Here is a 54,861-nt window from a genome sequence, read left to right on the forward strand (position 1 = left end):
GGGCTTTCGCTGCCGTGGAGTTGGATGATATCCAGGGGAACCTTTCCCAACACCTCGTCCAGCAGTTCGTCTGCGGGGTCCACGAACAGCCCGACCGACGCCACACCCACGGGAACATGGAAAGCCAGCCGGGCCGCTTCGTCCACGGAAACGGCACGCGGCGATTTCGGAAAGAAGACCAGCCCGACATAGCGCGCCCCGGCATCCGCCGCAGCCTCGATATGTTCGGGGCGACGAAGGCCGCAGATCTTGACCTGGGCCATCCCTCAGCGCCCGGCGGGCAGCGTCGTGCCGGGGGCGGGCTCGGCCGAGGCAATGGGACGCGCGGGTGTCGTGGCCCTGGGACGGTCCAGGATCGCCAGAACCTCGTCCTTGGGGGCGGCGTGACGGTGGCGCAGATGGCCCACCTCGTTTTCAAGGCGGGTGGCGCGGTCAGCCTGGGCACGGGCCTCGCGGCGGATATGGGCCTCTCGCAACCATTCCCAGACCAGGCCCGCCAGCATGCCCAGCGCGAACGCCAGGAAGATCACGAGGAACAGCGGCAGATCGACGGACCAGCGGCCGCCCAGGTATTGCCCGAAATTCGCAGGAAAGGCCGACAGTGTCACGATGTCACGGTTGGCCAGGGCCACCGCGATCAGGATGATCGCCAGTGCCGCCACGAAGATCAGTCGAAGAAAGCGCATGGGTTGTCCTTGGTTGCGGCGGCCGGATGCGGCGCGGTGTCCTTGCAGGGCCTTTTACGCCCTTCAGGCCTCTCCGTTCAACCGATCGCGCAACAGTTTTCCGGTCTTGAAAAAGGGAACGTATTTCTGATCGACATCCACGGCCTCGCCCGTCCGGGGGTTGCGGCCGGTGCGCGCGTCCCGCTTCTTGACGGAAAAGGCGCCAAAGCCGCGCAGTTCGACCCGGTCGCCCCGCGCCATGGCGTCGATGATTTCCTCGAACACGGTGTTCACGATCCGCTCGACGTCGCGCCGGAACAGATGCGGGTTTTCGTCAGCGATAAGCTGGATCAGTTCGGACCGGATCATCATCCCCCCAGGTGGCGTAACGGGCTAAACGGCATCGTTTGCTGAACTTGCGACAAGAAGGCAACGCAGGAAAAGGTTCCCAGTTTCATAGCGATGCCAGTTTTGCCCCCGCCTTGCAAGAGAGGTGAAATTCCCCTGCCCGTCCCGCAGGCACCAGAAAGCCCGCCCCGCATCTGCGGGACGGGCCATGTCAGGCAGTCAGCCGACCGATCAGCGGTCGCGGTTCAGCGCGGCGCCCAGGATGTCGCCCAGCGAGGCGCCCGAGTCGGACGAGCCGTACTGGTCGATGGCTTCCTTTTCCTCGGCGATCTCGCGGGCCTTGATCGACAGGCCAAGACGGCGGGTCTTGGTGTCGATGTTGGTGACGCGGGCATCGACCTTGTCGCCGACCTGGAAGCGCTCGGGGCGCTGATCCTGACGGTCGCGGGCCAGATCGCTGCGGCGGATGAACGACTTGACGCCGTTGTATTCCACCTCGACGCCGCCATCCTCGATCGCGGTGACCTCGACGGTCACGACCGAACCACGCTTCACGCCGTCAACGGCTTCGGCCATGTGTTCGTTTTCGATGGCCTTGATCGACAGGCTGATGCGCTCTTTCTCGACATCCACGTCCTGGACCACGGCTTTCACCACGTCGCCCTTGCGGAAGTCCTGGATCGCGTCTTCGCCGCGGGCATCCCACGAGATGTCCGACAGGTGGACCATGCCGTCGATATCGCCTTCGAGGCCCACGAACAGACCGAATTCGGTGATGTTCTTGACCTCGCCCTCGATGACAGTGCCCGAGGGATGGGCTTCGGCGAAGACTTCCCACGGGTTGCGCTGCGTCTGCTTCAGACCCAGCGACACGCGGCGCTTGGCTTCGTCGATCTCCAGCACCATCACTTCGACTTCCTGAGAGGTCGAGACGATCTTGCCCGGATGGACGTTCTTCTTGGTCCAGGACATTTCCGAGACGTGGACCAGACCCTCGACACCGGCTTCCAGTTCGACGAAGGCGCCGTAGTCGGTGATGTTGGTCACGCGGCCCTGGTGGACCGAGCCGATCGGGAACTTGTCGCCCACGGTATCCCACGGATCGGACTGCAGCTGCTTCATGCCCAGGCTGATGCGGTGGCTGTCCTTGTTGATCTTGATGACCTGAACCTTCAGGGTCTCGCCGATCGACAGGATTTCCGACGGGTGGTTGACGCGGCGCCAGGCCATGTCGGTGACGTGCAGCAGGCCGTCAACGCCGCCCAGGTCAACGAACGCACCGTATTCGGTGATGTTCTTGACGACGCCGTCCACGGTCTGGCCTTCGGTCAGGTTGGCGATGACCTCGGCGCGCTGTTCGGCGCGGCTTTCTTCCAGGATGGCGCGGCGCGACACGACGATGTTGCCACGGCGACGGTCCATTTTCAGGATCTGGAACGGCTGCTTCAGACCCATCAGCGGGCCGGCGTCGCGCACGGGGCGCACATCGACCTGCGAACCGGGCAGGAACGCAACGGCGCCGCCCAGATCGACCGTGAAGCCGCCCTTGACGCGGCCGAAGATGGCGCCTTCGACGCGCTCTTCATCGGCATAGGCTTTTTCCAGACGGTCCCAGGCTTCCTCCCGGCGGGCTTTCTCGCGCGAGATGCTGGCTTCGCCGCGGGCGTTTTCCACGCGGTCCAGATAGACCTCGACTTCGTCGCCAACCTTGATGTTGGGTTCTTCGCCGGGATTCGCGAATTCCTTGAGATCGACGCGGCCTTCCATCTTGTAGCCGACGTCGATGATGGCCTGTCCCGCCTCGATGGCGATGACGCGGCCCTTGACGACCGAACCTTCGTCCGGGGTGTCAATGTCGAAGCTTTCGTTCAGGAGGGCTTCGAATTCCTCCATAGTCGCTTTAGCGCACATATATGATCGGTTTCCTTTACGACGATTTTACTGGCCATGCGGTTGGCTCCGCCGGTCTTTATGGCTGCCTTCGGGAACGGCAAAGGGTCGCGGCATGACGCCCGACCCGTTCAGATGCGGCCTGTTCTGACCATCTCGCCCCTAAGACTGACCGCCATATAAGGGCGAAAAGCAGGAAACTCAACGCGAAAGTCACAAAACGGATATATCCATTGATAAGTACCGCTTGCAGGATCAGGATTGCAGGCGATAGGTTCGGGCGAACATATCGCCCGAGGTGCCGATGATCCGCCCCGCCCTTCTGCTTGCCCTGCTTGCCAGCCCGGCCATGGCAGATGACGTCACCGTCTTCGCTGCGGCCTCGCTGAAGAATGCCCTGGACGAGGTTGCGGCAGGGTTCATGCGCCAGACCGGCCATGACGTGACCATATCCTATGCCGGGTCGAACATCCTGGCCAAGCAGATCATCGAGGGGGCGCCCGCCGATCTGTTCATTTCCGCCAGCAAGGAGTGGATGGACCAGGTCGAGGAGGCGGGCATGGTTGAAAGGCGGGCCGATCTTCTGGGCAACCGCCTGGTGCTGGTCGCGCATGGCGCGGCGCAGCCGGTGCAGATTTCGCCCGATACCGATCTGGCCGGCCTGCTGGACGGCGGCAAGCTGGCCATGGCACTGGTCGATTCCGTTCCTGCCGGACAATACGGAAAGGCCGCCTTGGAACACCTTGGTCTGTGGGACGATGTCCGGGCCGATGTCGCGCAGTCCGACAACGTTCGCGCCGCCCTGGCCCTGGTCGCCACCGGAGAGGCGCCCCTTGGCATCGTCTATGCCACGGATGCGGCTGCCGAGGATGGCGTGACCATCGTGGGCGAATTTCCATCCGACAGCCACCCGCCGATCACCTATCCTGCCGCCTTGCTGACCGGCGCGTCGGACGATGCCGACCGGGCCTTTTACGACGCCTTGTCGGACAGCGCGGCAATGGCCGTCTTTGAACGGCATGGCTTCACGGTGCCGAACTGACGTGGCCGACTGGCTGACCCCCGAGGCATGGCAAGCCATCCGCCTGTCGCTGAAGGTGTCGCTGTGGGCGACGCTTGCCAGCCTGCCTTTCGGGATCCTGGTGGCCTATATTCTCGCCCGTTGGCGCTTTCCCGGCCATGGTCTGTTGAACGGGCTGGTGCATCTGCCGCTGGTGCTGCCGCCGGTCGTCACCGGCTATCTGCTGCTTCTGACCTTCGGACGGCGGGGCTGGGTCGGGCAATGGCTGGACCAGGTCGGCATCGTCCTGGCCTTTCGCTGGACGGGCGCGGCGCTTGCCGCCGCGATCATGGCCTTTCCGCTGATGGTCCGGGCCATCCGCCTGTCAGTCGAGGCCGTGGATCCCCGTCTGGAACAGGCGGCATCGACCCTGGGCGCGTCCCGTCCCTGGGTGTTCCTGACCGTGACCCTGCCCCTGATCCTGCCGGGCATCCTGGCGGGCGCGATCCTGGCCTTCGCAAAGGCCATGGGGGATTTCGGCGCGACGATCACCTTCGTCTCGAACATTCCCGGCCAGACGCAGACCGTGCCTTCGGCCATCTATGCCTTCCTGCAGGTGCCGGGGGGTGAAAGCGCGGCCGCCCGGCTGGTCCTTGCCGCCATCGCGGTCGCCTTGGGGGCGCTGTTCCTGTCGGAATGGCTGTCGCGGGCCGTTGCACGTCGGATCGGGGGGGCGTGATGCTGTCCGTCGCGCTGCGCCACCGGTTTGCGGATTTCACGTTGGACGCGGCCTTCGAAGCGCCGGACGGGTTGACGGCGCTGTTCGGGCATTCGGGATCCGGCAAGACCACGGTGGTCAATGCCGTGGCCGGGCTGCTGCGTCCCCATTTCGCCTGCATCACGGATGGGGACGCGGTGCTGACCGACAGCGAAGGGGGCATCTTCCTGCCGCCGCACCGGCGCGGCATCGGCTATGTCTTCCAGGACGCGCGGCTGTTTCCGCATCTGACCGTGCGGCAGAACCTGCTGTTCGGTCACTGGTTCACGGGCCGGGGGCGCAAGGCCGAACTGTCCCGTGTGGTGGACATGCTGGGCATCGGCGCGCTGCTGTCGCGCCGTCCCGCCGCCTTGTCGGGGGGCGAACGCCAGCGGGTGGCGCTTGGCCGCGCCATCCTGTCCCATCCCCGGATGCTGCTGATGGACGAGCCGCTGGCGTCCCTGGACCAGCCCCGCAAGGACGAGATCCTGCCCTATCTGGAGCGCCTGCGCGATCAGGCCGGGCTGCCGATCCTTTATGTCACCCACTCCCCGGCCGAGGTCGCGCGGCTGGCCACCACCATCGTCCTGATGGATCATGGCCGCGTCCGGGCATCCGGCCCTGCGGCGCAGATCATGTCAAACCCCGCGACCGCCCCGATGCTGGGCCTGGCGGATACCGGCGCCATCCTGACCGCCCGGATAAGGGGGCAGGATGCCGATGGGCTGACCTGGCTTTCGACCCCCGCCGGGCCGCTGTTCCTGCCCCAGGTCGCGGCGCCGGTGGGCCGCAGCCTGCGGCTGCGGATCCTGGCGCAGGACGTGATGATCGCGACCGTGCCCCCTCAGGGGATTTCAGCCCTGAACGTCATTCCCGCCATAATCCGCGACCTGACAGATGCCGAGGGCGGCGTGCTGGTGCGGCTGGACGCGGGCGGGCAGGCCATCCTGTCGCGGATCACCGCGCGTTCGGCCCGCAGCCTGGACCTGCATCCCGGCAAGCCGGTTCATGCCGTGCTGAAGGCTGTTTCCGTGGCGCCCGGCACGATCGGTTTTTCCGCCGGCTGATGGGCCAGCCAGACCCCGCTTTCGCGTGAAAAATATTCATGTTCGGGCGGATTGAACCCCCGGCCCATGGGCGCAATGTGGCGTTCGATGGTCAGGAATGTCCCTTCGATCTGCAGGACCGCGAATTCGTTCTGGCGGTCCGACAGCCGCCCGCACAGCGCGGTGCCCGCCTGCACCTGCAACAGCCCCGGATGCGCCGTCTGGTCCAGCATGGCGCCCGTCGCCCAGACATGCAGATGCCCCGACAAGGCGATCTGCGCCCCCGCGCGTTCCAGCCGCGCCAGGGCCTGGGGCGCGCGGCGCGACAGTTCCTTGTCCACCTGGGCCAGATGCTCCAACGGGTGATGCAGCGCCACGATGTTCATGCCGTTGGGATCAAGGCTGCCTTCCAGGCGCCGGATTTCGCCATTGCGGATGATGCCGCGCTGAACGGCACAGGGATCGACGCTGTTCAGGGACAGGACGCGAACCGGCCCGACCTCTCGGACCGGGGTCAGATCGGGGCCGACCGCATGGCGAAAGCCGCGCCAGGGCATGAGGAAACGGACCGGCAGGTTATACAGCGGCACGTCATGATTGCCGGGGATGACCAGCAACGGCGCCTGGATCCGTTCCAGAAAGGCAGCCCCCTGGGCATATTGCGAAGCGCGGGCGCGATGCGTCAGGTCGCCCGTGACGACCACAAGATCCGCCTGCGCGCCGTTCACGCGATCAAGCAGCGGTTCCACCAGATCCGGGCGGTGAAACCCGAAGTGCAGGTCGGACAGATGGGCGATGCGGATCACGCCTGCGCGTCCCTGGTCTTGTTGCTGCCATCCGCCGGAACCAGCACCCTCAGCGCGCCTTGGCGCACCTGGACATGGAACGGGCTTTCCATGCGCGTCTTTTCTCCGTCATGGGCGATCAGTTGCCGGGGCCTGTCGGTTTCGATGGTCAGGCTGTCGGTGACGATCAGGTCGAAATCGCTGTCCTTGGCGCTGAACCCGAAGGCCAGCCGAAGGGCCGACCGAAGCAGCGGCAAGGGCTTGCGCGCCTTGGCGATCAGAACGGCCAGGTTCCCGGCGCGGATCGCATCCGCCCCGTCCAGGCCGAAGGCCTCAAGCTGATAGGCGCTGCGGGCGATGAAGACCAGGGCCGTGGTGAACCGGCGTTCCCGGCCCTCGACGATCGCGGTCAGCCGCATCGGATTGCGCAGCCGGCGCATCGCCACCAGCACCGACCAATAGGCCGCCATCCGCGACCGGCCCCAGCGTTTGTAAATCCCTTCTCGGGTCTTCAGGATATGGGGGTAGGCGCCAAGGCTGACATTGTTCAGAAAGACCAGATCCCCGATCCGCCCGACGTCAACCGCACGAGGACGGGCATCCAGCAGGGTTTCAAGCCCTTCCTCGATGGTTTCACCCACGCCAAGATCGCGCGCGAAGTAATTGAACGTGCCCCCCGGCAAGACGCCCATCAGCGCATCCGTTTCCGCCAGGGCGCCCGCGACCGCGGACTGGGTGCCGTCGCCGCCCGCGGCGACGATGACGTCGAAGCCGTCCGCGACCGCCTGCCGGGCAAGGCGGCCCAACTGGTCGCCCTGACTTGTTTCACGCAATGCGAATTCGGCCACCCGATCCTGCAGGGCGGCGCGGATCGTGTCCGCCTGGTCGTCCTGCTTTCCCGATCCCCGGTTGCGGATCACGCACAGTCTGCAGGCTGAAAGATCGACCTTGTCGGCTGTATCGCGCATCTGCCACTCCGCTGCCTGTCACAGACAACACGGCGGGCCGCAGCGCGGTTTCACCCCCGCGACATCAAAGCCGCTGCGCCGCCTGTTCGACCGAGGGGCGCAGCCCTGTGCCCCCTGTCGCGATGTATGATTTCAACTGCTCGCGCATCCGAGGCTCCCAATAGTCCTTGAGATGGGCGGCGATCTTGTCGGGCGCGTCACCAGGCTGCGTGTCGAAAAAGGTGGCGATCTGGTTGGCCATGGTGACCATCTTCTCAGGCGACATCGGAAACCTCGGCGCGCAGCCGCTGGGGGTGGCAGAACAGGTCGAACCCCTCGCCGCGCGCAAAGGCGGCAAGGGTCAGGCCCGCGCCCTCGGCTAGGCGCAGGGCGTGCCGCGTGGGGGCAGAGACGGCGATCAGGATGGCGCAGCCCGCCATGACGCATTTCTGGACCATCTCGGTGGACACCCGGCTGGTCAGGACGATGGCGCCCTGCGCAGGGTCGATCCCTTGTCGCGCCATCGCCCCGATCAGCTTGTCCAAGGCATTGTGCCGGCCCACATCCTCGCGCGCCAGAACCACGCCCTGACCCGGCAACAGGAAGCCAGCCGCATGAACGGCCCGCGTCCGGTCATGCAGCGGCTGCCAGCCGCGCAGGGAGTCGGTGGCTGCGGCAATCTCCTGAACCGACAGGGCCGGACCGGCACCGGCCAGGCTGGGCAGCGACCGGACCGCAGCCTCGATGCTGTCGATGCCGCAAAGGCCGCAACCCACAGGTCCGGCCAGCGACCGGCGGCGGGCGGCAAGCTGGGCGCCGCGATCCTCGGCCAGCCACATCTGCGCCTCGATCCCCTTTTCATGGGCGATCACATCGCAACTGGCGATCTGGGCGGTGCCTGTCACGATCCCTTCGGTCAGCGAAAAGCCCATCGCGAAATCTTCGACATCCGCAGGTGTCGCCATCATCACGGCATGGGTCGATCCGTCATAGACCATGGCGATGGCCGTTTCCTCGGGCAGCGCGCGGGTCACCGCGACGCTGCTGCCGGGGCGATGATGAGTCGCATCCGTGGCCCCGAAGGGCTGTGGCAGGTCCATGTCCTACTCCGCGGCGGTCAGGATCCGCCGCGACCGCTCGGCCTGTTCGGCATAGCTTTCCTGCCATTCCGATGGACCGTTCGAGGGGCTGACCTGCACCGCCGTCACCTTGAATTCCGGGCAGTTCGTCGCCCAGTCCGAGAAATCGGTGGTGACCACGTTAGCCTGCGTCGAGGGGTGATGGAAGGTCGTATAGACCACGCCCGCCGCCACCCGGTCGGTCAGAACAGCCCGCAGGGTCGTTTCCCCCGCGCGGGATGCCAGCCGCACCCAGTCGCCATCGTTGATGCCGCGCTGTTCTGCGTCGTGGGGGTTGATCTCCAGCACATCCTCGGCGTGCCAGACGACATTCTCGGTCCGCCGGGTCTGCGCGCCGACGTTGTATTGCGACAGGATCCGCCCCGTGGTCAGCAGCAGGGGGAAGCGCGGGCCGGTGCGTTCGTCGGTCGCCACATATTCGGTGACCATGAAGTGTCCCTTGCCGGACACGAAGCCATCGACATGCATCAAGGGCGTGCCGTCCGGCACCTTCTCGTTGCAGGGCCACTGGACCGAGCCCTTCTCCTCCAGCAGTTCATAGGTGACGCCGGCGAAGCTGGGCGTGGTGGCGGCGATCTCCTCCATGATCTGGCGGGGATGGGTGTAATGCCAGTTCGCGCCCATGGCATTGGCCAGAAGCTGGGTCACCTCCCAGTCCTCGTATCCGTTGCGGGGGGCCATCACCTTGCGGACGCGGTTGATGCGGCGTTCGGCATTGGTGAAGGTGCCGTCCTTTTCCAGGAAGGTCGAACCCGGCAGGAAGACATGGGCGTAATTCGCGGTCTCGTTCAGGAACAGGTCGTGGACGATCACGCATTCCATCGCGGCAAGGCCCGCCGCGACATGCTTGGTATCGGGATCGGATTGCAGGATATCCTCGCCCTGGCAGTAAAGGCCCTTGAAGGTGCCCTCGACCGCCGCGTCCAGCATGTTCGGGATGCGCAGGCCGGGTTCGGGGTCGATCTCGCAGCCCCAGGCCTGCTCGAAGATCGCGCGGACATCGGGCAGCTTGACGTGGCGATAGCCGGGCAGTTCATGCGGGAAGCTGCCCATGTCGCAGGACCCCTGCACGTTGTTCTGGCCGCGCAGCGGGTTCACGCCCACGCCGGGGCGGCCGATATTGCCGGTCAGCATGGCAAGGTTCGCGATCCCCATCACGGTGGTCGAGCCCTGCGAATGTTCCGTCACGCCCAGGCCGTAATAGATCGCGCCATTGCCGCCCGCGGCATACAGACGCGCCGCCGCGCGCAGGTCGGCCGCGGGAACGCCTGTCAGCATCTCGACGTTTTCGGGCGCATGGCGCGGGTCGCTGACGAAATCGACATAGAACTGGAACTCGTCCCAGTCGCAGCGGGTGCGGATGAAGTCCTGGTCGAACAGCCCCTCGGTCACGATGACATGGGCCATGGCGGTGACGACCGCCACGTTGGTGCCGGGCTTCAAGGGCAGGTGGTAAGCCGCCTGGATATGCGGGGATCGCACGATGTCGGTGCGGCGCGGATCGACCACGATCAGCTTGGCCCCCTGGCGCAGGCGCTTCTTCAGGCGGCTGGCGAAGACCGGGTGTCCGTCGGTCGGGTTCGCGCCGATGACCATGACCACGTCGGCCTGTTCGACGCTGTCGAAGTCCTGCGTGCCGGCCGAAGTGCCGTAAGTTTTGCCCAACCCGTAACCGGTCGGCGAATGGCAGACGCGGGCGCAGGTGTCGGTGTTGTTATTGCCGAAGACCGCGCGGGTCAGTTTCTGTACCAGATAGGTTTCCTCGTTGGTGCAGCGGCTGGAGGTGATGACGCCCACCGACTTGCGGCCATACCTTTCCTGGATGCCCTTCATCCTGGCTGCGGCGAAGGACAGCGCCTCGGCCCATTCGACCTCCCGCCAGGGTTGGTCGATGGTCTCGCGGATCATGGGCTTCAGGATGCGGTCCTTGTGCTGGGCATAGCCATAGGCGAAGCGGCCCTTGACGCAGCTATGGCCCCGGTTCGCCTTGCCGTGCTTGTAGGGAACCATGCGCACCAGCTGGTCGCCGTTCAGTTCCGCCTTGAAGGAACAGCCAACGCCGCAATAGGCGCAGGTGGTGATGACGGACCGTTCGGGCGTTCCCAGTTCGATCACCGACTTTTCCTGCAGGGTCGCGGTCGGGCAGGCCTGCACGCAGGCGCCGCAGGACACGCAGTCCGAGGTCAGGAAGTCATCGCCGATGGCCCCCGCCTTGACACGGCTGTCGAAGCCCCGGCCTTCGATGGTCAGGGCAAAGGTGCCCTGCACTTCCTCGCAGGCGCGGACGCAGCGGGAACAGACGATGCACTTGGCCGGGTCATAGGTGAAATAGGGGTTGCTTTCGTCCTTGGGCGTGTAATGCGCATTCACTCCCACCCCGTCGCGCGGCGCGAAATGGTTGAGCAGCGTGTTCCCCTCGGGCGCCTTGTAGCGCACGTCGCGCAGGCCGACATTGCCCGCCATGTCCTGCAATTCGCAGTCGCCATTGGCCGCGCAGGTCAGGCAGTCCAGCGGGTGGTCGCTGATATAAAGCTCCATCACGCCCTTGCGCATCCGGCGCAGCTTGTCTGACTGGGTGTGGACGACCATGCCTTCCATCACCGGCGTGGTGCAGGACGCGGGCGTGCCGCGGCGGCCCTCGATTTCCACCACGCACAGGCGGCAGGAGCCGAAAGCCTCCATGTTGTCGCTGGCGCACAGCTTGGGGACCATGATCCCGGCTTCGGCTGCGGCGCGCATGACGGACGTGCCCTCGGGCACCGTCACGGCGATGCCGTCAACGCTGATCGTGACCGGCAGCCCGACCTTGGCGGGCGTGCCCATGTCGCGGTCGTCGCCCGGCGGGAATTGGGGGATGATGAAGTCTCTCATTCGGCTGCCTCCTGCAAGGTGGCGAAATCGTCGGGGAAATGGGTCAGGGCGGACATGACCGGAAACGGCGTGAAGCCGCCAAGCGCGCAAAGCGAGCCGTCCTTCATCGTCTCGCACAGGTCGGTCAGCAGCGGGATCGCGGCGGCGTCCCCTTGGGCGATGCGGTCGATGGTTTCCACCCCGCGCACCGCGCCGATCCGGCAGGGCGTGCATTTGCCGCAGGATTCAACGGCGCAGAACTCCATGGCAAAGCGGGCCATCCGCAGCATGTCGGCGGTGTCGTCGAAGACCACCAGCCCGGCATGGCCGATCAGCCCGCCGTTCCGGTCGAATTCCTCGTATCCCATCGGCGTGTCGAACTTCTCGACCGGCATATAGGCGCCCAAAGGGCCGCCGACCTGCACCGCCTTGACCGGGCGGCCGCTGGCGGTGCCGCCGCCAATGTCGTTCACGACCTCGCCCAGGGTCATGCCGAAGGCGGTCTCGAACAGCCCGCCGCGCTTGACGTTGCCCGCGATCTGCAGGGTCACAGTGCCGCGCGACCGGCCCAGGCCGAAATCGGCGTAATGCTGCGCGCCCTTTTCGAAGATCACCGGGACCGTCGCCAGCGAGATCACGTTGTTCACGACCGTGGGCCGCCCCAGAAAGCCTTGCAGCGCGGGCAGCGGGGGCTTGGCGCGCACGGTGCCGCGCTTGCCTTCCAGGCTGTTCAGCAGGCTGGTTTCCTCGCCGCAGACATAGGCGCCCGCGCCGGTGCGCACCTCCATGTCGAAAGCGCGGCCCGATCCCAGCACGTCGGGCCCAAGCAATCCCCGCTGCCGGGCGATCGTCACGGCCTGGGTCAGGATATGGATCGCGTCCGGATATTCCGACCGCAGATAGACATAGCCGCGCGTGGCGCCCACGCCCAGGCCCGCGATCGCCATTCCTTCGATCAGGGAAAACGGATCGCCCTCGATGATCATGCGGTCTGCGAAGGTGCCGCTGTCGCCCTCGTCGGCGTTGCAGACGATGTATTTCTGGGGGGCTTCCGCCTCGGCCACGGTCTTCCACTTGATGCCGGTGGGAAAGCCCGCCCCGCCACGTCCGCGAAGGCCGCTGTCGGTGACTTCCTGCACGATCTGCGAACCGGTCATTCCGATGGCGCGGCGCAGGCCAACCAGACCACCATGGGTTTCGTAGTCGTCCAGATCCAAGGGGTCGATCACGCCGCAGCGGGCAAAGGTCAGCCGGGTCTGGCGGGCGAACCAGTCGATGTCCTCGACCCGGCCCAGGCCGTTCAGCTTGCCGTCCAGCAGGTCGGGCACCTGGTCAGGGGTCACGTTCCCGTAACCGATCCGACCTTCGGGCGTGTCGATCTCGACCAGAGGTTCCAACCAGACCATGCCGCGCGTGCCGTTGCGGACGATCCGCACATCCAGACCACGCGCCTTGGCCTCGCGCGAAATCGCGTCGGCCACGTCGTCCGCGCCAAGCGCCTTGGCGGCGCTGTCCAGGGGGACAAAGATCTTCATGCGCCCACCTCGGCCAGGATGCGGTCCATGCGGGCGTCATCGACGCGGCCCACCACGCGCCCATCCACCATCGCGGCGGGGGCGCAGGCACACATGCCAAGGCAATAGACCGGTTCCACCGTGACCGCGCCATTGGGCGTGGTGTCATGCCAGCCAATGCCCAGCTTTTGCAGGGTGGATTCTGCCAAGGCATTGGCGCCCATGGACTGGCAGGCCTCGGCCCGGCAGATTTTCAGGACATGGCGGCCGGCAGGCCGGCTGCGGAAATCGTGATAGAAGCTAATGACGCCATGCACCTCGGCCCGGCCCAGGTTCAGGATATCCGCCAGGACCGGCACGGCAGCCTGCGGCACGAAGCCCCAAGTGTCCTGCAACGCGTGCAGCATCGGCAGAAGGGGCCCTTCCATCGAGGAAAGCGGAGCAACGACCCCGCGGATTTCCTCCTCGGAGGGGGCTGGCGCATTGGAATGCATCGGCTGGCCTTTCGACGAACGTTCTTCGTCATCAAATCAGGCGGACCATCCGCAAATCAATATCGTTGTTCCGTCAGTCGATAGAAATCATCTATCGCCGGCCATGCGCCGTGCCTCTGCCAGCAACGCCTCCAGGACGGGGGTGTGCGGCTCGCGCCAGGGCGCCACCAGACCCACCGCATGGCTGGCCCCTGCCCCGTCCAGCGGGATCATCCGAAGGGGTTTGCCCTCTGTCAGGAAGGCCGCAATGTCCTCGGGCAGGATGGTGATCCAGCCGCCTTCCAGCACATGCGCAACCAGCACGACGGTGGAACTGGATTCAACCGTGGCCTGGGGGGTCACGCCCGCCTCGATCAGGTTGCGGTTGATGATGCGGCGGTTCTGCATGTCGCTGGTCAGCAGGCACATCCGATGCCCTGACAGATCGGCCCAACCCACCCGGTCCTGACGGGCCAGAGGAGAGCTTTCGGCGCAGACCAGCATGTAGCGTTCGTCGTAAAGCCGCACCGTGCTGACGCGGCCCAGCGGTTCGTTGTCCAGATAGGAAATCCCCGCATCCACGGTCAGATCGTCGATCATCTGCAGGATCTCGACCGAGGTGCGCGACAGGATCGTCATGCCGACATTGGGATGCGCGGCGCCGAAGCGGGCGCTGATCCGCGCGGCCCAGGTTAGGGCCGTGGGGATGACCGCGATGCGCAACTGGCCCGACAAGCCGTGACGGGTGGCCCGCATCTCCTCTCGCAACTGCCGGGTATCGCCGACGATGCGCCGTGCCCAGACAAGCGCGGATTGCCCCTCGGGCGTCAGCCCGCCGAAGCGCGAGCCGCGAAAGATCAGCAGGACGCCAAGCTGTTCCTCAAGCTGCTTGATGCCCGCCGACAGGGTGGGCTGGGTGATACCCAGGCTTTCGGCGGCGCGACCGAAATGGCGTTCCTTGGCGACGGCCAGGAACATCTCCAGCTTGTCGATCATGCCGCCCCCCTTGCGGGATCACTGTGCAGGCGCGGCCTGCGCTTCGTCAAACTTGTCCTTGCGGCCCAGCAGACGACGCATCAGCACATAGAACAGCGGCGCGAACAGGATGCCCATCACGGTCGAGGCGATGGTCCCGCCGATCACCGTGGCGCCGATGGCGTTGCGGCCGTTGGCCCCCGCGCCCGTGGACAAAAGCAAGGGCAGCACGCCAAGCGTGAAGGCGATCGAGGTCATGATGATCGGGCGGAACCGCTGGCGCGCGGCCTCGACCACGGCCTTGAACAGGGGCACGCCGGCTTCGGACTGTTCGCGGGCGAATTCCACGATCAGGATCGCGTTCTTGCCCGTCAGGCCGATCACGGTCAGCAGGCCCACCTGGAAGAAGACGCCGTTGTCGAAGCCGCCAAGGTAGGCGCCGACAAGCGCGCCCAGCACGCCGATGGGCATGACCAGGATTACCGCCAGGGGGATCGACCAGCTTTCGTAAAGCGCGGCAAGGCACAGGAACACCGCCGCCAGCGACAGCGCGTAAAGCAGCGTCGTCTGGTCGCCCGATTCACGTTCCTCCAGCGACAGCCCGGTCCAGGCCACGGCAAAGCCGGGCATCTGGGCCACCAGCCGTTCGACCTCGGCCATCGCCTCGCCGGAACTGACGCCGGGCGCGGGGCTGCCCTGGATCTGCATGGACGGGATGCCGTTATAGCGGTTCAGGCCCTGCGGACCGAAGGTCCAGTCCCCGGTCGAGAAGTTCGAGAAGGGCACCAGGCCGCCCATGGCGTTCCTGACCCGCCATTTGTCGAAGTCGCTGGGGTTCGACCGCGAATCCGGTTCGCCCTGGACATAGACGCGCTTGATGCGGCCCCGGTCCACGAAGTCGTTGACGTAGCGGCCCGTCCAGGCGATCTGCAAAAGGTTCGCCACGTCGGTCGCCGTGACCCCCATCGCGCCTGCCTTGCGCCAGTCGATGTCCAGGTTGAACTGCGCCGCATCCTCCAGCCCGGATGGCCGGGCCTGAGCGATCAGCGGGCTTTGCGCGGCCATGCCCAGGAACTGGTTCCTCGCCTCGAGCAGTTGTTCATGCGACTGCCCGCCGCGCGCCTGCAGATAGAAGTCGAAGCCCGAGACGTTGCCAAGCTCGATCACGGAAGGGGGCACGATGGGAAAGACCATCGCGTCCTGGATCTGGCTCAAGGCGCCGAAGGCCCGGCCCGCGACGGCCTGCACCGATTGCTCGGGGTTGGGGCGGTCCTTCCAGTCCTTCATTCGCACGAAGGCGATGCCGACGTTCTGGCCCTGCCCCGCGAAGCTGAAGCCCACCACGCCGAACATCGAATCGACCGAATCCTTTTCCTGGGTCAGGAAGTAATCCTGCACCTGGTCCACGACGGCGGCGGTGCGTTCGGCGGTGGCCCCGGTCGGGCCCTGGATCAGGACGAACATGATGCCCTGATCCTCGTCCGGCAGGAAGCCTTCGGGCGTGCGCAGGAACAGCAGGACCATGGCCGCGCCGATGGCCGCATAGACCAGCAGCATCTGCAGGGGACGGCGCACGATCCAGCCGACCGCCCCGGTATAGCCATTGGTGGTGCGGTCGAAGTTGCGGTTGAACCAGCCGAACAGACCGCGCTTGCTGTGATGGTCCTTGGACCGCAGCAGCGTCGCGCAAAGGGCGGGGGTCAGGGTCAACGCCACCAGCACCGAAAGCCCCATGGCCGAGACGATGGTGATGGCGAACTGCTGATAGATCACCCCGGTGGAGCCGCCGAAGAAGGCCATCGGGACGAACACGGCCGACAGGACCAGGGCAATGCCGACCAGTGCGCCGGTGATCTGGCCCATGGACTTGCGCGTGGCCTCTCGCGGCTCGAGGCCCTCCTCCTCCATGATCCGCTCGACGTTTTCGACCACGACGATGGCGTCGTCCACCAGCAACCCGATGGCCAGCACCATCGCCAGCATGGTCAGCGTGTTGATGCTGAAGCCGAAGGCCGCCATGATGCCGAAGGTGCCCAGAAGCACGATGGGAACGGCCAGCGTCGGGATCAGCGTCGCCCGCCAGTTCTGCAGAAAGACATACATGACGATGAAGACCAGCACGATCGCCTCGATCAGGGTCTTCACCACCTCCTCGATCGAGATCTCGACGAAGGGCGAGGTGTCGAAGGGGATCACATAGTCCACACCCTCGGGGAAGAACTCGGCGAACTCCTCCATCCGCGCCTTGACGCGTTCGGCGGTATCCAGCGCGTTTGCGCCGGGCGCCAGGGACAGCGCCATGCCCGACGACGGCCGCCCGTTGTAATTGGCCAGCGTGGCATAGCTTTCCGCGCCGATCTCGACCCGGGCCACGTCGCGCAGCAGGACCAGGCCGCCGTTTTCCTCGGCCCGCAGGACGATCTGGCGGAAGTCCTCGGGCGTGGACAGCAGCGATTGCGCCGTAACGGTGGCGTTCAGTTGCTGCCCCTCGACCGTGGGCAGGTCGCCGAAGGCCCCGGCCGAGATCTGCGTGTTCTGCGCCGACACCGCCGCCACCACGTCCGAAGGCGCGATCTCATAGGCGGCCAGCTTGTCGGGATCCAGCCAGATGCGCATGGCATAGGGCGCCCCGAAGACCTGGACGCTGCCCACGCCTTCCACCCGGGACAGATCGTCCACCAGGTTCGAGAACATGTAGTCCGACAGGTCGGTCTGGTCGTAGTTTTCATTGCCGATCAGGCCGATGACCATCAGGAAGCCGGCGGTCGATTTCTCGACCACGACGCCCTGGCGCTGCACGGGTTCGGGCAGCAGGGGCGTCGCCTGGGACAGCTTGTTCTGGACCTGCACCTGGGCGATGTCCACGTCGGTCCCGGTCTCGAAGGTCAGCGTGGTGGACGACGACCCTGCCGAGGTCGAACTGGACGAGATGTAGCGCAGCCCGTCCAGGCCGGTCATCTGCTGTTCGATGACCTGCGTCACCGTGTTCGAAATCGTTTCGGCCGAGGCACCGGGATAGGTCGCGCGGATCGTGACCGAGGGCGGCGCGATCTGCGGATATTGGGCCACCGGAAGGGTCAGGATCGACAGGATGCCGATGCCCATGATGATGATCGAGATCACCCAGGCGAAGACCGGACGGTCGATGAAGAAACGGGCCATGATCTGTCGCGCCTTCGCTTTGTGGCGTCAGTTGGTGGATGCGGCTTCGGCCTGGGGGGCCGTCTGGTCGGCGGACGCGGTGGCGGCAGGTTCCGCGCTGCCGCGTTCCTGGGGCGTCACCGGCGCGCCGGGCGCGATGCGCTGCACGCCCGAGACGATGATGCGGTCGCCTGCGGCCAAACCCTCGGTCACGACCCAGTCGCTGCCCTGGTCCTGCGCGATCTCCAGCGGGCGTTCCTCGACCACGTTCTGATCGTTCACGACCATGGCGACGGGACGGCCGCGCCGGTCTCGGCTGACACCCTCTTGCGGGGCAAGGATCGCGTCCTGCAACTGCGCCTGGGGGATATCGGCCTGAACGAACATGCCGGGCAGCAGCAGCCCGTCGGGATTGGCGAATTCCATCCGCAGTGTGATGACCCCGGTCGTTTCGTCCACATAGGGTTCTGCGGCGGTCATCGACCCGGTATGTTCATAAACGCTGCCATCGGCCAGGCGCAACGTCACGGTACGGTCCACGCCTTCGGGCAGCGCGGCATTGGGGCCCATCCGCTGCCACCGGATGATTTCGGCGGCCGATTGGGTCACGTCCACGCGCACCGGATCAATGCGGCGGATCACCGCCAGCGGACTGGCCTGGCCGGCGGTGACAAGGGCACCGTCACTGACCTGGGCAAGGCCGATCACGCCGTCGATGGGCGCGGTGATGGTCGTGCGGTCCAGGTCGATCTGGGCTGCCAGCAACTGCGCCTCGGCCGCCTTGACGGCGGCTTCGGCCGCATCGCGGGCGGCGATGGCCGTGTCCTGCGTCTGTTCGCTGGCGACGCGCCTGTCACGCAGGGCCACGACACGCTCGGCCTCTCTGCGTGAGGCATCGGCCTGGGCCTGGGCCTGGGCCAGGGAAGCCTGGGCCTGGGCCAACGCCGCTTCATAGGTGCGCGGGTCGATACGATAAAGCGGATCGCCCGCCGAAACCTGGCTTCCTTCCTCGAACAGGCGTTCGACGATCAGGCCGCCGACCTGGGGCCGCAGCTCCGCCTCGGCCGAGGCAACGACGCGGCCGGGCAGGCTTGACGTCAGGGTGATGTCCTGCGGCTGCAGGGTAACGACCGTGACGGCGGGGGGCGGCATGTCGCCGCCGGGCGCCTGGGCCGAGGCGCCAAGGGGGGCAGCCGCGACCATGCCGGCAAGAACAAGGAGTCGAGTCAGCGTGGCCATGCTGTCCGTCCGTTTGGATGAATAAACCGAAACCGGCGCCTGCCCTTCGCGCAAGGCAGTCTTTCGCCGCCGCACACGCTATCGTCAAGCGACGTGAAGGACAACGGGGTCAATGCGTTTTTGCGCGCCGGAACACGGCGTGCTTGCCTGATGCCCGTGCGGCAGGCAATCTGTCCCCGCAGTCAAAACGGGAGGGTTTTGCATGGCTGCCTATCTGATCGCCGACGTGACCGTCACCGAGGATTCCTGGGTGCCCGAATACGCCGCCCGCGTCCACGAGATCGCGGCCCGGCATGGCGGGCGCTATCTGTCGCGGTCCGGCAACATCGACACGCTTGAAGGAAAACCCTTGGGCAACACTCTGGTCGCGCTGATCGAGTTTCCATCGAAAGAGGCCGCCCGCGCCTTTGCAAGCGACCCCGAATATGCCCCCTTCTCCCAGGCCCGCAAGGCGGGCAGCATCAGCAATTTCCACCTGATCGACGACACCGACCTGGCGGGCGGCATCCCCTATTTGCCGAAAGGTTGAACCGTCCGATTGCAGCGGCGGCGCAAAGCTGCAAGGAACGGTCGCGGTCATTCGGGGCCGTGCCAGGCGGGAACAGTCATGCAGTTTTCTTATGGTTCGTCGGTCATTCGGGTAAACATGCCCGATCATGCTGCGCTGCTGGCCGAAATCACCCGCCGCCTGCGCCGGGGCGAAGGTTTTGCCCTGGCGACCATCAACCTGGATCATCTGGTCAAGCTGCGGCAGGACGCCCGCTTCCGCGAGGCTTATTCACGCCAGGATCTGGTGGTGGCCGATGGCAATCCGATCGTCTGGCTGTCGCGGCTTGCCCGCAATCCGGTCGGGCTTGTGACGGGATCGGATCTGGTGATCCCCTTGGCGCAACTTGCCGCAGCCGAGGATGCGGGCCTTGCCCTTGTGGGAACGACCGAGGAAGCCCTGGACGCTGCTGCGACCGAAATCCAACGCCGCGCGCCAGGTTGCCGGATCGTGGCCCGGATCGCCCCGCCCATGGGCTTTGACCCGGACAGCGACGCGGCACGCGATCTGCTGATGCAGGTCCAGGACAGCGGGGCGCGGCTGTGCCTCCTGGCGCTTGGCGCACCCAAGCAGGAACGGCTGGCGGCGCGCGGTCGGTCCCTCGTGCCCGGTATCGGCTTTGCATCCATCGGCGCAGGGCTGGACTTCCTGGCAGGGAACCAGCGGCGTGCGCCGGAATGGGTCAGGCGGATCGCGATGGAATGGGCCTGGCGGATGCTGTCCGCCCCCAAGCGGCTGGTGCCGCGATATGCCCGCTGCGCCGCGATCCTGCCGTCCGAGGCGGTGGCGGCGTTGCGTCAACGCCGCTGATCAGCAGCCCGTGCGGCCCAGCACCACGGACACCGTGCGCACAAGGATCGCCACGTCGCCAGCGAAGGACAGGCTGCGTTCATAGCGGTCGTCATACCAGGCGCGGGCTGCGAAGGTGGTCTTGTTACGCCCTGCCGTCTGCCAGAACCCGGTGATCCCGGGACGAAGCTTGTAATAACCATCGCCCGGATACATCGCCTGCTGGTCGGGCATCATGGGACGGGGCCCCACCAGGCTCATGTCGCCGGTCAGGACGTTCCACAACTGGGGCAGTTCATCCAGCGAACTGGCGCGCAGCATCCGGCCGAACCGTGTGACGCGGGGATCGTCGCGCAGCTTCTGCGTGCTTTCCCATTCCTGCCGTGCCTCCGGGTTCTGCGCCAGATAGGCGTCCAGCCGCTGATCGGCATCATGGACCATGCTGCGCAGCTTCCACATGCGGAAAATCCGCCCTTCGCGGCCGACGCGCTGCTGCGAGTAGAACGGGTTCCTGCCATCCAGCAGGACAATCAAGGCCAGAAGCACAACAAGCGGCAGGACGACCGGGGATGCCAGGACCACCAAAATCACATCCAGCGGCCGCTTGACCAGGCTGCGATACAGCCAGGTGCTGGATGCTTCGATCGAGGGAACGGCCGCAACATTGGCCAACACGACAGACCGAGACTTGACTGACATATTTACCTGCACTGAACACTAATAAAAACATGCCCTCGAAACCCCGAGGACGACAATCGGCAACAGGCAAAGATTAGCATCCGGACCGCCGGAAGAATATGCATAAAATTTGAAATGGTCGCAGAAAGACCTGACATTTTAGACAGGTACCCGGATGATCCTGCTTAACGCGCCTGCGCGGTGGCGTCGTCTTGATCCTGTTTCCCTGCCGCGCGAATCGCGCCAGTGACCCCTTGCACTGGCTGTGCATTTTCGGCTTCACTTGGTTGAACCGCGCCGCATCGGACCTATGCTGTGCTGCGACAAGCCTGTCCGCGACAGGGACAAGGAAGGAAGCCATGACCGACGAAACCCGCCGCCGGGCCGAGGAAATCCGCCGCGAAATCGAAACGGTGACTTCGGCGCCATTGCCGCAGCCCCAGGCCGACCCCTTGTCGGTCCGCGCCGCCGATCCGCAATTGACGGCCGAGATCCGCCGCCGCATGGACGAAATCGACCTGGGCGACAGCGGCTCGATCGTGCGCTTCGGCACCCGCGCCCAGGCGGGCCTTCAGGAAATCAGCCAGAAGATGCTGGCCGATGTCAAAAGCAAGGACGTCGGTCCGGCGGGCGAAAGCCTGCGCAGCATCGTCACCACCATCCGCGGCTTCTCGACCTCGGAACTGGACATGCGGCGGACGCGAAGCTGGTGGGAAAAGCTTTTGGGCCGGTCGGCGCCGTTCGCGAAATTCGTCGCGAACTATGAACAGGTCCAGACCCAGATCGACCGGATCACGGTGGAACTGGAACGTCATGAACAGACGCTTCTGAAAGACATCAAGGCGCTGGATCTGCTGTATGACCACACGCTGAACTTCTATGACGAACTCGCGCTGTATATCGCCGCGGGCGAGGAGAAGCTGCGCGAACTGGACAGCACCGCCATCCCCGAACTGGAAGCCCGTGTCAGGGCCGCCCCCGAGGAGGATCAGGTCATCCAGGCCCAGGCCCTGCGCGACCTGCGGGCGGTGCGCGACGATCTGGAACGCCGGGTCCACGACCTGAAGCTGACCCGGCAGGTGACGATGCAGTCCCTGCCCTCGATACGGCTGGTCCAGGAGAACGACAAGTCGCTGGTGACGAAGATCAACTCGACCCTGGTGAACACTGTGCCGCTGTGGGAAACGCAGCTTGCCCAGGCCGTGACGATCCAGCGCAGCGCCGAGGCCGCGCGGGCCGTCAAGGAGGCCAGCGACCTGACCAACGATCTGCTGACCCGCAATGCCGACAACCTGCGACAGGCGAATGTCCAGATCCGCACCCAGACCGAGCGCGGCGTCTTCGACATCAACTCGGTCAAGGCCGCGAATGCCCAGCTGATCGCCACGATCGAGGACAGCCTGCGCATCGCCGACGAAGGCCGCGCCCGCCGCGCCGCTGCCGAAAGCGACCTGACCAAGATGGAGGCGGAACTGCGCGACACGCTGGCCCGCGCCACCGCGCAGCGGCAGGTGACGACGCCGGGGACGCCCGCACGGTGATGAAGCACGCAAGCGGACGGAAAGCTGTTCTATCCCTGCTGGGATTGCTGGTTCTGACGGCCTGCCAGGCGCCCGAACCCGCACCCCCGCCCGAACCTGCGCCGCGGCCTCTTGCGCGGCCTGCCGGACTTGAACCCTCGCAGGAAGCCTTGCGCAAGGCCCGCGCCGAACGCAACCGCGCGGCCAACGCCGCCGCCGCCGAGGCGCTTACCCAGGCCAGCATGGTCAGCACCGCGCAACGGGAGTTTTATGCCCGCGCCGAACGTGCCCTGCTTGACCAGGGCCGTTTGCGCCGCGACCGGGTGCCCCAAGATGCACCCATCGACGCCGATACCTTGACCCGGAACTTCATCGCCATCGCCTTGCGGGACGAATACGGCACCACCGGCATTCAACCGGGCAGCAAAGGGTCTCCGGCGCCCCTGCGTCGCTGGCAGGATCCGGTCCGCCTGCAGATCGAATTCGGGCAGGTCGTGGATGTCGCCACCCGCCGTGCCTATCGGGTCGAGGTCAGTCAGTTCGCCCAGAGACTTGCGCAGGCGACCGGCCACAACGTGTCGCTGACCGACAGTCGCGGCAATTTCATCGTCATGGTTCTTTCCGACGACGAACGCCGCGCCATCGGACCTCGTCTTGCACAACTGGTGCCGGGCATTCCGCCGAACGACATCGTCGTCATGCAGAACCTGGACGCCGACAATTTCTGCACGGTCTTCGCCTATTCGCGCGGTGCCGTCCCGGTCTATTCCAACGCCGTCGCCCTGATCCGGGCCGAGTTGCCGCCCCTGCTGCAAAGTTCCTGCATCCACGAGGAACTGGCGCAGGGCATGGGGCTTGCCAATGACAGTCCCCAGGCGCGCCCCTCGATCTTCAACGACGATGAGGAATTCGCCCTGCTGACCCGGCATGACGAATTGCTGCTGCGGATCCTTTACGACCGGCGCCTGCGTCCGGGCATGTCCGCGTCCGAAGCGGAACCCATCGTCCGCCAGATCGCAACCGAATTGCTGGCGCAAAGCATCTGACTTGCGCCACGCAGGGGCGTGGCCGCATAAGAGGGAACATCCGGCGGAGGCGATCATGGCGATTTTCGACATACTCGGCGGCGAATTCATCGAGGTCATCGAATGGACCGACGACACCCGCGACACGATGGTCTGGCGCTATCCGACCGTCGGCAACGCCATCAAATATGGCGCCAAGCTGACCGTCCGCGAAGGGCAGGCCGCCGTCTTCATCCATGAAGGCCAGCTTGCCGACAGCTTCGGTCCCGGCCTCTACATGCTGGAAACCAACAACCTGCCGATCCTGACGCGCTTGCAGCATTGGGACCACGGCTTCCGCAGTCCCTTCAAGTCCGAGATCTATTTCGTCAGCACGACGCGCTTCAACGACCTGAAATGGGGCACGCGCAACCCGATCATGGCGCGCGACCCCGAATTCGGTCCGGTCCGCCTGCGCGCCTTCGGCACCTATTCGATGCGCGTGACCGATCCCGCCCGCTTCATGACCGAGATCGTCGGCACCGACGGCGAATTCACCCGCGACGAGATTTCCTTTCAGATCCGCAACGTCATCGTTCAGGAATTTTCCCGCGTGATCGCCGGGTCCGGCATCCTGGTCCTGGACATGGCCGCGAATACGGACCAGTTGGGCAAGTTGGTCGCCCAGGCCATCGAGCCGACGATCGCGGCCTATGGCCTGTCGATACCCGAATTCTATATTGAAAACATCAGCCTGCCCCAAGAAGTCGAGAAGATGCTGGACAAGCGCACCTCGATGGGAATTCTGGGCGATCTGGACCGCTTCGGCCAGTATGCGGCAGGCGAGGCGATGGTGAACGCCAGCCAGAACCCCGGTACGGCGGGCGCCGGAATGGGTGCGGCCATGGGCGCGGCTATGGGCATGGGAATGACCCGGCCCGCGACGGGACCTTGGGGCAGCGTCCCCCAAGCTGGCGCCACGCCGCCACCCCTGCCCGGCCAGACCGGCACCGTCTGGCATGTCGCGCTGAACGGCGCGGCACAGGGGCCGTTCGACCTGGCGGGCCTGGAACGCCTGGCCACCGAAGGCCGCTTCGGGAACGAGACGCTTGTCTGGACACCCGGGCAGGACGGCTGGCGCAAGGCGGGTGACATTCCGGAACTGGGCAGGCTGTTCCCGACGATGCCGCCGCCGCTACCCGGCTGATCCATGCCGACGCCGCGGGCTGAACACCGCTATCCTTGCGAACAATGCGGGGCCAGTCTGCGTTTCCAGCCCGGCCAGCAGATGCTTGTCTGTGACTGGTGTGGACACAGGCAGGCCATCGGCGACGGCCCTGGTCGGGCGCCCGCACGCCAGACGCAAGGCGGTGCCGAAGGTGCCGACGCCATCCTGGCCGATCCTGAAACCGGCCGGGCGCTGCAATGGGACGCGGGCCACAAATCCCCCGATCTGGTCGAGATCCCCCTGGACCAGGGGCTGCGGCTGGACGCCGGGTCGGATCTGGCGGAGACCGTCCGGCTGCTGTCCTGCCCGAACTGCGGCGCGCAGGTCGAGATCGGCACCTCCATCCACTCGAACGTCTGCCCGTTCTGCGCCACGCCCGCCGTCACCGACACCGGCTCCAGCCGCAAGATCAAGCCCCAGGGCGTGCTGCCCTTTCTGCTGACCGAGGATCAGGCCCACAAGGCGATGCAGGACTGGCTGGGCGGATTGTGGTTCGCGCCGTCCGGCCTGACCGCCTATGCCCGGCGGGACCGACGGATGCGCGGCATCTATTCGCCCTATTGGACCTTCGATGCCCGCACCCGGTCGCATTATGTCGGTCAACGCGGCGATTATTATTATGAAACCGTCTGGGTCACGCAGCAGGTCAACGGCCGCAGCCAGCAGGTCGCGCGCCAGGTTCGCCGCACCCGATGGCGCCCGGCATCGGGCCAGGTCGCGCGGGATTTCAACGACGTTCTTGTGCTGGCCTCGGCATCGCTGCCGCGCAGGTTCGTGGACGGGTTGATGCCTTGGGATCTGTCCCACCTGCGCCCCTATCGGCCCGACTACCTGGCGGGCCTGGAAGCCGAAGCCTATACGATCCCGCTGGCCGAAGGTCACAAGACGGCAAGGGCGGAAATGGCCGGCGTGATCCTGAACGACGCCCGCCGCGACATCGGCGGCGACGAACAGCGCGTCGATCACATCCAGACCACCCATGCGGACGAGACGTTCAAGCACATCATGCTGCCGATCTGGACGGCTGCCTATCGCTATAACGCCAAAAGCTATCGCTTTGTCGTCAACGGCCAGTCGGGGCGGGTCATGGGCGAACGTCCCTGGTCGATCTGGAAAATCGCGGCGGCCGTCATTGCTGCTCTGGTTGCGGTAACGGCTTTCCTGTATCTGGCCGAGGCAGGGGGCTATATCGACCTGCATATGGACGATGTCGTCATCCAGGGTTTTTGATCGGGAGGGGATGATGATCCTGTGCGCGGGCGAATCGCTGATCGACATGGTGCCCGAAGACGGGGCGTTTCGTCCCCTGGCGGGCGGTTCGGTCTATAACACGGCCATTGCGCTTGGCCGCCTGGGCGAAGACGCCGCCTATCTGTGGCCGATCAGCCGTGATCCGTTTGGCGACGTGTTGCTGCGCCCCCTGTCCGAGGCAGGGGTGAACACCGACCTTTGTCCGCGCACGGACCGGCTGACGACGCTTGCCCTTGTGACGCTGACCGGGGGCGAGGCGCGCTATTCCTTTTATGACGAAGGCTCGGCCGGACGGATGCTGAAGCCCGACGACATCCCGGCCCTGCCTGAAGACATCCAAGCCATTTTCGCCGGCGGCATCAGCCTTGTCCCCGACCCTTGCGGCGCGGCCATCGAGGCGCTGATCGAAAGGAACGGCGACCGACTTCCGGTGATGCTGGACCCGAACATCCGCCCCTTTTTCGTAACCGATGCCGATGCCTATCGCGCGCGCCTTGCCCGCCTGATCGCGCGGGCCGATATCGTCAAGCTGTCGGGCGACGATCTGGAATGGCTTTATCCGCACGAAACCCCCGAAGATGCGGCTCGCAAGGTGCTGGAACAGGGTCCACGCCTGGTGCTGCAAACCGGCGGGGCTGCGGGTGCGCGGGCCCATTGGTCGGGAGACCCCGTCGTGGCACCTGCCATCCGCACGACGGTTGCTGATACCATCGGCGCGGGCGACACATTCAATGCGGGCGTTCTGGCAAGCCTGCGCCGTCAAGGCGTCCTGTCCAAGGCAGGACTGGCCGCCATCACGGCCGAACGGATCGCTGCCGCCCTGACGCTGGGCGCCCAGGCTGCCGCCATCACCGTTTCGCGGCCGGGTGCCAATCCGCCCTGGGCGCACGAAATGCCGGCCTGAACGCCCTTCCCGAAGCGCGCAAGCGGCGCTAGAACCGTTCGCATGAATATTCTGGACAAGATCAAGGCCTACAAGCTGGACGAGATCGCCGCCGCCAAGGCTGCCCGTCCCCTGGCCGATGTCGATGCTGCTGCACGCAACGCATCGCCCCCTCGCGGTTTTGCCCGCGCCCTGGCAGCCAAGGCTGCGACCGGTCCGGCACTGATCGCCGAAATCAAGAAGGCCAGTCCGTCCAAGGGACTGATCCGGCCCGACTTCGATCCTCCGTCGCTTGCACAAGCCTATGAGGCCGGAGGGGCGGCCTGTCTGTCGGTGCTGACGGATGGCCCCAGCTTCCAGGGTGCTCCTGAATACCTGACCGCTGCGCGAGAGGCTTGTTCGCTGCCTGCCCTTCGCAAGGATTTCCTCTATGACACCTATCAGGTGGCCGAGGCGCGGGCTTGGGGGGCCGATTGCATCCTGATCATCATGGCCTCGGTCGATGACGGCCTTGCGGCAGAACTTGAAGACGCAGCTTTCGGCTGGGGCATGGACGCCCTGATTGAGGTTCACGATGGCGCCGAACTGGATCGCGCGCTGCGATTGAAGTCGCCGCTGATCGGCATAAACAACCGCAATCTCAAGACCTTCGATCTGTCATTGGATGTAACGCGCGAACTTGCCCCGCGCATTCCCGCGGATCGCGACATCGTCTGCGAAAGCGGCCTGTTCACCCCTGCCGACCTTGGCGCGATGATGCAGGTGGGCGCCCGGCGCTTCCTGATCGGCGAAAGCCTGATGCGTCAGGCCGACGTGACCTCTGCGACACGGCATATCCTGGATGTCGCCGCATGAGCCTGACGCATTTCGATGCCTCTGGCAAAGCCCACATGGTCGATGTTTCTGACAAGGCCGTCACCGCGCGCGAGGCCGTGGCCGAAGGCTGCGTCACGATGCTGCCCGAGACGCTTGCCCTTGCCCAGGGCGGCGCAGCCAAGGGTGACGTGATGGGCGTGGCCCGGCTGGCCGGGATCATGGCCTCCAAGCGCACCGCCGACCTGATCCCGCTATGCCATCCCCTGCCGATCACCAAGGTTTCGGTCGATCTGGTCCCGGACCCGGCCTTGCCCGGTATCCGCGTCACCGCAACTGTCCGCACCACCGGCCAGACCGGGGTCGAGATGGAGGCGCTGACTGCCGTGTCCGTGGCCTGCCTGACCGTCTACGACATGCTGAAGGCTGCGGAAAAATCCATGGCCATCGGCAACATCCGTCTTGTCCGCAAAAGCGGTGGCAAGTCAGGGGATTACGAGGCTGACCTGTGATAACGGTGGAAGAGGCTCTGGCCCAGGTTCTGTCGCTGGCGCCGATGCCGGTGCCCGAGCTGGTGCCCCTTGATCAGGCATGGGGCCGCGTCCTGTTGGAACCCGCGATCTCGCGGATGACGCAGCCGCCCTTTGCAGCTTCGGCCATGGACGGCTATGCCATCCGTTCCTGCGATATCGGCCAACCGCTGACCGTCATCGGAGAGGCTGCCGCAGGACATCCCTATGCAGGGCCAGCAGTCGCGGGCATGGCCGTCCGGATTTTCACCGGGGCGCCTGTCCCGGATGGATACGACCGCGTGATCATGCAGGAAAATGTCCTGCGCGAAGGTGACCTGATCACGATCACGGATCCTGCAGGCGGGAACAACATCCGCCCGGCAGGAGACGATTTCCGGAAAGGCGACCAATTTGCACCCGGACGCCGGTTGCGCGCGGCCGATATTGCCCTGCTGGCCGCGATGAACATTCCTGCCGTCACCGTTTCCGCCCGCCCCCGCATCGCGATCCTTGCAGGAGGGGACGAACTGGTGTCACCCGGCACCGCCCCTGACCCCGGTCAGATCATCAGTTCGAACGACTTGGCCATCGCCGCCCTCGCCCGTCAATCGGGCGGAGAGGCGCAGATCCTTCCCATCGCACGGGATACCGAGGACAGCCTTCGCGCAGGGTTCGCAGCGGCCAAGGACGCCGATCTGCTTGTCACGATTGGCGGCGCTTCGGTCGGAGATCACGATCTGATTGGCAAGGTCGCCGCGGAACGGGGGCTGGACCTTGCCTTCCACAAGATCGCCATGCGTCCGGGAAAACCCCTGATGGCAGGCAAGCTGAACGGAAAGCCGATGCTGGGCCTTCCGGGAAATCCCGTCTCCGCAATAATTTGCGGAATGTTGTTCATGCAACCTCTGATCGCCGCTATGCAAGGATTGGATGACTCTCGACCCTTGCTGAAAGCACGGTTGGCCCAGGATCTTCCAGCCGAAGGAAACCGGCAGCATTATCTGCGCGCTGCCCTTCAGGATGGGGATGACCTGCCCTTGATCCGTCCCTTCCCCAGCCAGGATTCGGCGCGGTTGTCGTTGATGGCCCGCGCGGATGCCCTGTTGGTGAGGCCTGCGAACGATCCGCCTCGGGTCGCGGGGGATATCGTCGATTTCATGCCCCTGTCCGGCTGAGGATTAACTAAATTTTCAGTTCCTTATGCTCTGTTTGTTGACGCGATTCAGCTTGTGCGATAGAACAGAAAAGGAACAAGAAGATGCCGGGGATGAATGCGATGCTGACGAAAAAGCAGATTCAACTGCTGGATTTCATTCAGAAGCGCATGGCCCGCGATGGCGTGCCGCCGTCCTTCGATGAAATGAAGGAAGCCTTGGACTTGCGGTCGAAGTCCGGGATCCACCGGCTTGTCACGGCGCTTGAGGAAAGGGGCTTCATCCGCCGCCTTCCCCATCGGGCACGTGCCCTGGAAATCGTGCGTCTTCCCAATGCCCTGCTGGCCGATGCCGAAGTCGAGTCCGCTGCCTCCAAGCAAGGCTTCACGCCGCGCGTTGTGTCGTCAGCCAAGCCCCCGCGGCCCCGGGGGGCGATCACCATCGCCGACAGTCCCGCGGTCGAACTGCCGCTGATGGGCCGAATCGCCGCGGGTGTGCCGATCGAGGCGATTTCAGAGGTGTCGCATCATGTCGCCGTCCCCGGCACCATGCTGTCCGGACGCGAACATCACTATGCACTCGAGGTGCAAGGCGACTCGATGATCGAGGCCGGGATAAACGACGGGGACGTGGTGGTGATCCGGGAACAGGACACGGCCGATAACGGCGACATCATCGTGGCCCTGGTGGACGGCAGCGAAGCCACGCTCAAGCGTTATCGCCGCCGTGGGGGCATGATCGCGCTGGAAGCGGCGAACCCGACCTATGAAACCCGTATCCTGCCCGAGGATCGGGTGCGCATCCAGGGGCGCCTTGTCGGATTGATCCGCAGCTATTGATCCGGGCCTCACGCCTCAAAGATGGTCGAAGAACCCTTCGCCTGCCCGGGCCAGAAGTTCTTCGGCAAGATCGGCCCCCATTGCGGGTCCCTCGCTTACGCTGCCCTCTCGGTGACCGCTGATGGCGGCCGAGCCATCGGGCCGCAGGATCTCTCCCCGCAGCAGCAGGCTGTCCTCGCGAAGTTCGGCCAGACCGGCGATGGGTGTCTGGCACGATCCGTCCAGTCGAGCCAGGAACGCCCGTTCAGCATTGATGCGGTGGCCGGTTTCGACATGATGAATGGCCGCCAACAGTTCGGCTGACAGGCTGTCGCCTGCCCGCCTTTCCACGCCGATGGCGCCTTGCGCGACTGCAGGAAGCATCTCGGCCGGATCAATCGGGTCGCGCGCCACATGCAACATTCCCAGGCGCGACAGCCCCGCCATCGCCAGGAACGTCGCCACCGCGACGCCTTCGTCCAGCTTCTTCAGCCGCGTCTGGACGTTGCCGCGAAACTCGACCAGTTGCAGGTCCGGGCGGCGGTGGGCCAGTTGGGCCCGCCGTCGCAGGCTGGAGGTTCCGACAACCGAACCGGCCGGAAGAGCTCCGATCGACTGGACCTGCGGGCTGACAAAGGCATCGCGCACGTCCTCGCGCGGCAGCAGGCAGTCGATCACCAGTCCATCGGGCTGCAGCGTCGGCATGTCCTTCATGGAATGCACGGCGATGTCAATCTCGCCCGCGATCAACGCGTCCTCGATTTCCTTGGTGAACAGGCCCTTGCCGCCGATCTCCTTGAGAGGGCGGTCCAGGATCCTGTCGCCGGTGGTCTTGATCACGACGATCTGGAAAGCCTCGGGCGGCAGGCCATGGGCAGCGGCCAGCCGGTCCCGCGTCTCGTGCGCCTGGGCAAGCGCCAGCTTCGAGCCGCGCGTTCCGATTTTCAGGGGGCGTGTTTGGTCAGGCATCTGCATCATGACCCCGGCATAGCGACAGCGGGGCAGCTTGACAACGCCCCCCGCCTCGCCTTGAACGGGCCGCAGGAGGCCCCATGACCAAACTTCTCTTGCGTGCCCTGGCTGGCGAAAGCCTGTCCACCCCGCCGATCTGGATGATGCGCCAGGCCGGACGCTACCTGCCGGAATACCGCGCGACACGGGCGCAGGCCGGGGACTTTCTGTCCTTGTGCTACAACCCGGACCTTGCGGCCGAGGTGACGTTGCAGCCGATCCGCAGGTTCGGCTTCGACGCGGCGATCCTGTTTGCGGATATTTTGCTGGTTCCGCAGGCGCTTGGCGCGGATGTGTGGTTCGTCACGGGAGAAGGGCCGCGCCTGTCCACCATCACCTCGGCCGGCGATCTGGCGCGCCTGAAACCTGCCGATGCGATCCATGACCGCCTTGCGCCCGTATACGAGACGCTTCGCATTCTGACCCGGGAATTGCCTCGGGAAACCACGCTGATCGGCTTTGCCGGCGCGCCCTGGACTGTCGCCACCTACATGGTCGCCGGGCGCGGCACGCCGGACCAAGCCCCCGCCCATGCCTTAAAAGAACAGGACCGTGCGACCTTCACCGCGTTGATCGACCGCATCACCGATGCCACGATCCTCTACCTGTCTGCCCAGATCGAGGCGGGGGCCGAGGTCGTCAAGCTGTTCGACAGCTGGGCAGGCAGCCTGAAAGGCGCCGATTTCGATGATTTCGCCGTGGCCCCTGCGCGCCGGATCATCGCCGCGCTGAAGGAACGCCATCCCGACATTCCCGTCATCGCCTTCCCGCGAGAGGCGGGCGAACGCTATGTCGGTTTTGCGCGGGCGACCGGGGCCGATTGCGTGGCCCTGGATAATTCTGTCGATGTCGATTGGGCCGCGCGGCATGTGCAGACCGACGGCTGCGTGCAGGGCAACATGGACCCGCGGCATATGGTCACGGGCGGACCCGCCCTGGTGGCCGAGGCTCAGCGCATCACCCGCGCGCTGCGGGGCGGGCCGCATGTGTTCAACCTGGGTCACGGCATAACGCCGGACGCCAATCCCGATAATGTCGCCGCGATGATCGAGGCTGTCCGCAGCGCATGATCTGGGTCGCGGCCACGCTGATCGCGGCCACCGCGCAGACCGCGCGCAACGCCGCCCAGGCGGGGCTTACGCGGCAGATCGGCACCTTGGGGGCGACCGCCGTGCGGTTCGTCTTCGGCTTTCCCTTCGCGATCCTTGCCCTGGGCCTGACCGCGGTCTGGGTGCCGATCCCCCGGCCTGACGCGGCGGTTCTGGGGTGGGGCGCGCTTGGCTCCATGGCGCAGATCGCCGCGACCGCGCTGATGCTGGTCACGATGCGCGGCCAAGGGTTCGGCGTGGCCACGGCCTTGATGAAGACCGAACCGGTGACGCTAGCCTTGATCGGTGCCGTCTTGCTGGCCGAACCGCTTGGCCTGTCCCGGCTGGGCGCCATCGGCTTGGCGACGCTGGGCGTGGTTCTGGCATCCGGCGCGACCTGGTCCCGCATGGCCTGGAAGCCGATGGCCACGGGGATCCTGTCGGGCGCGCTGTTCGGGCTGTCTGCCATCGGCTTTCGCGGCGCGTTGCTGGCGCTGCCCGACGGAAGTTATGGCATCCGCGCGATCACGATCCTGGCGATTACGCTGGGACTTCAGACTGTCGCCATGGCGGCATGGCTTGTGCTGTACGACCGCCCTGCCCTGGCCGGGATCATGGCGCAATGGCGGGTTTCGCTGGTTGCCGGGCTTCTGGGCGCCTTTGCATCGCTGTTCTGGTTCATCGGCTTTGCCCTGACGCCTGCCGCCAATGTCCGAACCCTGGCCCTGGTCGAGGTCGTCATGGCGCAGGCACTGTCAGGCCGGGTATTCCGCCAAGCCGTCGCGCCGCTGCAACTGCTGGGAATGGGGCTGATCCTGGCAGGTGTCGGCTGGTTGCTGGCAGCGACGTGACACCCGTCAGGCAGCGGTCTTGAACGCAAGCCAGACAGCCACCCCGACCAGCATCAGTGACAGGATGCGCCGGGCAAGTTTTTGCCGCCGGGGATCGGCCAAGGCCTTGCTGGCAGTGCCGGCTGCGGTCACGATCCCCGCATGGATCGCCGTGGCGATCAGGACATAGATCAGCGACAAGGCGATCGCCTGAGGCATCACCGGGTGTTGGGGCGACAGGAAACCCGGCAGGACGGCGACATACAGGGCAAACGCCTTGGGGTTCAGCAGGTTCGTCACCAACCCGCGCCGGAAAAACCGGCCAAGGCTTGATCCGCGCGCAGCATGTTCCGGCGATTCTTCCGCGCCGCGCCAGCCGTCCCAGGCAAGCCACAGCAGATAGCCCACTCCGCCCCAGCGAAGGATCTGCCAGGCCCAGGCCGAGGCGGCAACCGCCGCACCCACCCCCAGGGCCGAGGCAAGCCCCACCGCCAGCAGGCCCAGGGCCACGCCAGCCACCGCCGCATAACCGGCGCGCCGCCCGTCGCCGACCGCCAGGATCGCCAGATAGGCCATGTTCGGACCGGGCGTGATCTCCATCAGGATCGAGGCCAGGACAAAGCCCCACAAGGCCGCTGGTTCGATCCCCGCGGGCAAATGCTGGATCAGATCCATTTCGCCAGGGGCGGCAGGCTCATCAGGACGGCATCGGCGTTGTGGCCGGTTTCCAACCCGAACTTGGTGCCCCGGTCATAGACAAGGTTGTATTCCGCATAAAGCCCGCGATGGATCAGCTGCGTATCGCGGTCTTCATCGGTGAAGGGGCGGTCCATCCGTGCCTCGGCCAGGGGCAGGAAGGCCGGCAGGAAGGCCTCTCCTACAGCGCGGGTGAAGGCGAAATCGGCCTGCCAATCGCCGGTGTTGAGGTCGTCGAAGAAGATGCCGCCCACGCCCCGCGCCCGGCCGCGGTGGGGAATGAAGAAATAGTCGTCGGCCCAGGCCTTGAAGCGGTCGTAATATGCGGCGTCGTGGGCGTCACAGGCGGCACGCAGGGTCGCGTGGAAATGGGCGGTGTCGTCGGCGTATTCGATGCAGGGATTCAGATCGGCCCCGCCGCCGAACCACCAGGCGCCGGGTGTCCAGAACATGCGCGTGTTCATGTGGACCGCCGGCGCATGGGGATTCTGCATATGCGCGACAAGGCTGATCCCCGAAGCCCAGAAGCGCGGGTCGGCGTCGATGCCCGGCACCCCGCGCGAGGCCATGGCGGCCTGGGCACGGGGGGCAAGGGTGCCGTGAACCTCGGACCAGTTGACGCCGACCTTTTCAAAGACACGGCCACCGCGCATGACCGACATCAGCCCGCCGCCGCCATCGTCGGCACGGGCAGTGGGCAGCACCTCGAAACGGCCCGGCATGGCACTGCCTGGGCCGCGATCCTCCAACGCCTCGAACGCTGCGACGATACGGTCGCGCAGGGTGCGGAACCAAGCGGCGGCAATGCGGCGTTCCTGTTCCATCGGCCTTCTCCAAACTTGATTTGCCACTCAGTTGGCGCGGCGTTAGCATCCGATAACCTGCTGTAAAGAGACCCGCCATGACCCGCAACACCGCCCTTGCCGCGACGCTGGCCCTGCCCTTCCTGGTGGCCGCCTGTGGCACGCCCCAGGAACGCTGCATCAGCAACAATACCAGCGAATACCGCACCGTCAGCAGCCTTCTGGCCGAGGTCGAGGGAAACCTGGCACGCGGCTATGCATGGGAGGAACGGCAGGTCGTGCGCGACCGCCTGACCCAGTGTCGCACCGTCTGGCGCGACAAGGACGGCAACAGGGTCGTCGGATACGAACCCTGCTGGCGCGATTACGTCGACACCCAACGCTATCGGGTTCCCATCGACCCGGCGGCAGAGGAACGCAAGCGCGACAACCTCGCCGCGCGACAAGAGAAGTTGCGCGGCAGGGCCGAAGCCGTCGTCCAGGCCTGCCGCGCCGCCTATCCCGAAGAACAGGGCTGATCAGACCGTCTGCACCGCCACGCGGTCGGCCAGGCTGCGCCCTCCGTCGACGGTCACGATCTGGCCCGTCACGAAGCGCGACGCATCGCTGGCCAGATACAGCACGGTATCGACCAGTTCGTCGGCCGGCGCGATGCGGCCCATGGGCGTTGCGGCAATGATGCGGTCGCGCAGGCCCGGCTTTTCGCGCAGCGAGTCCTGCAACTCATGGGACATCACGCTGCCAAAGCGGATGCCGTTCACGCGAATCCGGTGCGGCGCAAGGGCCAGGGCCATCCCGCGCGTCGCCTGTTCCTGTGCCGCATAGGCGATGGAATAGCCCAGCATGGTAGGCACCGGATGAAGCGCCGCAAGGGTCGAGACATTGACGATCGTGCCAGCCGTGCCGTCTTCGGGATCGGCCTCGGCCTGCTTGATCATGCGCTTGGCGACGATCTGCGTCATCCGCAGACCGGCCATCATGTTCTGGCGCAGCAATTGTTCCAGCACGTCCAGATCGGTGTCCAGCGGGTCCGACGCCTTGACCAGCCGATGCGCGTTCACCAGGATATCCACCCGGTCAAAGGCATCCAGCGTGGCCGACAGCAGGTTGGCGGTCGCCAGCTTTTCCGACATCCGTCCCGAAAAGCTGCGCACATGCGGGTCCCGTTCGTCGTAATCCGACATCGCCGTGGCCAATGCGCTTTCGTCCGTGTCCGCGAACATCACATGGGCGCCGCGTTCCACGAAGGACCGCGCGATGGCCAAGCCGATGCCGCGCCCGGCGCCGGTGACGATGGCCGTCTTGCCCTGGATCGACAGGCCCATCAGCGCCGGGCCTTGCGTGCTGCTCCGCGCCCGGCGCCCGTCGCCTCGATCACCTTGAAGCGGTTATCACCCTTGACCTCGGCCACCTGGCCAAAGTGCTGCGCAAGAACGGTTTCATAGGGCAGGTGCCGGTTCGCCACCATCCACAGCCGCCCCGCGCCGGTCAGAAGCCGCGCGGCTGCGGCGATGAAATCGGCACCGATGCGCGGATCGGCCACCCGCCCCTCGTGGAACGGCGGGTTCATGATGACCCCGTTCACGGGCTCGGACAGCGTGAAGTCCCGCGCATCGGCCCAATGAAACCGCGCACGCGGATCGGCGATGTTGTCGCGTGCGGATTCCAGCGCGGCATGATCCGCCTCGACCAGATGGATGACCTCGATCCCGGGACGGGCAAGGGCCTGCGCAGACAGCCATCCCCATCCCGCGCCCAGATCGACGACACGGGTCGGCATCCTGTCGGGCAATGCGGCAGCCAGCATGGCCGATCCCGGATCCACCCCGTCGGCCGAAAACACGCCGGGCCGGGTCACGAAACCCGGCGCGACTTCGTTGGCACGGGCCGTCCAGTCGGAAGGCAGCCAGTCACCTGAAGGCACTGTCAGGCGAAAGATCTTGCCATGCGCCTTGCTGTGCACCTCATCCACGGGCGCAAGGGCACGCATCTCTCGCAACACCGAATCGATGCCGTCGGTCTTTTGCCCGTCGATCCACAACGCAGCGCCGGGCGCCAAGCGGGACGCGGCATCGGCGATGCGGGCCCGCGCCTCGGTCTTGGATCGTGGCAGGATCACCAGAACCGCATCGAAACGGCCATCGACAACGGGGGCCACCTGAAACCCGCGTGCGGCCAAGGCGCGGTGATCGGGGAAATGACCCTGCTGGATACGCGTGCGGCCCGGATCCAGGGGCGACAGATCGTCCGCCCCCCGTGCGCCGATCACCAGATAATCCCCTTCGGGAAGGCCATCCGAAAGGGCCAGGGCCAGACGAGTCGTTGTCACTGTTATTCTTTTTCCATCGTGCATTGCAGCGGGTGCTGCTGGCGTCGCGCCAGTTCCATCACCTGCGCGACCTTGGTTTCGGCGACCTCGTGCGAAAAGACACCGACGACCGCCACGCCCTTGCGGTGGACGGTCAGCATGATCTCGATCGCCTGGGCATGGGTCATGTTGAACAGCCGTTCCAGCACATGCACCACGAATTCCATCGGCGTGAAATCGTCATTCAGCATCAGCACCTTGTACATCGGTGGACGCTGCGTGCGCGTGCGGGGTTTGACGGCCAGTTCGATATGGTCGTCGGGTCCGTCGCCGTCTGTCATCCAGTGCGCCATGCTGTCCGGTCTGGTCATGCTGATCCTGTTACGCAAGCAATATAATCCATTTCACGCCCGATGAAACCCCGGCCAGGGTTGAGAGAGGACAGCAAAATACACCAAATGAACGGTTACATGACCGTGAATGCCGTGCTATTATCCGAATATTAAGCAAGGGCATGCGACAAACGACATGCCGTCCCGAGGCAGAGAGACCGCGACAGTGATCCGTATTACCCAAGCAGCCCGGCTGTGGGCTATTCTTCTGCTGGCCGTATTGGCTCCGGCGACGCTTTCGGCGGCACCCTTCGCCGCCTATGTGATCGACGCGCGCACGGGCCAGCCGATCTACAAGCAAAACGAGGATACGCGGCTGCATCCCGCGTCCCTGACCAAGATGATGACGCTCTACATGGCCTTCACGGCCGTGGAACGGGGGCAAGTCAGACTGGATTCGCAATTCCCCGTTTCCAGCAATGCTGCGGCCGAACCGCCGTCGAAGCTTGGCCTGCGTGCCGGGCAGCGGATCGAACTGCGCTATCTGATCCGCGCCGCCGCCATCAAGTCGGCAAACGACGCCGCCACCGCCATCGGCGAAGGCCTTGCGGGATCCGAGGAAGCCTTTGCCCAGCAGATGACCCAGATGGCGCGTGCCCTGGGGATGCGGAACACGAATTTCCGCAACGCCCACGGCCTGACCCAGGAAGGGCATTATTCGACCGCCCATGACATGACGATCCTGGGGCGGCGCCTGTTCTATGATTTCCCGCAGTATTACAACATCTTCTCGCGTCGTTCGGCGGATGCGGGGATCGCGCAGGTATCCTCGACCAACAAGCGGTTCCTGGATGCCTATGAAGGCGCGGACGGCATCAAGACGGGCTATACCCGCGCGGCGGGCTTCAACCTGACCGCATCGGCGCAGCGCGGAAACAAGCGGCTGGTCGCCACCGTCCTGGGCGGCACTTCGACCGCGCATCGCAACCAGGTCATGGCGCAACTGCTGGACGCGGGCTTCAGCCGCGTGCCGAATCGCGTGCGCGAAGTCCGGCCCGAGGCACCGCGCCTGCTGGCGCAGCGGGTCGTGCGCCGCGCCCAGGTCGCACCTTCGGCAGCCGCGACCGCGCCCGAGCCGCAGCGGCTGGTGCTTTCGGCCTCGGCCCCGCCCGTGCGGGTCAGCCGCCCTACCCTGGCATCGACGGCAGCCGTGGTCGAAACCGCGCCCGAGGCCGCGCCGGTGGGCGGGCTGTCCCTGACCGCAAGCGCCCGTCCCGTCAGCCGCCGCGCACCCGTCGCCGTGGCAGAGGCGCCGGCCGTCGAGACCGCGCCCGTGCCGCAATCGGCCAGCCTGGCCGCGCCGGTCCTTGCCGCTTCCGCCCGCCCGGTTCCGGCGCCACGTTCGCGCCCCACGGCCAGCATCGCCGCGCCCCAAGCCGTCAATCCAGGGGCAGAGCCTGAAGCCATCGCCCGTGCCGTGGCCGAGGCCGTGCCGCAGGACGGGGGCGCTTCAATGTCCCTGCTGGCCTCGCCCGCGCCGAAGCCGCGTTCGGAAACGGTCATCCTCGCCGCCATGGGCGAAGGCGACCTGGCCGACCCCGAGGCTTTGGAGATCGTGTCCCGGCCGTCCAACAGCGGTCGCGGCTGGGGCGTGACGCTGGGCATGTTCAAGTCCAAGGCCGAGGCCGAAAAGTTGCTGCTGCGCAGCGCCTTGCAGGATGGCGCGATCCTGGGCGGGGCACAGCGCCATGTCGCGGATACCAAGCGGGGCTTTCAGCCAAGCTTCGCGAACCTGACCAAGGCCAATGCGGAACTGGTCTGCGAACGCTTCATCAGCCGGTCCCAGGAATGCCAGGTGGTCGGGCGCTGAACGCCCGCCATCACCTTGACATGAAGAAGGGGCGGAGTGATCTCCGCCCCTTCTTCATGTCTGCCGGTGCCCTCAGTCCGGCTTGGGCCGGTCGTCCCACTTGTCGCTGAGGATGCGTTCGGCATCGCCCTTTGGATCCTCGAACTGACGCGACCGTAAGGCCCAGATGAAGGCGACAAGCCCCGCGGCGCCAAGGCCCAGCGATACCGGAATCAGGATGGACAGGATTTCCATGACGTTTCCTTTTCAATCCCGCAGCCGCAGCGCATTCAGCGTCACCGTAATCGAGCTGAGCGACATTGCCAGGGCCGCGATCAACGGCGTCACCATGCCCGCCACCGCCAGGGGCACCGCCACGATATTATAGGCGATCGAGATCGCGAAGTTTTCCTGGATGCGGCGGGTGGCACGGCGCGCCGTCGCGACCGCCTCGGCTACGGGCACAAGGTCGCTGCCGGTCAGCACCATGTCGCTTGCCACCCTTGCGGCGTCAAGGGCGCTTGCCGGCGAAATCGACGCATGGGCGCGCGCCAGCGCCGCCGTGTCGTTCAGCCCGTCGCCCACCATCAGCACGCGCGCGCCACCGGCGGCAAGATCGGCCACCATGGCTTCCTTGCCTTGAGGATCGACGGAGGCATGGAAATCCGTGATGCCAAGGCGCGCCGCCAGATCCGCAACGGCGGCCTGCCTGTCGCCCGAGATCAGCACGACCCGCAACCCCGCCTTGCGAAGCATGGCCACGCAATCGGCAGCCCCTGGGCGCAGTTCGTCGGTGAATTCAAGCCGGACCGGGGCATGGCCTTCCACTGCCAGCCAGGCCGCACTGGTGGGACGTTCCTCATCGTCCGCCAGGCCCAGCCAGTCGGCACGGCCCAGCCGGATCATCCTGCCCCGCCAATGGGCCGAGACGCCAAACCCCGGATGTTCGGTCACATCCGTCAGATCGGCAGCCGGGTGATCGGCCAAGGCGGCAGCCAGGGCCGCCGACAAGGGATGGGCGGAAGCCAGCGCCATGGCGCGGGCAACCGGACGCAAGCCGGTGGGCAGCGGATCGGCGCTGACCAGCGTGGGACGGCCCAGGGTCAGGGTGCCGGTCTTGTCGAAGACGACCGTATCGACCTCGGCCAGACGCTCGAGGGCGGTGCCGTCCTTGATCAGCAAGCCGCGCCGGAACAGCCGTCCCGATGCCGCCGTGGCGACCGCCGGAACTGCCAGGCCAAGCGCGCAGGGACAGGTCACGATCAGCACCGCCGCCGCGATGTTCACCGCCAGGCGCAGATCGCCGGTGGCCCAGATCCAGCCTGCGAAACTGCACAGGGCCATGAGGTGAACACTGGGCGAATAAAGCCGTGACGCGCGTTCCGCCAGCGATGTATAGCGCCCGCGTGCGGCCTCGGCGGCCTCGACAAGGGCGGTCAGCCGCGCCAGCGAGGAATCGCGGCCGGCCGCCGTCACGCGCAGGGTCAGGGGACCGGTCAGGTTCACCTCGCCCGCCGACAGCATCTGGCCGGGCGCCGCCAGCACGGGCAGGGTCTCGCCCGTCAACAGGGCGCGGTCGATCTCGGACCGGCCCTCGGTGATCTCTCCGTCGGCGGGGATGCGCGCGCCGGGGCGGATGCGGATCAGGTCGCCGGGGCGCAGGCTGGCCACGGGCACGGTCTGTTCTGCGCCATCGACCAGCAGCGTGGCGCGCGGAACCTCCAGCGCGGTCAGTTCGGCTGCGGCGGACCGCGCGATGGCGCGGGTGCGGTGATCCAGGTAACGGCCGATCAGCAGGAAGAAGCAGAGCATCGCCGCCGCGTCGAAATAGGCGTGATGGCCCGACTGCATCGTTTCATAGACGGAAATGGCGCTTGCCAGGATCAGCGCCAGCGAAATCGGCACGTCCATGCCCAGCCGTCCGACGCGGATCGCCGCCCATGCGCTGCGGAAGAAGGGCTGGCCCGCGAAGAACACCGTGGGAAGCGCGATGGCGCCGCTGATCCAGTGGAACAGGTCGCGCGTTGCGGATTCGGCCCCGGACCAGACCGCGACCGACAGGATCATGATGTTCATCATGGCAAAGCCCGACACGCCGATGCGCATCAGCAGGTCGCGGCCCTGCCGGTCGGCGGTGGTGGCCGACAAGGCGTCCGGGTCAAGCTCGTGGGCCTCGTATCCCACGCCAGCCAGGACAGGGATCAGGTCGTCGGCGTTCAGGCCCGGCGCATCCACGGTGACGCGGCGCAAGGTCAGGTTCACGCGCGCCGCCCGGACGCCCGGATGCGCGGTCAAGGCGGTTTCCACATCGGTGATGCAGGTTGCGCAATGGGCGGTCGGCAGGGAGAGGATCACCGTTCCCTGCGCCACGTCGGCCCGGTCCGCCAGACGTTGCGCCAGGGGCGCCGCGTCGCAGGCGGGACAGGCGCTGAAGCCGGATGCGGTCAGGTCGGTCATGTCAGTTCGCCCCGGATCTTGCGATATGGTCCAGCCGCTGCCGGAATGCCGTGCCATCGGGCGCGACCGCCTGGACGTGGATGTTCCAGGCCCCCGGCTCCAGCTTCAGCGGCGCGCGATAGATGCCGCCGCCTGCCTGTTCGAACTGGGGCGTCACATCGTCACGCTTGTGCGTGGGCCGCCCGATGGTGGCCGAGAAGTCGAGCAAGATGGGATGTGCGCCGGTGGCGTCCACGATCTCGATCACGATCTGCCCGCCGTCATAGCCGGCCTTCGCGGTCCAGCCCAGGTTCTGCTGGGCCGCACGCTCACGGTCGAACTGCTGCGAGGCGACGTAGCTGTTCTTGACCTCCAGCCCCGGAAAGCTGCCGACGGCCAGAAAGGCCATCACAAGATTGACGGCGATGATGACGCCGAAGGCCGACAGCGTGATGAAAAGGACATGACGTCCGGTAAGTTCCCTGGTCATCCTATTCACCCTTTCCGTGAAAGATCGTGCCGACCGATGCGGTCGTGCCGTCAACCTCGTCCCGGACGACCAGGTCAAGCTGTGTCGTCGCCTGGGTCGCGATCTCGGACCCGGCCGGCGCGGTGATGTAAAGCCTGCGGCTCAGCGTCTCGTCCGCGGGAACCTCGGCGATGGCGGAAGGCGCGCCCTCGACCGCGACGACAAGGCCGTCGGCGCCCTCGACCGCGAAGCTGAAGCTGCGGGCGTCGTGCTGCTTGTTGCGCAGGCGTACTTCATAGGTGTTGCGGATGGCGCCGTCCGACATGGTCACGAACAGCGGATTGCGCACCGGCGAGACGTTGAGGTCAAAGGGCGAGCGCACGAACAGCGCGACGATCAGCGCGACCCCGATCCCGGCCCACAGCGTGAAATACAGGATCGTGCGCGGCCGGAAGATATGCCGCCAGACCGATTTCGGCTGCGCGCCTGCGCGTTCGGCGGTCTCGTCCCTCAGCGCCATATAGTCGATCAGCCCGCGCGGCTTGCCGATCTTGTCCATGATCTCGTCGCAGGCGTCGATGCACAGCGCGCAGGTGATGCATTCCATCTGCTGTCCTTCGCGGATGTCGATGCCCATCGGGCAGACGTTCACGCAGGCCAGGCAGTCGATGCAGTCGCCCGCCGAATTGACGGGGATCGGACCGCCGACGCCGGTCGGGACGCCGGGATAGGGAACGGGCGGATACTTGCCCCCGGCGGCGGGACCTGCGGCATGGCTTTCCGCCTCGGCCTGGAAGGCCACGGCCGCGGGGCGGTGGCGCACGTTGGTCTTGCCGCGCGGCTCGCCCCGCCATTCGCGATAGGCGACGGTCAGCGTGTCCTCGTCCATCATCGCCGCCTGGATGCGCGGCCAGGGACAGGCATAGATGCAGATCTGTTCGCGGGCAAAACCCCCGAACAGGAAGGTCGTCCCCGTCAGGATCGCCATGGTGATATAGGCGACAGGATGGGCTTGGCCGGTCAGCAGGTTGCCCAGCAGCGTCGGCGCATCGGTGAAATAGAAGATCCAGGCCCCGCCGGTCATCAATGCGATCACCAGCCAGACGGCCCACTTGGCCAGCCGCAGGCGGATCTTCTGCGCGTCCCATTGCTGACGATGCAGGCGGATGCGGGCGTTGCGGTCGCCCTCGATCCAGCGTTCCACCAGGATGAACAGGTCGGTCCAGACCGTCTGCGGGCAGGCATAGCCGCACCACACGCGTCCCAGGGCACTGGTGAACAGGAACAAGCCCAACCCCGCCATGACCAGAAGGCCCGCGACGAAATAGAATTCGTGCGGCCAGATCTCGATCCAGAGAAAGAAGAACCGCCGGTTCGCCAGATCGACCAGGACGGCCTGGTCGGGCATGGTGGGACCACGATCCCAGCGCAGCCACGGCATGACGTAATAGATCGTCAGGGCCACCGCCATGACAATCCATTTGAGGTTCCTGAACCGCCCCTTGACGCGTTTCGGAAAGATCGGCTCCCGCTTGGCGTAAAGGCTGGGGTGGTCCAATTCGGAATTGGACATTGTAAGAATCGCTCCTGTTTCGCGACACCCGGTCTAGACCGGCCCGAAGGGCGATTCCTTGACCTGCATCAAACGACAGGGTCCGGCCACGCCTTGCGCAAGCCGCGGATCATCGCGCTTTCCGCCGGTCCTGCGCTGACGTAACCTGCGCCCAGGAAGGAGCTTTCCATGCTGACCATTCACGGCGTCACCCGTTCGCGCGCCTCTCGCATCATCTGGCTTTGCCACGAAATCGGGCTGGAGTTTCGCCAGGTTCCGGTCATCCAGGCCTATCGTCTGGCCGACCCGGACGCGCCGGATGCCCCCTTGAACACCCATTCCCCCGAATTCCTTGCCCTGTCCCCCGCCGGAACCATCCCGGTGATCGAGGATGACGGCCTGGTCCTGGGCGAATCCCTTGCGGCGACCCTGTATCTGGCGCGCAAGTACGGCGACGATCTTGGCCCGGCCGACCTGGCCGAGGACGCGCTGATGATGCAGTGGAGCTTTTACGCCGCCACCAGCGTCGAACCGGACGCCCTGACGATCCTGTTCCTGCACGCGCCGTCGCGCCTGCAATCGGGCGACGACCAGGCGATCGTTGCGAATGCCGCCGAACGGCTGATCCGCCCGCTGAAGGTGATCGAGCCGCATCTGTCCACGCACGAACATCTGGTCGGCGGACGATTTACCGTGGCGGACCTGAACCTGGCCGAGGTTCTGCGCTATGCCCAAGGTTACGGGGAACTGATGAGCCAGTTTCCGGCCGTCATGTCCTGGCTGGAACGATGCCAGTCCCGCTCGGCCTTCCGCAGGATGTGGGAGGCACGGCTGGCGGAACCCGAGTGAGATTGAAACGGACACAGGAACATCCGATATGGTGCACATATCCCGTCGGCGCGCTGCAACGCGGCCCTGTTCGGCGGGACTGGCCTTGACCCCGCCAGCATGAGATAGTCCCCCAACCAAGAACAAGAGCAGAACCCGATGGCCGACGACCTTCTTTCCGCAGTCGATGCGACCGACAGCTATTCCGCCGCCTCCATCGAGGTGCTGGAGGGGCTGGAGCCTGTGCGCAAGCGTCCCGGCATGTATATCGGCGGAACCGACGAACGCGCACTGCATCACCTTGTGGCCGAAATCCTCGACAACTCGATGGACGAGGCGGTGGCAGGCCATGCCAGCCGGATCGAGATGGAGTTGCTGGCCGATTACAGCGTGGTCGTGCGCGACAACGGCCGCGGGATTCCCATCGACCCGCACCCGAAGTTTCCGGGCAAGTCCGCGCTGGAAGTAATCCTCTGCACGCTGCACGCGGGCGGCAAGTTCTCGGGCGATGCCTACCAGACCTCGGGCGGCTTGCACGGGGTCGGCGCGTCCGTGGTGAACGCGCTGTCGGACAGCATGATCGTGCAGGTCGCGCGCAACAAGGAACTGTTCGAGCAACGGTTTTCGCGCGGCATCCCGCAGGGTCCGGTGGCCAGGATCGGCGCGGCCCCCAACCGGCGCGGCACCACCGTCACCTTCCATGCCGACGAGGAGATCTTCGGCCATCACCGCTTCAAGCCCGCGCGGCTTCTGAAGATGGTCAAGTCCAAGGCCTATCTGTTCAGCGGCGTCGAAATCCGCTGGAAGTCCGAGATCGACGACGGCGAAACCCCGCGCGAGGCGACCTTCCATTTCCCCGGCGGCTTGGCCGATTACCTGTCCGAAACGCTGCACGGCGCCAGCACCTATGCCGACCGGCCCTTCGCGGGCAGCGTCGATTTCCGTCGCCAGGGCGCGCCGGGCAAGGTGGATTGGGCGATCAACTGGACGCCCTCGCGCGACGGCTTCATCCAGTCCTATTGCAACACCGTTCCCACGCCGGAAGGCGGCACCCACGAGGCTGGCTTCTGGTCGGCGATCCTCAAGGGCGTGCGGGCCTATGGCGAACGGATCAACAACAAGAAGGCCGCGAACATCACGCGAGAGGATTTGCTGACCGGCGGCTGTGCGCTTGTGTCCTGCTTCATCCGAGAGCCGGAATTCGTGGGCCAGACCAAGGATCGCCTTGCCACGACCGAGGCCGCGCGCCTTGTCGAAAACGCCGTGCGCGATCATTTCGACACCTGGCTTGCGGCCGACACGAAGTCTTCGGGCGCGATCCTGGACTTCCTGATCCTGCGGGCGGACGAACGCCTGCGCCGCAAGCAGGAAAAGGAAACCGCCCGCAAGACGGCCACCAAGAAGCTGCGCCTGCCGGGCAAGCTGGTCGATTGCAGCGCCACCAGCCGCGACGGGACCGAGTTGTTCATCGTCGAAGGCGACAGCGCGGGCGGGTCGGCCAAGATGGCGCGCGACCGCACCAACCAGGCGCTGCTGCCGCTGCGGGGCAAGATCCTGAACGTGCTGGGCGCGGCCTCGACCAAGATGGGGGCGAACCAGGAAATCAGCAATCTTTGCCAAGCACTTGGCGTCGGAATGGGATCCAAGTTCAAGGTCGATGACCTGCGCTATGACAAGGTCATCATCATGACGGACGCCGATGTGGACGGCGCGCATATCGCCAGCCTGCTGATGACCTTCTTCTTCACGCAGATGCGGCCGCTGATCGACAAGGGGCACCTGTACCTGGCCTGTCCGCCGCTTTACCGCCTGACTCAGGGGGCGCACCGGGTCTATGTCGCGGATGATGCGGAAAAGGAACGGATGCTGGCCAAGGGCCTGGGCGGACGCGGCAAGATAGACGTGCAGCGCTTCAAAGGCTTGGGCGAGATGGACGCCAAGGATCTCAAGGACACGACGATGAACCCCAAGACCCGCAAGCTGATCCGGGTCAGCATCGACGATGACGAGGGGGGCGAGACCGGCGACCTTGTGGAACGCCTGATGGGCAAGAAGCCGGAACTGCGCTTCGAATACATCCAGGAAAACGCCCGCTTCGCCGAAGAACTGGACGTCTGAGATGCAGCAATATCACGACGCCCTGCGCATGGTTCTGGAACAGGGTCTTGAAAGCACCGACCGGACGGGCACCGGCACGATCAGCCATTTCGGGCTGCAATGCCGTTACCGCCTGTCGGACGGCTTTCCACTGGTGACGACCAAGAAGCTGCACCTGAAGTCGATCATCCACGAATTGCTGTGGTTCCTGTCGGGCGACACGAACATCCGCTATCTGCAGGAAAACGGCGTCTCGATCTGGGACGAATGGGCGGACAAGAACGGCGACCTCGGGCCGGTCTATGGCCGGCAATGGCGCCACTTTCCCAAGCTGGTGCCAAGCGGCCTTGACGCCGACGGTCGGCCGCTGTTCTTCGCGGGCCATGTCGATCAGATCGCGGATCTTGTGGAAGCGATCCGCAAGACGCCCGACTCTCGCCGCCTGATCGTGTCCGCTTGGAATCCTGGCGACGTGCCGGACATGGCGTTGCCGCCCTGCCATACGCTGTGGCAGGTGCGGATCCTGGCGGGCAAGCTGCATCTGCAACTGTATCAGCGGTCGGCGGACATGTTCCTGGGCGTGCCGTTCAACATCGCCTCCTATGCGCTGCTCCAGGTGATGCTGGCCCATGTCACCGGCTATGAACCGGGCGATTTCGTCCATTCCATCGGCGACGCGCATATCTATTCGAACCACCTGGATCAGGTGCGAACCCAGCTTGCACGGACCCCGAAGCCGCTGCCCCGGTTGCGCCTGCGCCGGGATGTGCAATCCATCTTCGATTTCCGTTTCGAGGATTTCGAGGTACTGAACTATGACCCCGACCCGGCCATCAAGGCCCCCGTGGCGGTCTGATCCATGCTGACCCTGATTGCAGCCCGCGACCGCAATGGCGCCATCGGCAAGGACAACGACATCCCCTGGCGCGCGCCCGAGGATCTGGCCTTCTTCCAGCGCGAAACCACCGGGGGCGCTGTCGTCATGGGTCGCAGGACCTGGGAAAGCCTGCCGTTCAAACCCTTGAAGAACCGCCTGAATCTGGTCGTGTCCTCCGACCTTGCTGTGGCCGAGAACGTCCTTCCCACGCCCCAGGCCGCCGTGGATCACGCGCATTGCCTGGGTCATCGCCGGGTCTATGGCATCGGCGGGGCCGGCATCTATCGGGCCCTGCTTCCCATGGCCGACCGGCTGTTGCTGACGCAGGTGGACCTGGCCGTCACGGATGCGGACGCGTTCTTTCCCGATTTCGACAAGGATCAGTGGCATTGCCTGGGTTCGCTGGTCTTGCGCCAGGACACGCCCTGCTGCACCCTTTTCGAATACTTGCGCCGCCGCTGACCCAACAGGAGGATCCCGATGAATATCCGCTACTTGCACACCATGGTTCGCGTCAAGGATCTGGACAAGACCATCGCATTCTTCAAGCTGCTGGGGCTGGAGGAGACGCGCCGGATCGACAACGACAAGGGCCGCTTCACCCTGGTCTTCATGGCCCCGCCGGGTCAGCCGGAATGTCCGGTCGAACTGACCTTCAACTGGGACGGGGACGAAGGTCTGCCCTCGGACAGCCGCCACTTCGGCCACCTGGCCTATCGGGTCGGCAACATCTATGATCTTTGCCAGAAGCTGATGGACGCCGGGGTCACCATCAACCGTCCGCCGCGGGACGGGCACATGGCCTTCGTGCGCAGCCCCGACAATGTCTCGATCGAACTGCTGCAGGAAGGCGATCACCTGCCCCCGGCCGAACCCTGGGCCAGCATGGAAAATACCGGCCACTGGTAAGGCGATACCCGCGGGTCAGTAGATATAGCGGATCTGTTCCAGCCAGAACCGCTCGATCCGGCGGCTTTGCAGGTTGACCTGCTCCAAGGGCGGGTCTTCCAGCACGCCGGACATGGCCAGCCCTTCGGCATGGCGCAGGAACAGGCGGTGGACCATGTCGCGGATCGCCTGTCCTTCCTGGGTCAGCTTGACCCGCACCGAACGGCGGTCCATGTCGCTGCGTTCGTGATGGACATAGCCCATCGTCACCAGCTTCTTCAGGTTATAGCTGACATTCGATCCCTGATACATGCCACGGGACCGAAGCTCGCCCGCCGACACCTCGGCCCCGCCGAGGTTGTAAAGGATCATGGCCTGTACGGGCGTCAGGTCATGTTGGCCCAGACGTTCGAATTCGTCCTTGACCAGGTCCAGCATCAGCCGGTGCAGCCGTTCCAGAAGCTGCAGGGATTCCAGATAGGCTTCGGTCGTGTCTGCCAGATCCGGCAGAGCCTGAACGTCGGCCTGGGGGCGCATGTCGCGCGGCGCGGGGGAAATCATGGCGTCTTGCGGTCCTGATTTGTTCCTCATGACCCGACATTGCCGCAAAAATCAAAATCTTCAGTTAATGCAACAGAACTTCCCGGCAAGAATAGGAAGAATTTTATCGAACCGGCCTCAGCCGTTCCGCGGCATGATCCGCGACCCGATCCAGGATCGCACTGATTTCGGCAGGGCCGCGATTGGTCCCGCCATTCACCCGCGCCGTCACCCACAGATAAAGATCCTGGTCGTTTTCAGACAGCATGGCCTCATAGATATCCAGTTCGGCCGAATTCAGCGATGCCAGTGGCCCATCGGCGAAATGGCCCAGGATCAGGTCCATTTCCTTCATGCCCCGGCGCCAGCTGCGCATCTTCAGGCGGCGCAGACGGGTTTCAGCCGATTCGATCATTCTTCCATCCTTCCGCGACGCTTGCCGTCCTGGGAACCGCAGCATAATCCATGCGGGCAAGACGTTCAAACCAGCAAGGACCGCCATGGGTTTCCTGTCCGACCGCCTGAGCCGAATCAAGCCCTCGCCAACGATTGCGATGACGACCCGCGCGGCCGAATTGCGGGCGAAGGGACGCGACATCATCAGCCTGTCCGCCGGGGAACCGGACTTTGACACGCCCGTCCATGTCCGCGGCGCGGCCAAGGCCGCCATCGATGCGGGGCACACGCGCTATACCGCCGTGGATGGGACGCCATCGCTGAAACGCGCGATCAGCGACAAGTTCGCGCGGGAAAACGGGCTGGATTATGCCCCGTCGCAGGTCACGGTGGGCACGGGCGGCAAGCAGATCCTGTTCAACGCGCTGATGGCGACGCTGGACGAAGGCGACGAGGTGATCATCCCTGCCCCCTATTGGGTCAGCTATCCCGACATGGTGCTGCTTGCCGGGGGCAAGCCGGTCATCGTCGAATGCGGGATTGATCAGGGCTTCCGCCTGACACCTGAGGCACTTGAGGCCGCGATCACGCCGCGCACGAAATGGCTGATCCTCAACTCGCCCTCCAACCCGTCTGGAGCGGGATACGACCGCGCGGCCATGCAGGCGCTGACCGAGGTGCTGCTGCGCCATCCGCAGGTCTGGATCCTGTCGGACGACATCTATGAACACCTGGTGTTCGACGGGTTCGAATTCGTCACCCCTGCCCAGGTGGAGCCGCGCCTGAAGGACCGCACCTTGACCATGAACGGGGTCAGCAAGGCCTATGCCATGACAGGCTGGCGCATCGGCTATGGCGCCGCACCCGAGGGGTTGATCAAGGCCATGGCGAAACTGCAGTCGCAATCGACCTCGAACCCCTGTTCGGTCAGCCAGTACGCAGCCGAGGCGGCGCTGACGGGACCCCAGGACTACATCACCGAAAGCCGCGCGGTCTTTCAGCGCCGGCGCGACCTGGTGGTGGCCGGGCTGAACGCCTGCCCCGGCATCGACTGCCCGACACCGCAGGGGGCGTTCTATGTGTATCCGTCGATCAAGGGGCTGATCGGCAAGACCTCGGCCGCAGGCGCCACGATCACGGATGACGAGGCCTTCGCGAACGCGCTGCTGGATGAAACCGGCGTTGCGGTGGTGTTCGGCGCAGCCTTCGGCCTTTCGCCACATTTCCGCATCTCTTACGCGACCAGCGACGAACAGTTGACCGAGGCCGTGAGCCGCATCCGGCGCTTCTGCGAAGGGTGCAACTGACGCGTGTGACCCTGCGTTACCGGATCTGGTAACGACAGGAGATCACGATGCTGCCTCATGACACTCTGGTTGTCGTGACCGACGGCCAGTCGGCGACACTGTTCCGCAATGCCGCCAAGCACGGCATCGAGTTGTCTGAGACCGAACGGATCACACTGGACAGCATGAGCCAGCACAAGGCGGGTGACGCCAGTCCGGGCATCGTCGCTGCGGGCGATCCTGCCGTGTTTGCGGCCCGGCTTGCCGATCACCTGAACGACATGGTGCTGAAGCACAAGGCAGATGACGTCGTCATCATCGCGGATCCGCCCACCCTGGGGGTGTTGCGCAAGCGGTATCACAAGGAACTGCAATTCCGCCTGCGCAGGGAAGTGGCCAGGAACCTGACGAATTCCGACCTTCGCGCCATCGAGGACGCGCTGTCCTTATAGGCAGCGGCCCTTGATGCCGGCGGCTTTCGTCACAAGGCGGTCCAGCCCCCATCGACGCTGATGGCCGTGCCGGTGATCTGGGCCGCGGCGTCGCTGCACAGGAAGGCCGTCGTATCCCCCAACTGTTCGACGGTGACGAATTCCTTGGACGGCTGGCGTTCCAGCATGACCTTCTGGATCACCTCCTCGCGGCTCATGCCGTATTCCTTCATCGTGTTGGGGATCTGCGCCTCGACCAGCGGCGTCAGGACATAGCCAGGGCAGACCGCGTTGCAGGTGATCGCCTCTTTCGCGGTTTCAAGGGCGGTGACCTTGGTGAACCCGACGATCCCGTGCTTGGCCGCCACATAGGCGGATTTGAAGGCGCTTGCCGTCAGCCCGTGGGCGGACGCGACGTTGACGATGCGCCCCCAGCCCGCGGCACGCATCATCGGCAGGGCCGCTGCGGTCGTGTGAAAGGCCGAGGTCAGGTTGATCGCGATGATCGCGTCCCATTTCTCGACCGGAAAGTCTGGGATCGGCGCGACATGCTGGATGCCCGCGTTGTTCACCAGGATGTCGCAGCGTCCCGCCCGTTCGATCAAGGCCCGGCATTCGTCGCCCTTGGACATGTCCGCCTTGATATAGCGGACGGTGACGCCATGGTCCCGCGCCAGGGACTCGGCCAGGGCATGATCCTCGTCCCGGTCCGTGAAACTGTTCAGGACGATATCCGCCCCCGCCATGGCCAGGCGGTGCGCGATGCCCAGCCCGATCCCAGAGTTAGAACCCGTCACGACTGCGGTTTTACCGCCTAGAAACTTTTGAAACATCGCCCCCCTCCTGACTGTCGGCTTTAACAGGGCGCAAGGCCCCAGCCGTTTGCAGGTGCAGCATGGGGAAAAAAAAGCGCCCGCACAAGGCGGGCGCAAGTCATGAGGCAGGTTTCATACAGGCAAGAAACCTATCGAGCAGTAAGCCATTTATACGCTAATGCCTGTCAGAGTCCAACGAAGAAGTTCGACCCGGCATTGACGATCCCGGTTCAAGTCAGTTGAATTTGTATCGAAAAGAAGAAAATCGAGCAGACAGGCAATGAAATTCTTAAGAAACCTTAACAAATCTGCGGTTATCCGTGCCTTGTGCCTGATATCTGGCGGTTTTCTGACTGTTGCATCAATGCCGCTTGAAGGGCGTGCCGAACCGGCCCACGGGCTTGCAATGTATGGTCAGCCTGCTCTACCTCAAGGATTCCAAGCACTCCCCTACGTCAACCGCGACGCGCCCCAGGGCGGAATGATTCGCTTGGCCGAACCGGGGGGCTTCGACTCGCTCAAGCCCTGGGTGCTGAAAGGCAATGCAGCATGGGGCGTCGGCGTCCATGTCGCCGAGACGCTGATGTATCGCAGCCTTGACGAACCCTTCACGCTTTACGGACTTCTGGCGCAGTCTGTCGAAACGGCACCGGACCGCAGTTGGGTGGAATTCACCCTGCGCCCCGAGGCGCGTTTCTCGGACGGATCGCCCGTGACCGTCGAGGACGTGATGTGGTCATACGAGACGCTGGGGACGCAGGGGCATCCGCGCTATCACGGTGCCTGGTCCAAGGTCGCGAAGATGGAGCAGACCGGCCCCGCCCGCATCCGTTTCACCTTTTCGGAAAACGACCGCGAACTGGCGATGCTGATGGGGCTGCGGCCGGTCCTGAAGAAGGCCCAGTGGGAAGGCAAGGACTTCTCGGCCTCGGGACTGGAGGCGCCGATCGGCTCCGGTCCCTATGTCGTGGACCGGGTCGATCCGGGGCGCATGATCACCTTCCGGCGCGATCCCGATTACTGGGGCAAGGATCTGGCCGTCAACCGGGGGCGCAACAATCTGGACGTGATCCGCTATGACTATTTCGGCGATGCCAACGCCATGTTCGAGGCCTTCAAGGCGGGCGAGGTCACGGTCTGGCGGGAACTGTCCGCGAACAAGTGGGACCAGGAATACAATTTCCCCCTGATGACGCGGGGGGATGCGGTCAAGGCGGAAATCCCCAATGGCCGCCCGTCTGGGATCATGGGGCTGGTGATGAACACCCGCAACCCGCTGTTTGCCGACTGGCGGGTCCGTCAGGCCATGATCGAGGCCTTCAACTTCCGTTTCATCAATGCCACGCTGAACGGCGGCAAGGACCGGCGGATCACCTCGTATTTCGCGAATTCCAGCCTGGCGATGCAGCCCGGACCCGCGACCGGCCGGGTGGCCGAATTGCTGGCGCCCTTCTCGGCGGACCTGCCCCCCAGCACCATCGAGGGCTATGCCCTGCCCGAGGGATCGGACCGCGCGCTTGACAGGGCGGGCCTGCGGCGGGCGATCGCGCTGCTGTCGGACGCGGGATGGACCGTGCAGGACGGCGTTCTGCGGAACGCAGATGGCCGCCCCTTTGCCTTCGAAATCCTGCTGAACCAGTCCGGCACCGCCATGCGCACCGCGTCCGAGACCCAGCAGATCGCCGATATCTATGTCCAGGCGCTGCGGAACCTGGGGATGCAGGTGCGCATCACCTTGCTGGATCCGGCGCAGTTTGTGCAGCGCACCAATGAGTTTCAGTTCGACATGACCTGGTATGAACGCGCCCTGTCGCTGTCGCCGGGGAACGAACAACTGCTCTATTGGGGGTCCGAGGCTGCGGACCAGCCCGGCAGCCGCAACTGGATGGGCATGAAAAGCCCGGCGGCCGATGCCGTCATCGCCGCCATGGTCCAGTCTGAAACCGACGAGGATTTCACGTCGGCCGTTCGCGCCCTGGATCGAATCCTAACCGCAGGGCGTTACGTGATACCGGCCGGGTTCTCGCCGGTCTCGCGGCTGGCCCATGCTGCGGACCTGCGGTATCCTGCCCAGACAACGCCACTTTACGGAGATTGGCCGGGCTTCCTGCCCGAGCTGTGGTGGCAGGAGGCAGAAGAATGAAGGCAGTCTTGGGCATGCTGCTGGCCTGCACGGTGCTGGCTGGCTGCAATACGGTCGCTGGGGTCGGTGAGGACATCACCGGAATTGCAAACTGGGCGCAATCCTCGATGGGAGGCGGATACTGATGAAATGGAGCCATGTGCAGCAGAATTGGGCTGCGTTCTACGAAGCGATCGTCGAGAAGTGGCCCGAGGTCGACGAAACCGACCTTGATGAAATCGACGGCGATCAGCGCGCCTTCGTGGCCTATCTTGCCGAGGCGACCGGCCAGGAACCGTCCGAAATCCGCGAGGAATTGCGCGAATGGCTGGCCGGAGAGATTCCGTCGGACGTGGTCATGGATCCGACGCATGACAACCATTCCATCGCGCTCAGCGCCAAGTATGTGGGCGAGGGCGAGGATGAATATGCCGATGACGCCCGCTTCGGCGATGACGACGAATATCCTGACGACGGTGACAACTGACCGTCAGGCGGCGCGCGGTCCCCACAGGATGACCGCGGCGCCCGCCAGGCAGATCGCGGCGCCCATCACATCCCACTGATCGGGCCTGCGCCCTTCGGCCAGCCAAAGCCACAGGAGCGATGCGGTGATATAGACGCCGCCATAGGCCGCATAGGCCCGTCCCGCCTGATCGGCCGGGCTGAGCGACAGGACCCAGGCAAACAGCGCCAGCGAGGCCATGCCGGGCACCAGCCACAGCGGCGACTTGTCCAGCCGATACCACGCCCAGAAGGCGAAGCAGCCGGCGATTTCCGCCAAGGCGGCAGTCAGATAGATCGCAAGCACCTGCATCCGACCCGTCTAACGACGGCTTGCGGCGCCGTCCAGCACGCCTTTCCAGTTGCAACTGGGGGCGGGTTCTGCCACATGCAGCCCGACGGGGGGCATGGCATGAAGGACCGTCGCGATGAATCGCACCATCAAAATTGCCCTTGGCAGCATCGCAGTCGGGATCGTGGTCCTGGGGCTGAAGACCCTGGCCTGGCACATCACGGGATCGGTCGCGCTTCTGTCGGACGCCCTTGAAAGCACCGTCAACGTGGCGACGGCGCTTGCCGCGCTGATCGCGATCCGCATCGCCCAGCGTCCGGCCGACCGCGGCCATCCCTATGGGCACCACAAGGCCGAATTCATGTCGGCCGTCCTGGAAGGCGTGATGATCATCGTCGCGGCCCTGCTGATCCTCGAGGAGGCTTATCACGGCATCCGCGACCCC

58 protein-coding genes (2 of these 58 cut by a window edge) are annotated in these 54,861 nt (G+C 65.3%); 29 read left to right on the top strand and 29 right to left on the bottom strand.

Features of this window, described 5'->3' with window-relative positions; all coding sequences use genetic code 11:
- From CK944_RS01375 to rpsA, 4 genes are all read right to left on the bottom strand, one after another.
- Positions 1 to 263, bottom strand: the start of a protein-coding gene (locus CK944_RS01375) for a phosphoribosylanthranilate isomerase (protein WP_103171209.1). It extends 370 nt beyond the left edge of the window; the window shows 263 of its 633 coding nt (coding positions 1–263); its start codon is at positions 261 to 263; its stop codon lies beyond the left edge, outside the window.
- A gap of 3 nt (positions 264 to 266) precedes the next feature.
- Positions 267 to 686, bottom strand: coding sequence for a lipopolysaccharide assembly LapA domain-containing protein (locus CK944_RS01380; RefSeq protein WP_103171210.1), 420 nt, complete (start codon positions 684 to 686; stop codon positions 267 to 269).
- 63 nt (positions 687 to 749) lie between these two features.
- Positions 750 to 1,034: an integration host factor subunit beta gene (gene ihfB / locus CK944_RS01385; RefSeq protein ID WP_103171323.1), complete on the bottom strand. Its 285-nt coding sequence runs from the start codon at positions 1,032 to 1,034 to the stop codon at positions 750 to 752.
- 210 nt (positions 1,035 to 1,244) lie between these two features.
- Positions 1,245 to 2,924: a 30S ribosomal protein S1 gene (rpsA, locus tag CK944_RS01390; protein WP_103171211.1), complete on the bottom strand. Its 1,680-nt coding sequence runs from the start codon at positions 2,922 to 2,924 to the stop codon at positions 1,245 to 1,247.
- A 283-nt stretch (positions 2,925 to 3,207) separates the two neighbouring features.
- On the opposite strand from rpsA, the gene modA reads away from it, so the two are divergent.
- The 3 genes from modA to modC are packed head-to-tail and all read left to right on the top strand — an operon-like array spanning position 3,208 to position 5,727.
- Entirely contained in the window at positions 3,208 to 3,945 is a 738-nt protein-coding gene (gene modA, locus CK944_RS01395) for a molybdate ABC transporter substrate-binding protein (protein ID WP_103171324.1), read from the top strand.
- Position 3,946: 1 nt separating this feature from the next.
- A complete protein-coding gene (modB, locus tag CK944_RS01400) occupies positions 3,947 to 4,642 on the top strand; it encodes a molybdate ABC transporter permease subunit (RefSeq protein WP_103171212.1) in 696 nt (231 codons plus the stop codon).
- Positions 4,639 to 5,727 (top strand): molybdenum ABC transporter ATP-binding protein, encoded by a 1,089-nt coding sequence (gene modC / locus CK944_RS01405; protein WP_103171213.1) that lies wholly within the window; start codon positions 4,639 to 4,641, stop codon positions 5,725 to 5,727. Before modB ends, modC begins: the two co-directional genes overlap by 4 nt.
- Here the strand turns inward: modC and CK944_RS01410 are convergent.
- The 10 genes from CK944_RS01410 to CK944_RS01455 form a co-directional block, all read right to left on the bottom strand.
- A complete protein-coding gene (locus tag CK944_RS01410; protein ID WP_103171214.1) occupies positions 5,667 to 6,512 on the bottom strand; it encodes a metallophosphoesterase in 846 nt (281 codons plus the stop codon). The two genes, modC and CK944_RS01410, sit on opposite strands and share 61 nt — an antisense overlap.
- The gene (locus CK944_RS01415; RefSeq protein WP_103171215.1) at positions 6,509 to 7,459 is read right to left on the bottom strand and encodes a diacylglycerol kinase family protein; all 951 of its coding nucleotides are present in this window, start codon (positions 7,457 to 7,459) and stop codon (positions 6,509 to 6,511) included. The genes CK944_RS01410 and CK944_RS01415 overlap by 4 nt, the downstream gene beginning before the upstream one ends.
- A gap of 64 nt (positions 7,460 to 7,523) precedes the next feature.
- Complete coding sequence (locus CK944_RS01420) at positions 7,524 to 7,724, bottom strand: formate dehydrogenase subunit delta (RefSeq protein WP_103171216.1); 201 nt, start codon at positions 7,722 to 7,724, stop codon at positions 7,524 to 7,526.
- Entirely contained in the window at positions 7,714 to 8,538 is an 825-nt protein-coding gene (gene fdhD / locus CK944_RS01425) for a formate dehydrogenase accessory sulfurtransferase FdhD (RefSeq protein WP_103171217.1), read from the bottom strand. The genes CK944_RS01420 and fdhD overlap by 11 nt, the downstream gene beginning before the upstream one ends.
- A 3-nt stretch (positions 8,539 to 8,541) precedes the next feature.
- Positions 8,542 to 11,448 carry a formate dehydrogenase subunit alpha gene (fdhF, locus tag CK944_RS01430; RefSeq protein WP_103171218.1) on the bottom strand — a complete coding sequence of 969 codons (2,907 nt, stop codon included), beginning with the start codon at positions 11,446 to 11,448 and terminating at the stop codon, positions 8,542 to 8,544.
- Positions 11,445 to 12,962: an NADH-quinone oxidoreductase subunit NuoF gene (locus CK944_RS01435; RefSeq protein WP_103171219.1), complete on the bottom strand. Its 1,518-nt coding sequence runs from the start codon at positions 12,960 to 12,962 to the stop codon at positions 11,445 to 11,447. Before CK944_RS01435 ends, fdhF begins: the two co-directional genes overlap by 4 nt.
- Positions 12,959 to 13,435, bottom strand: a complete 477-nt coding sequence (locus tag CK944_RS01440) for a formate dehydrogenase subunit gamma (RefSeq protein ID WP_103171220.1) — start codon at positions 13,433 to 13,435, stop codon at positions 12,959 to 12,961. Before CK944_RS01440 ends, CK944_RS01435 begins: the two co-directional genes overlap by 4 nt.
- A gap of 87 nt (positions 13,436 to 13,522) precedes the next feature.
- Entirely contained in the window at positions 13,523 to 14,410 is an 888-nt protein-coding gene (locus CK944_RS01445) for a LysR family transcriptional regulator (RefSeq protein WP_103171221.1), read from the bottom strand.
- Positions 14,411 to 14,428: 18 nt separating this feature from the next.
- Entirely contained in the window at positions 14,429 to 17,551 is a 3,123-nt protein-coding gene (locus tag CK944_RS01450; protein WP_103171222.1) for an efflux RND transporter permease subunit, read from the bottom strand.
- A gap of 27 nt (positions 17,552 to 17,578) precedes the next feature.
- Complete coding sequence (locus CK944_RS01455) at positions 17,579 to 18,769, bottom strand: efflux RND transporter periplasmic adaptor subunit (protein ID WP_103171325.1); 1,191 nt, start codon at positions 18,767 to 18,769, stop codon at positions 17,579 to 17,581.
- Positions 18,770 to 18,971: 202 nt separating this feature from the next.
- Here CK944_RS01455 and CK944_RS01460 point away from each other — a divergent pair, with 202 nt between their 5' ends.
- Entirely contained in the window at positions 18,972 to 19,298 is a 327-nt protein-coding gene (locus CK944_RS01460) for a DUF1330 domain-containing protein (RefSeq protein WP_103171223.1), read from the top strand.
- 78 nt (positions 19,299 to 19,376) lie between these two features.
- Positions 19,377 to 20,126, top strand: a complete 750-nt coding sequence (locus CK944_RS01465) for a WecB/TagA/CpsF family glycosyltransferase (RefSeq protein WP_103171224.1) — start codon at positions 19,377 to 19,379, stop codon at positions 20,124 to 20,126.
- Here the strand turns inward: CK944_RS01465 and CK944_RS01470 are convergent, their stop codons facing one another.
- Entirely contained in the window at positions 20,127 to 20,780 is a 654-nt protein-coding gene (locus tag CK944_RS01470) for a sugar transferase (RefSeq protein WP_308421435.1), read from the bottom strand. It abuts the gene before it with no gap.
- Between the two features lie 362 nt (positions 20,781 to 21,142).
- On the opposite strand from CK944_RS01470, the gene CK944_RS01475 reads away from it, so the two are divergent.
- The 9 genes from CK944_RS01475 (at position 21,143) to lexA (ending at position 29,987) form a co-directional block, all read left to right on the top strand.
- Positions 21,143 to 22,324: a toxic anion resistance protein gene (locus tag CK944_RS01475; RefSeq protein ID WP_103171226.1), complete on the top strand. Its 1,182-nt coding sequence runs from the start codon at positions 21,143 to 21,145 to the stop codon at positions 22,322 to 22,324.
- Positions 22,324 to 23,349: a DUF2927 domain-containing protein gene (locus CK944_RS01480; RefSeq protein ID WP_103171227.1), complete on the top strand. Its 1,026-nt coding sequence runs from the start codon at positions 22,324 to 22,326 to the stop codon at positions 23,347 to 23,349. The genes CK944_RS01475 and CK944_RS01480 overlap by 1 nt, the downstream gene beginning before the upstream one ends.
- Positions 23,350 to 23,404: 55 nt before the next feature.
- A complete protein-coding gene (locus CK944_RS01485; protein WP_103171228.1) occupies positions 23,405 to 24,514 on the top strand; it encodes an SPFH domain-containing protein in 1,110 nt (369 codons plus the stop codon).
- Positions 24,515 to 24,517: 3 nt separating this feature from the next.
- A complete protein-coding gene (locus CK944_RS01490) occupies positions 24,518 to 25,765 on the top strand; it encodes a zinc ribbon domain-containing protein (RefSeq protein WP_103171229.1) in 1,248 nt (415 codons plus the stop codon).
- A 13-nt stretch (positions 25,766 to 25,778) separates the two neighbouring features.
- Complete coding sequence (locus CK944_RS01495) at positions 25,779 to 26,690, top strand: carbohydrate kinase (protein WP_103171326.1); 912 nt, start codon at positions 25,779 to 25,781, stop codon at positions 26,688 to 26,690.
- Positions 26,691 to 26,732: 42 nt separating this feature from the next.
- Positions 26,733 to 27,524 carry an indole-3-glycerol phosphate synthase TrpC gene (trpC, locus tag CK944_RS01500; protein ID WP_103171230.1) on the top strand — a complete coding sequence of 264 codons (792 nt, stop codon included), beginning with the start codon at positions 26,733 to 26,735 and terminating at the stop codon, positions 27,522 to 27,524.
- Complete coding sequence (moaC, locus tag CK944_RS01505; RefSeq protein WP_103171231.1) at positions 27,521 to 27,994, top strand: cyclic pyranopterin monophosphate synthase MoaC; 474 nt, start codon at positions 27,521 to 27,523, stop codon at positions 27,992 to 27,994. Before trpC ends, moaC begins: the two co-directional genes overlap by 4 nt.
- Positions 27,991 to 29,169: a gephyrin-like molybdotransferase Glp gene (glp, locus tag CK944_RS01510; protein ID WP_103171232.1), complete on the top strand. Its 1,179-nt coding sequence runs from the start codon at positions 27,991 to 27,993 to the stop codon at positions 29,167 to 29,169. Before moaC ends, glp begins: the two co-directional genes overlap by 4 nt.
- 101 nt (positions 29,170 to 29,270) lie before the next feature.
- Positions 29,271 to 29,987 carry a transcriptional repressor LexA gene (gene lexA / locus CK944_RS01515; protein WP_103171327.1) on the top strand — a complete coding sequence of 239 codons (717 nt, stop codon included), beginning with the start codon at positions 29,271 to 29,273 and terminating at the stop codon, positions 29,985 to 29,987.
- A 15-nt stretch (positions 29,988 to 30,002) separates the two neighbouring features.
- On the opposite strand, the gene hemC is transcribed toward lexA, so the two are convergent.
- Positions 30,003 to 30,935: a hydroxymethylbilane synthase gene (gene hemC / locus CK944_RS01520; RefSeq protein WP_370463845.1), complete on the bottom strand. Its 933-nt coding sequence runs from the start codon at positions 30,933 to 30,935 to the stop codon at positions 30,003 to 30,005.
- Positions 30,936 to 31,018: 83 nt separating this feature from the next.
- Here hemC and hemE point away from each other — a divergent pair, with 83 nt between their 5' ends.
- Both hemE and CK944_RS01530 read left to right on the top strand, forming a co-directional pair.
- Complete coding sequence (gene hemE / locus CK944_RS01525) at positions 31,019 to 32,047, top strand: uroporphyrinogen decarboxylase (RefSeq protein ID WP_103171234.1); 1,029 nt, start codon at positions 31,019 to 31,021, stop codon at positions 32,045 to 32,047.
- A complete protein-coding gene (locus CK944_RS01530) occupies positions 32,044 to 32,916 on the top strand; it encodes a DMT family transporter (protein ID WP_103171235.1) in 873 nt (290 codons plus the stop codon). Before hemE ends, CK944_RS01530 begins: the two co-directional genes overlap by 4 nt.
- 6 nt (positions 32,917 to 32,922) lie before the next feature.
- On the opposite strand, the gene CK944_RS01535 is transcribed toward CK944_RS01530, so the two are convergent.
- Complete coding sequence (locus CK944_RS01535; protein ID WP_103171236.1) at positions 32,923 to 33,570, bottom strand: LysE family translocator; 648 nt, start codon at positions 33,568 to 33,570, stop codon at positions 32,923 to 32,925.
- The gene (hemF, locus tag CK944_RS01540; RefSeq protein ID WP_103171237.1) at positions 33,561 to 34,415 is read right to left on the bottom strand and encodes an oxygen-dependent coproporphyrinogen oxidase; all 855 of its coding nucleotides are present in this window, start codon (positions 34,413 to 34,415) and stop codon (positions 33,561 to 33,563) included. The genes CK944_RS01535 and hemF overlap by 10 nt, the downstream gene beginning before the upstream one ends.
- A gap of 77 nt (positions 34,416 to 34,492) precedes the next feature.
- Between hemF and CK944_RS01545 the strand changes: the two genes are divergently transcribed.
- Positions 34,493 to 34,912 (top strand): hypothetical protein, encoded by a 420-nt coding sequence (locus CK944_RS01545; protein WP_103171238.1) that lies wholly within the window; start codon positions 34,493 to 34,495, stop codon positions 34,910 to 34,912.
- Here CK944_RS01545 and CK944_RS01550 read toward each other — a convergent pair whose 3' ends face one another.
- From CK944_RS01550 to clpS, 3 genes are read right to left on the bottom strand one after another with little or no spacing between them, the layout of a single operon-like run.
- Positions 34,913 to 35,719 (bottom strand): SDR family NAD(P)-dependent oxidoreductase, encoded by an 807-nt coding sequence (locus tag CK944_RS01550; protein ID WP_103171239.1) that lies wholly within the window; start codon positions 35,717 to 35,719, stop codon positions 34,913 to 34,915. It abuts the gene before it with no gap.
- Complete coding sequence (locus CK944_RS01555) at positions 35,719 to 36,723, bottom strand: class I SAM-dependent methyltransferase (protein WP_239985937.1); 1,005 nt, start codon at positions 36,721 to 36,723, stop codon at positions 35,719 to 35,721. Before CK944_RS01555 ends, CK944_RS01550 begins: the two co-directional genes overlap by 1 nt.
- A 2-nt stretch (positions 36,724 to 36,725) precedes the next feature.
- Positions 36,726 to 37,043 (bottom strand): ATP-dependent Clp protease adapter ClpS, encoded by a 318-nt coding sequence (gene clpS / locus CK944_RS01560; protein ID WP_103171328.1) that lies wholly within the window; start codon positions 37,041 to 37,043, stop codon positions 36,726 to 36,728.
- Positions 37,044 to 37,260: 217 nt separating this feature from the next.
- Between clpS and CK944_RS01565 the strand changes: the two genes are divergently transcribed.
- Entirely contained in the window at positions 37,261 to 38,904 is a 1,644-nt protein-coding gene (locus CK944_RS01565) for a D-alanyl-D-alanine carboxypeptidase family protein (protein ID WP_229665102.1), read from the top strand.
- A gap of 72 nt (positions 38,905 to 38,976) precedes the next feature.
- Here the strand turns inward: CK944_RS01565 and ccoS are convergent, their stop codons facing one another.
- The 4 genes from ccoS to CK944_RS01585 are packed head-to-tail and all read right to left on the bottom strand — an operon-like array spanning position 38,977 to position 43,361.
- Positions 38,977 to 39,138 (bottom strand): cbb3-type cytochrome oxidase assembly protein CcoS, encoded by a 162-nt coding sequence (gene ccoS / locus CK944_RS01570; protein WP_103171242.1) that lies wholly within the window; start codon positions 39,136 to 39,138, stop codon positions 38,977 to 38,979.
- A gap of 12 nt (positions 39,139 to 39,150) precedes the next feature.
- A complete protein-coding gene (locus tag CK944_RS01575; protein WP_103171243.1) occupies positions 39,151 to 41,340 on the bottom strand; it encodes a heavy metal translocating P-type ATPase in 2,190 nt (729 codons plus the stop codon).
- Between the two features lies 1 nt (position 41,341).
- Positions 41,342 to 41,809: a FixH family protein gene (locus tag CK944_RS01580; RefSeq protein ID WP_103171244.1), complete on the bottom strand. Its 468-nt coding sequence runs from the start codon at positions 41,807 to 41,809 to the stop codon at positions 41,342 to 41,344.
- A 1-nt stretch (position 41,810) separates the two neighbouring features.
- Entirely contained in the window at positions 41,811 to 43,361 is a 1,551-nt protein-coding gene (locus CK944_RS01585) for a cytochrome c oxidase accessory protein CcoG (protein WP_103171245.1), read from the bottom strand.
- A gap of 168 nt (positions 43,362 to 43,529) precedes the next feature.
- Here CK944_RS01585 and CK944_RS01590 point away from each other — a divergent pair, with 168 nt between their 5' ends.
- From CK944_RS01590 to CK944_RS01610, 5 genes are all read left to right on the top strand, one after another.
- Entirely contained in the window at positions 43,530 to 44,189 is a 660-nt protein-coding gene (locus tag CK944_RS01590) for a glutathione S-transferase family protein (RefSeq protein ID WP_103171246.1), read from the top strand.
- A gap of 138 nt (positions 44,190 to 44,327) precedes the next feature.
- Positions 44,328 to 46,286 (top strand): DNA topoisomerase IV subunit B, encoded by a 1,959-nt coding sequence (gene parE / locus CK944_RS01595; RefSeq protein WP_103171247.1) that lies wholly within the window; start codon positions 44,328 to 44,330, stop codon positions 46,284 to 46,286.
- A 1-nt stretch (position 46,287) separates the two neighbouring features.
- The gene (locus CK944_RS01600; RefSeq protein ID WP_103171248.1) at positions 46,288 to 47,121 is read left to right on the top strand and encodes a thymidylate synthase; all 834 of its coding nucleotides are present in this window, start codon (positions 46,288 to 46,290) and stop codon (positions 47,119 to 47,121) included.
- 3 nt (positions 47,122 to 47,124) lie between these two features.
- On the top strand, positions 47,125 to 47,604 hold the full coding sequence (locus tag CK944_RS01605) for a dihydrofolate reductase (protein ID WP_103171249.1): 480 nt from the start codon (positions 47,125 to 47,127) through the stop codon (positions 47,602 to 47,604).
- 18 nt (positions 47,605 to 47,622) lie between these two features.
- The gene (locus tag CK944_RS01610) at positions 47,623 to 48,051 is read left to right on the top strand and encodes a VOC family protein (protein ID WP_103171250.1); all 429 of its coding nucleotides are present in this window, start codon (positions 47,623 to 47,625) and stop codon (positions 48,049 to 48,051) included.
- 15 nt (positions 48,052 to 48,066) lie between these two features.
- Here CK944_RS01610 and CK944_RS01615 read toward each other — a convergent pair whose 3' ends face one another.
- Both CK944_RS01615 and CK944_RS01620 read right to left on the bottom strand, forming a co-directional pair.
- Positions 48,067 to 48,567, bottom strand: a complete 501-nt coding sequence (locus CK944_RS01615) for a MarR family winged helix-turn-helix transcriptional regulator (protein WP_103171329.1) — start codon at positions 48,565 to 48,567, stop codon at positions 48,067 to 48,069.
- Positions 48,568 to 48,694: 127 nt separating this feature from the next.
- On the bottom strand, positions 48,695 to 48,985 hold the full coding sequence (locus CK944_RS01620; RefSeq protein WP_229665101.1) for a succinate dehydrogenase assembly factor 2: 291 nt from the start codon (positions 48,983 to 48,985) through the stop codon (positions 48,695 to 48,697).
- 85 nt (positions 48,986 to 49,070) lie between these two features.
- Here CK944_RS01620 and CK944_RS01625 point away from each other — a divergent pair, with 85 nt between their 5' ends.
- Together CK944_RS01625 and CK944_RS01630 are read left to right on the top strand one after the other, a co-directional pair.
- Positions 49,071 to 50,273, top strand: coding sequence for a pyridoxal phosphate-dependent aminotransferase (locus CK944_RS01625; protein WP_103171251.1), 1,203 nt, complete (start codon positions 49,071 to 49,073; stop codon positions 50,271 to 50,273).
- Between the two features lie 47 nt (positions 50,274 to 50,320).
- Positions 50,321 to 50,704, top strand: coding sequence for a host attachment protein (locus tag CK944_RS01630; RefSeq protein ID WP_103171252.1), 384 nt, complete (start codon positions 50,321 to 50,323; stop codon positions 50,702 to 50,704).
- A gap of 29 nt (positions 50,705 to 50,733) precedes the next feature.
- On the opposite strand, the gene CK944_RS01635 is transcribed toward CK944_RS01630, so the two are convergent.
- A complete protein-coding gene (locus CK944_RS01635) occupies positions 50,734 to 51,516 on the bottom strand; it encodes a 3-hydroxybutyrate dehydrogenase (RefSeq protein ID WP_103171253.1) in 783 nt (260 codons plus the stop codon).
- Between the two features lie 346 nt (positions 51,517 to 51,862).
- On the opposite strand from CK944_RS01635, the gene CK944_RS01640 reads away from it, so the two are divergent.
- The 3 genes from CK944_RS01640 to CK944_RS01645 are packed head-to-tail and all read left to right on the top strand — an operon-like array spanning position 51,863 to position 54,107.
- A complete protein-coding gene (locus CK944_RS01640; protein WP_370463844.1) occupies positions 51,863 to 53,641 on the top strand; it encodes an extracellular solute-binding protein in 1,779 nt (592 codons plus the stop codon).
- Positions 53,638 to 53,766, top strand: a complete 129-nt coding sequence (locus CK944_RS24170) for a hypothetical protein (protein WP_256388064.1) — start codon at positions 53,638 to 53,640, stop codon at positions 53,764 to 53,766. Before CK944_RS01640 ends, CK944_RS24170 begins: the two co-directional genes overlap by 4 nt.
- Positions 53,766 to 54,107, top strand: coding sequence for a hypothetical protein (locus CK944_RS01645; protein ID WP_103171255.1), 342 nt, complete (start codon positions 53,766 to 53,768; stop codon positions 54,105 to 54,107). Before CK944_RS24170 ends, CK944_RS01645 begins: the two co-directional genes overlap by 1 nt.
- Before the next feature lie 3 nt (positions 54,108 to 54,110).
- Here CK944_RS01645 and CK944_RS01650 read toward each other — a convergent pair whose 3' ends face one another.
- Positions 54,111 to 54,437 (bottom strand): YnfA family protein, encoded by a 327-nt coding sequence (locus CK944_RS01650; RefSeq protein WP_103171256.1) that lies wholly within the window; start codon positions 54,435 to 54,437, stop codon positions 54,111 to 54,113.
- 115 nt (positions 54,438 to 54,552) lie between these two features.
- Between CK944_RS01650 and CK944_RS01655 the strand changes: the two genes are divergently transcribed.
- Positions 54,553 to 54,861, top strand: partial view of a cation diffusion facilitator family transporter gene (locus tag CK944_RS01655; RefSeq protein WP_103171257.1) — the 5' portion only. It continues 579 nt past the right edge of the window; the window shows 309 of its 888 coding nt (coding positions 1–309); its start codon is at positions 54,553 to 54,555; the stop codon falls past the right edge of the window.

This window comes from Paracoccus sp. SY, assembly GCF_002901215.1.
In the GTDB taxonomy this organism is placed as follows: Bacteria; Pseudomonadota; Alphaproteobacteria; order Rhodobacterales; family Rhodobacteraceae; genus Paracoccus; species Paracoccus acridae.

What these genes read in the sequence shown, in the direction of transcription:
- ihfB (WP_103171323.1), bottom strand. Translation starts at nt 1,034, where the DNA reads ATGATCCGGTCCGAACTGATCCAGCTTATCGCTGACGAAAACCCGCAT.
- trpC (WP_103171230.1), top strand. Translation starts at nt 26,733, where the DNA reads ATGAATATTCTGGACAAGATCAAGGCCTACAAGCTGGACGAGATCGCC.
- CK944_RS01465 (WP_103171224.1), top strand. Translation starts at nt 19,377, where the DNA reads ATGCAGTTTTCTTATGGTTCGTCGGTCATTCGGGTAAACATGCCCGAT.
- CK944_RS01645 (WP_103171255.1), top strand. Translation starts at nt 53,766, where the DNA reads ATGAAATGGAGCCATGTGCAGCAGAATTGGGCTGCGTTCTACGAAGCG.
- CK944_RS01635 (WP_103171253.1), bottom strand. Translation starts at nt 51,516, where the DNA reads ATGTTTCAAAAGTTTCTAGGCGGTAAAACCGCAGTCGTGACGGGTTCT.
- ccoS (WP_103171242.1), bottom strand. Translation starts at nt 39,138, where the DNA reads ATGGAAATCCTGTCCATCCTGATTCCGGTATCGCTGGGCCTTGGCGCC.
- CK944_RS01490 (WP_103171229.1), top strand. Translation starts at nt 24,518, where the DNA reads ATGCCGACGCCGCGGGCTGAACACCGCTATCCTTGCGAACAATGCGGG.
- CK944_RS01460 (WP_103171223.1), top strand. Translation starts at nt 18,972, where the DNA reads ATGGCTGCCTATCTGATCGCCGACGTGACCGTCACCGAGGATTCCTGG.
- CK944_RS01610 (WP_103171250.1), top strand. Translation starts at nt 47,623, where the DNA reads ATGAATATCCGCTACTTGCACACCATGGTTCGCGTCAAGGATCTGGAC.
- CK944_RS01535 (WP_103171236.1), bottom strand. Translation starts at nt 33,570, where the DNA reads ATGGATCTGATCCAGCATTTGCCCGCGGGGATCGAACCAGCGGCCTTG.
- CK944_RS01455 (WP_103171325.1), bottom strand. Translation starts at nt 18,769, where the DNA reads ATGGCCACGCTGACTCGACTCCTTGTTCTTGCCGGCATGGTCGCGGCT.
- CK944_RS01530 (WP_103171235.1), top strand. Translation starts at nt 32,044, where the DNA reads ATGATCTGGGTCGCGGCCACGCTGATCGCGGCCACCGCGCAGACCGCG.
- hemC (WP_370463845.1), bottom strand. Translation starts at nt 30,935, where the DNA reads ATGCCTGACCAAACACGCCCCCTGAAAATCGGAACGCGCGGCTCGAAG.
- hemE (WP_103171234.1), top strand. Translation starts at nt 31,019, where the DNA reads ATGACCAAACTTCTCTTGCGTGCCCTGGCTGGCGAAAGCCTGTCCACC.
- CK944_RS01640 (WP_370463844.1), top strand. Translation starts at nt 51,863, where the DNA reads ATGCCGCTTGAAGGGCGTGCCGAACCGGCCCACGGGCTTGCAATGTAT.
- parE (WP_103171247.1), top strand. Translation starts at nt 44,328, where the DNA reads ATGGCCGACGACCTTCTTTCCGCAGTCGATGCGACCGACAGCTATTCC.
- fdhF (WP_103171218.1), bottom strand. Translation starts at nt 11,448, where the DNA reads ATGAGAGACTTCATCATCCCCCAATTCCCGCCGGGCGACGACCGCGAC.
- clpS (WP_103171328.1), bottom strand. Translation starts at nt 37,043, where the DNA reads ATGACAGACGGCGACGGACCCGACGACCATATCGAACTGGCCGTCAAA.
- CK944_RS01380 (WP_103171210.1), bottom strand. Translation starts at nt 686, where the DNA reads ATGCGCTTTCTTCGACTGATCTTCGTGGCGGCACTGGCGATCATCCTG.
- CK944_RS01585 (WP_103171245.1), bottom strand. Translation starts at nt 43,361, where the DNA reads ATGTCCAATTCCGAATTGGACCACCCCAGCCTTTACGCCAAGCGGGAG.
- CK944_RS01620 (WP_229665101.1), bottom strand. Translation starts at nt 48,985, where the DNA reads ATGATCGAATCGGCTGAAACCCGTCTGCGCCGCCTGAAGATGCGCAGC.
- CK944_RS01625 (WP_103171251.1), top strand. Translation starts at nt 49,071, where the DNA reads ATGGGTTTCCTGTCCGACCGCCTGAGCCGAATCAAGCCCTCGCCAACG.
- CK944_RS01650 (WP_103171256.1), bottom strand. Translation starts at nt 54,437, where the DNA reads ATGCAGGTGCTTGCGATCTATCTGACTGCCGCCTTGGCGGAAATCGCC.
- modA (WP_103171324.1), top strand. Translation starts at nt 3,208, where the DNA reads ATGATCCGCCCCGCCCTTCTGCTTGCCCTGCTTGCCAGCCCGGCCATG.
- hemF (WP_103171237.1), bottom strand. Translation starts at nt 34,415, where the DNA reads ATGGAACAGGAACGCCGCATTGCCGCCGCTTGGTTCCGCACCCTGCGC.
- CK944_RS01475 (WP_103171226.1), top strand. Translation starts at nt 21,143, where the DNA reads ATGACCGACGAAACCCGCCGCCGGGCCGAGGAAATCCGCCGCGAAATC.
- moaC (WP_103171231.1), top strand. Translation starts at nt 27,521, where the DNA reads ATGAGCCTGACGCATTTCGATGCCTCTGGCAAAGCCCACATGGTCGAT.
- CK944_RS01615 (WP_103171329.1), bottom strand. Translation starts at nt 48,567, where the DNA reads ATGCGCCCCCAGGCCGACGTTCAGGCTCTGCCGGATCTGGCAGACACG.
- CK944_RS01575 (WP_103171243.1), bottom strand. Translation starts at nt 41,340, where the DNA reads ATGACCGACCTGACCGCATCCGGCTTCAGCGCCTGTCCCGCCTGCGAC.
- CK944_RS01445 (WP_103171221.1), bottom strand. Translation starts at nt 14,410, where the DNA reads ATGATCGACAAGCTGGAGATGTTCCTGGCCGTCGCCAAGGAACGCCAT.
- CK944_RS01630 (WP_103171252.1), top strand. Translation starts at nt 50,321, where the DNA reads ATGCTGCCTCATGACACTCTGGTTGTCGTGACCGACGGCCAGTCGGCG.
- CK944_RS24170 (WP_256388064.1), top strand. Translation starts at nt 53,638, where the DNA reads ATGAAGGCAGTCTTGGGCATGCTGCTGGCCTGCACGGTGCTGGCTGGC.
- CK944_RS01435 (WP_103171219.1), bottom strand. Translation starts at nt 12,962, where the DNA reads ATGAAGATCTTTGTCCCCCTGGACAGCGCCGCCAAGGCGCTTGGCGCG.
- CK944_RS01485 (WP_103171228.1), top strand. Translation starts at nt 23,405, where the DNA reads ATGGCGATTTTCGACATACTCGGCGGCGAATTCATCGAGGTCATCGAA.
- lexA (WP_103171327.1), top strand. Translation starts at nt 29,271, where the DNA reads ATGCTGACGAAAAAGCAGATTCAACTGCTGGATTTCATTCAGAAGCGC.
- CK944_RS01415 (WP_103171215.1), bottom strand. Translation starts at nt 7,459, where the DNA reads ATGCGCGATACAGCCGACAAGGTCGATCTTTCAGCCTGCAGACTGTGC.
- CK944_RS01600 (WP_103171248.1), top strand. Translation starts at nt 46,288, where the DNA reads ATGCAGCAATATCACGACGCCCTGCGCATGGTTCTGGAACAGGGTCTT.
- CK944_RS01550 (WP_103171239.1), bottom strand. Translation starts at nt 35,719, where the DNA reads ATGGGCCTGTCGATCCAGGGCAAGACGGCCATCGTCACCGGCGCCGGG.
- rpsA (WP_103171211.1), bottom strand. Translation starts at nt 2,924, where the DNA reads ATGTGCGCTAAAGCGACTATGGAGGAATTCGAAGCCCTCCTGAACGAA.
- CK944_RS01495 (WP_103171326.1), top strand. Translation starts at nt 25,779, where the DNA reads ATGATCCTGTGCGCGGGCGAATCGCTGATCGACATGGTGCCCGAAGAC.
- CK944_RS01605 (WP_103171249.1), top strand. Translation starts at nt 47,125, where the DNA reads ATGCTGACCCTGATTGCAGCCCGCGACCGCAATGGCGCCATCGGCAAG.
- CK944_RS01480 (WP_103171227.1), top strand. Translation starts at nt 22,324, where the DNA reads ATGAAGCACGCAAGCGGACGGAAAGCTGTTCTATCCCTGCTGGGATTG.
- CK944_RS01420 (WP_103171216.1), bottom strand. Translation starts at nt 7,724, where the DNA reads ATGTCGCCTGAGAAGATGGTCACCATGGCCAACCAGATCGCCACCTTT.
- CK944_RS01545 (WP_103171238.1), top strand. Translation starts at nt 34,493, where the DNA reads ATGACCCGCAACACCGCCCTTGCCGCGACGCTGGCCCTGCCCTTCCTG.
- CK944_RS01450 (WP_103171222.1), bottom strand. Translation starts at nt 17,551, where the DNA reads ATGGCCCGTTTCTTCATCGACCGTCCGGTCTTCGCCTGGGTGATCTCG.
- fdhD (WP_103171217.1), bottom strand. Translation starts at nt 8,538, where the DNA reads ATGGACCTGCCACAGCCCTTCGGGGCCACGGATGCGACTCATCATCGC.
- CK944_RS01580 (WP_103171244.1), bottom strand. Translation starts at nt 41,809, where the DNA reads ATGACCAGGGAACTTACCGGACGTCATGTCCTTTTCATCACGCTGTCG.
- CK944_RS01590 (WP_103171246.1), top strand. Translation starts at nt 43,530, where the DNA reads ATGCTGACCATTCACGGCGTCACCCGTTCGCGCGCCTCTCGCATCATC.
- CK944_RS01440 (WP_103171220.1), bottom strand. Translation starts at nt 13,435, where the DNA reads ATGCATTCCAATGCGCCAGCCCCCTCCGAGGAGGAAATCCGCGGGGTC.